At 68.6% G+C, this 55248-nt stretch carries 59 protein-coding genes and 1 riboswitch (3 of these 60 cut by a window edge); of the genes, 27 read left to right on the top strand and 32 right to left on the bottom strand.

Features of this window, described 5'->3' with window-relative positions; genetic code table 11:
- The 3 genes from ACFVTD_RS04210 to ACFVTD_RS04200 form a co-directional block, all read left to right on the top strand.
- Positions 1-460 carry the 3' portion of an FAD-dependent monooxygenase gene (locus ACFVTD_RS04210; protein WP_387558465.1) on the top strand. Its footprint begins 1160 nt before the window's first position, so 460 of the gene's 1620 nt are visible here — the last part of the coding sequence; its start codon lies off the left edge, out of view; its stop codon occupies positions 458-460.
- A 192-nt stretch (positions 461-652) separates the two neighbouring features.
- Positions 653-850 (top strand): hypothetical protein, encoded by a 198-nt coding sequence (locus ACFVTD_RS04205; RefSeq protein ID WP_387558462.1) that lies wholly within the window; start codon positions 653-655, stop codon positions 848-850.
- 211 nt (positions 851-1061) lie between these two features.
- Positions 1062-1484, top strand: coding sequence for an Hsp20/alpha crystallin family protein (locus ACFVTD_RS04200; protein ID WP_387558460.1), 423 nt, complete (start codon positions 1062-1064; stop codon positions 1482-1484).
- A 184-nt stretch (positions 1485-1668) separates the two neighbouring features.
- On the opposite strand, the gene ACFVTD_RS04195 is transcribed toward ACFVTD_RS04200, so the two are convergent.
- From ACFVTD_RS04195 to ACFVTD_RS04155, 9 genes are all read right to left on the bottom strand, one after another.
- Positions 1669-2607, bottom strand: a complete 939-nt coding sequence (locus ACFVTD_RS04195; RefSeq protein WP_387558457.1) for an NAD(P)H-hydrate dehydratase — start codon at positions 2605-2607, stop codon at positions 1669-1671.
- Complete coding sequence (locus tag ACFVTD_RS04190) at positions 2591-3397, bottom strand: histidine phosphatase family protein (protein WP_387558454.1); 807 nt, start codon at positions 3395-3397, stop codon at positions 2591-2593. Before ACFVTD_RS04190 ends, ACFVTD_RS04195 begins: the two co-directional genes overlap by 17 nt.
- A gap of 225 nt (positions 3398-3622) precedes the next feature.
- On the bottom strand, positions 3623-5314 hold the full coding sequence (locus ACFVTD_RS04185; protein ID WP_387558451.1) for an alkaline phosphatase D family protein: 1692 nt from the start codon (positions 5312-5314) through the stop codon (positions 3623-3625).
- Between the two features lie 163 nt (positions 5315-5477).
- Positions 5478-6527 carry an LCP family protein gene (locus ACFVTD_RS04180; RefSeq protein ID WP_387558448.1) on the bottom strand — a complete coding sequence of 350 codons (1050 nt, stop codon included), beginning with the start codon at positions 6525-6527 and terminating at the stop codon, positions 5478-5480.
- A gap of 217 nt (positions 6528-6744) precedes the next feature.
- Positions 6745-7422 carry a low molecular weight phosphatase family protein gene (locus tag ACFVTD_RS04175; protein WP_387558445.1) on the bottom strand — a complete coding sequence of 226 codons (678 nt, stop codon included), beginning with the start codon at positions 7420-7422 and terminating at the stop codon, positions 6745-6747.
- 131 nt (positions 7423-7553) lie between these two features.
- A complete protein-coding gene (locus ACFVTD_RS04170; RefSeq protein WP_387558442.1) occupies positions 7554-8186 on the bottom strand; it encodes a DUF305 domain-containing protein in 633 nt (210 codons plus the stop codon).
- Between the two features lie 53 nt (positions 8187-8239).
- Positions 8240-8725: a hypothetical protein gene (locus ACFVTD_RS04165; RefSeq protein ID WP_387558439.1), complete on the bottom strand. Its 486-nt coding sequence runs from the start codon at positions 8723-8725 to the stop codon at positions 8240-8242.
- Complete coding sequence (locus ACFVTD_RS04160; protein ID WP_387558437.1) at positions 8722-10857, bottom strand: heavy metal translocating P-type ATPase; 2136 nt, start codon at positions 10855-10857, stop codon at positions 8722-8724. The genes ACFVTD_RS04165 and ACFVTD_RS04160 overlap by 4 nt, the downstream gene beginning before the upstream one ends.
- A gap of 82 nt (positions 10858-10939) precedes the next feature.
- Positions 10940-11308, bottom strand: a complete 369-nt coding sequence (locus tag ACFVTD_RS04155) for a heavy-metal-associated domain-containing protein (protein ID WP_387558434.1) — start codon at positions 11306-11308, stop codon at positions 10940-10942.
- Positions 11309-11579: 271 nt separating this feature from the next.
- Here ACFVTD_RS04155 and ACFVTD_RS04150 point away from each other — a divergent pair, with 271 nt between their 5' ends.
- Entirely contained in the window at positions 11580-12260 is a 681-nt protein-coding gene (locus ACFVTD_RS04150) for a PAS and ANTAR domain-containing protein (RefSeq protein ID WP_387558431.1), read from the top strand.
- 85 nt (positions 12261-12345) lie between these two features.
- On the top strand, positions 12346-13698 hold the full coding sequence (nhaA, locus tag ACFVTD_RS04145) for a Na+/H+ antiporter NhaA (RefSeq protein WP_387558428.1): 1353 nt from the start codon (positions 12346-12348) through the stop codon (positions 13696-13698).
- A gap of 13 nt (positions 13699-13711) precedes the next feature.
- Here the strand turns inward: nhaA and ACFVTD_RS04140 are convergent, their stop codons facing one another.
- The 8 genes from ACFVTD_RS04140 to ACFVTD_RS04105 form a co-directional block, all read right to left on the bottom strand.
- Positions 13712-13978 (bottom strand): hypothetical protein, encoded by a 267-nt coding sequence (locus ACFVTD_RS04140; protein ID WP_387558425.1) that lies wholly within the window; start codon positions 13976-13978, stop codon positions 13712-13714.
- Between the two features lie 106 nt (positions 13979-14084).
- Positions 14085-15242, bottom strand: coding sequence for an ABC transporter ATP-binding protein (locus ACFVTD_RS04135; protein WP_387558422.1), 1158 nt, complete (start codon positions 15240-15242; stop codon positions 14085-14087).
- Complete coding sequence (locus ACFVTD_RS04130; RefSeq protein WP_387558419.1) at positions 15239-16828, bottom strand: ABC transporter permease; 1590 nt, start codon at positions 16826-16828, stop codon at positions 15239-15241. Before ACFVTD_RS04130 ends, ACFVTD_RS04135 begins: the two co-directional genes overlap by 4 nt.
- 4 nt (positions 16829-16832) lie before the next feature.
- Positions 16833-17885 carry an iron ABC transporter substrate-binding protein gene (locus ACFVTD_RS04125; RefSeq protein ID WP_387558416.1) on the bottom strand — a complete coding sequence of 351 codons (1053 nt, stop codon included), beginning with the start codon at positions 17883-17885 and terminating at the stop codon, positions 16833-16835.
- A 335-nt stretch (positions 17886-18220) separates the two neighbouring features.
- Positions 18221-19981 carry a cytochrome c oxidase subunit I gene (gene ctaD, locus ACFVTD_RS04120; RefSeq protein ID WP_387558970.1) on the bottom strand — a complete coding sequence of 587 codons (1761 nt, stop codon included), beginning with the start codon at positions 19979-19981 and terminating at the stop codon, positions 18221-18223.
- Between the two features lie 13 nt (positions 19982-19994).
- Positions 19995-20852, bottom strand: coding sequence for a cytochrome c oxidase subunit II (locus tag ACFVTD_RS04115; RefSeq protein ID WP_387558967.1), 858 nt, complete (start codon positions 20850-20852; stop codon positions 19995-19997).
- 206 nt (positions 20853-21058) lie between these two features.
- Positions 21059-21547, bottom strand: a complete 489-nt coding sequence (locus ACFVTD_RS04110) for a hypothetical protein (RefSeq protein ID WP_387558413.1) — start codon at positions 21545-21547, stop codon at positions 21059-21061.
- Positions 21548-21589: 42 nt separating this feature from the next.
- The gene (locus ACFVTD_RS04105; RefSeq protein WP_387558410.1) at positions 21590-22309 is read right to left on the bottom strand and encodes a VIT family protein; all 720 of its coding nucleotides are present in this window, start codon (positions 22307-22309) and stop codon (positions 21590-21592) included.
- Positions 22310-22525: 216 nt separating this feature from the next.
- Here ACFVTD_RS04105 and ACFVTD_RS04100 point away from each other — a divergent pair, with 216 nt between their 5' ends.
- The gene (locus ACFVTD_RS04100) at positions 22526-23671 is read left to right on the top strand and encodes a glutamate--cysteine ligase (RefSeq protein WP_387558407.1); all 1146 of its coding nucleotides are present in this window, start codon (positions 22526-22528) and stop codon (positions 23669-23671) included.
- A 16-nt stretch (positions 23672-23687) separates the two neighbouring features.
- Here ACFVTD_RS04100 and ACFVTD_RS04095 read toward each other — a convergent pair whose 3' ends face one another.
- Positions 23688-25328, bottom strand: a complete 1641-nt coding sequence (locus ACFVTD_RS04095) for an alkaline phosphatase family protein (RefSeq protein ID WP_387558404.1) — start codon at positions 25326-25328, stop codon at positions 23688-23690.
- Positions 25329-26525, bottom strand: coding sequence for an alkaline phosphatase family protein (locus ACFVTD_RS04090; RefSeq protein ID WP_387558401.1), 1197 nt, complete (start codon positions 26523-26525; stop codon positions 25329-25331).
- Positions 26526-26831: 306 nt separating this feature from the next.
- On the opposite strand from ACFVTD_RS04090, the gene ACFVTD_RS04085 reads away from it, so the two are divergent.
- Genes ACFVTD_RS04085 through ACFVTD_RS04045 form a run of 9 tightly spaced genes read left to right on the top strand, consistent with a single transcriptional unit; the run spans position 26832 to position 35529 of the window.
- A complete protein-coding gene (locus ACFVTD_RS04085; RefSeq protein WP_387558398.1) occupies positions 26832-27188 on the top strand; it encodes an SPW repeat protein in 357 nt (118 codons plus the stop codon).
- 15 nt (positions 27189-27203) lie between these two features.
- Positions 27204-27551, top strand: coding sequence for a CU044_2847 family protein (locus ACFVTD_RS04080; RefSeq protein ID WP_387558395.1), 348 nt, complete (start codon positions 27204-27206; stop codon positions 27549-27551).
- Positions 27552-27556: 5 nt separating this feature from the next.
- On the top strand, positions 27557-28897 hold the full coding sequence (locus tag ACFVTD_RS04075; RefSeq protein ID WP_387558392.1) for a phosphoribosyltransferase family protein: 1341 nt from the start codon (positions 27557-27559) through the stop codon (positions 28895-28897).
- Entirely contained in the window at positions 28894-30726 is a 1833-nt protein-coding gene (gene acsA, locus ACFVTD_RS04070) for an acetate--CoA ligase (protein WP_387558389.1), read from the top strand. Before ACFVTD_RS04075 ends, acsA begins: the two co-directional genes overlap by 4 nt.
- Entirely contained in the window at positions 30723-31784 is a 1062-nt protein-coding gene (gene pdhA, locus ACFVTD_RS04065; protein ID WP_387558386.1) for a pyruvate dehydrogenase (acetyl-transferring) E1 component subunit alpha, read from the top strand. Before acsA ends, pdhA begins: the two co-directional genes overlap by 4 nt.
- Positions 31781-32761, top strand: a complete 981-nt coding sequence (locus ACFVTD_RS04060) for an alpha-ketoacid dehydrogenase subunit beta (protein ID WP_387558383.1) — start codon at positions 31781-31783, stop codon at positions 32759-32761. Before pdhA ends, ACFVTD_RS04060 begins: the two co-directional genes overlap by 4 nt.
- Entirely contained in the window at positions 32754-34187 is a 1434-nt protein-coding gene (locus ACFVTD_RS04055) for a dihydrolipoamide acetyltransferase family protein (RefSeq protein ID WP_387558381.1), read from the top strand. Before ACFVTD_RS04060 ends, ACFVTD_RS04055 begins: the two co-directional genes overlap by 8 nt.
- Before the next feature lie 21 nt (positions 34188-34208).
- A complete protein-coding gene (locus ACFVTD_RS04050) occupies positions 34209-34451 on the top strand; it encodes an acyl carrier protein (protein ID WP_387558379.1) in 243 nt (80 codons plus the stop codon).
- Between the two features lies 1 nt (position 34452).
- Positions 34453-35529: an alpha/beta fold hydrolase gene (locus ACFVTD_RS04045; protein ID WP_387558376.1), complete on the top strand. Its 1077-nt coding sequence runs from the start codon at positions 34453-34455 to the stop codon at positions 35527-35529.
- On the opposite strand, the gene ACFVTD_RS04040 is transcribed toward ACFVTD_RS04045, so the two are convergent.
- The 8 genes from ACFVTD_RS04040 to ACFVTD_RS04005 form a co-directional block, all read right to left on the bottom strand.
- Positions 35427-36698: an MFS transporter gene (locus ACFVTD_RS04040; RefSeq protein WP_387558373.1), complete on the bottom strand. Its 1272-nt coding sequence runs from the start codon at positions 36696-36698 to the stop codon at positions 35427-35429. The two genes, ACFVTD_RS04045 and ACFVTD_RS04040, sit on opposite strands and share 103 nt — an antisense overlap.
- A 159-nt stretch (positions 36699-36857) precedes the next feature.
- Complete coding sequence (locus ACFVTD_RS04035; RefSeq protein ID WP_387558370.1) at positions 36858-38258, bottom strand: rhodanese-like domain-containing protein; 1401 nt, start codon at positions 38256-38258, stop codon at positions 36858-36860.
- A gap of 91 nt (positions 38259-38349) precedes the next feature.
- Positions 38350-38760 (bottom strand): rhodanese-like domain-containing protein, encoded by a 411-nt coding sequence (locus ACFVTD_RS04030; protein WP_387558367.1) that lies wholly within the window; start codon positions 38758-38760, stop codon positions 38350-38352.
- 2 nt (positions 38761-38762) lie between these two features.
- On the bottom strand, positions 38763-39125 hold the full coding sequence (trxA, locus tag ACFVTD_RS04025) for a thioredoxin (protein ID WP_387558364.1): 363 nt from the start codon (positions 39123-39125) through the stop codon (positions 38763-38765).
- A gap of 77 nt (positions 39126-39202) precedes the next feature.
- Entirely contained in the window at positions 39203-39499 is a 297-nt protein-coding gene (locus tag ACFVTD_RS04020; RefSeq protein ID WP_387558361.1) for a rhodanese-like domain-containing protein, read from the bottom strand.
- A 52-nt stretch (positions 39500-39551) separates the two neighbouring features.
- Positions 39552-39893: a rhodanese-like domain-containing protein gene (locus ACFVTD_RS04015; protein ID WP_387558358.1), complete on the bottom strand. Its 342-nt coding sequence runs from the start codon at positions 39891-39893 to the stop codon at positions 39552-39554.
- A 22-nt stretch (positions 39894-39915) separates the two neighbouring features.
- The gene (locus ACFVTD_RS04010) at positions 39916-40674 is read right to left on the bottom strand and encodes a sulfite exporter TauE/SafE family protein (RefSeq protein WP_387558355.1); all 759 of its coding nucleotides are present in this window, start codon (positions 40672-40674) and stop codon (positions 39916-39918) included.
- On the bottom strand, positions 40671-41288 hold the full coding sequence (locus tag ACFVTD_RS04005; RefSeq protein ID WP_387558352.1) for a rhodanese-like domain-containing protein: 618 nt from the start codon (positions 41286-41288) through the stop codon (positions 40671-40673). Before ACFVTD_RS04005 ends, ACFVTD_RS04010 begins: the two co-directional genes overlap by 4 nt.
- Positions 41289-41413: 125 nt before the next feature.
- Here ACFVTD_RS04005 and ACFVTD_RS04000 point away from each other — a divergent pair, with 125 nt between their 5' ends.
- The 7 genes from ACFVTD_RS04000 to crcB all read left to right on the top strand — a co-directional run bounded on the left by ACFVTD_RS04000 (position 41414) and on the right by crcB (position 45478).
- Positions 41414-41671, top strand: a complete 258-nt coding sequence (locus tag ACFVTD_RS04000; RefSeq protein ID WP_043452296.1) for a metal-sensitive transcriptional regulator — start codon at positions 41414-41416, stop codon at positions 41669-41671.
- A 46-nt stretch (positions 41672-41717) separates the two neighbouring features.
- The gene (locus ACFVTD_RS03995; protein WP_387558348.1) at positions 41718-42134 is read left to right on the top strand and encodes a DUF302 domain-containing protein; all 417 of its coding nucleotides are present in this window, start codon (positions 41718-41720) and stop codon (positions 42132-42134) included.
- 160 nt (positions 42135-42294) lie between these two features.
- The gene (locus ACFVTD_RS03990) at positions 42295-42966 is read left to right on the top strand and encodes a haloacid dehalogenase type II (RefSeq protein ID WP_387558345.1); all 672 of its coding nucleotides are present in this window, start codon (positions 42295-42297) and stop codon (positions 42964-42966) included.
- Positions 42967-42999: 33 nt separating this feature from the next.
- Positions 43000-43824, top strand: coding sequence for an alpha/beta fold hydrolase (locus ACFVTD_RS03985; RefSeq protein ID WP_387558342.1), 825 nt, complete (start codon positions 43000-43002; stop codon positions 43822-43824).
- 46 nt (positions 43825-43870) lie between these two features.
- A riboswitch (Fluoride riboswitch) is annotated at positions 43871-43957 on the top strand.
- A 71-nt stretch (positions 43958-44028) separates the two neighbouring features.
- Positions 44029-44577: a universal stress protein gene (locus ACFVTD_RS03980; protein WP_387558339.1), complete on the top strand. Its 549-nt coding sequence runs from the start codon at positions 44029-44031 to the stop codon at positions 44575-44577.
- Entirely contained in the window at positions 44577-45101 is a 525-nt protein-coding gene (locus tag ACFVTD_RS03975; RefSeq protein ID WP_387558337.1) for a fluoride efflux transporter FluC, read from the top strand. The genes ACFVTD_RS03980 and ACFVTD_RS03975 overlap by 1 nt, the downstream gene beginning before the upstream one ends.
- Positions 45098-45478 (top strand): fluoride efflux transporter CrcB, encoded by a 381-nt coding sequence (gene crcB / locus ACFVTD_RS03970; protein ID WP_387558334.1) that lies wholly within the window; start codon positions 45098-45100, stop codon positions 45476-45478. Before ACFVTD_RS03975 ends, crcB begins: the two co-directional genes overlap by 4 nt.
- On the opposite strand, the gene ACFVTD_RS03965 is transcribed toward crcB, so the two are convergent.
- Positions 45475-46209, bottom strand: a complete 735-nt coding sequence (locus ACFVTD_RS03965; protein WP_387558331.1) for a CDP-alcohol phosphatidyltransferase family protein — start codon at positions 46207-46209, stop codon at positions 45475-45477. The genes crcB and ACFVTD_RS03965 overlap by 4 nt on opposite strands.
- Before the next feature lie 42 nt (positions 46210-46251).
- Positions 46252-46677, bottom strand: coding sequence for a hypothetical protein (locus ACFVTD_RS03960; RefSeq protein WP_387558328.1), 426 nt, complete (start codon positions 46675-46677; stop codon positions 46252-46254).
- 146 nt (positions 46678-46823) lie between these two features.
- On the opposite strand from ACFVTD_RS03960, the gene ACFVTD_RS03955 reads away from it, so the two are divergent.
- Positions 46824-47369, top strand: coding sequence for a YceI family protein (locus ACFVTD_RS03955; RefSeq protein WP_387558325.1), 546 nt, complete (start codon positions 46824-46826; stop codon positions 47367-47369).
- A gap of 140 nt (positions 47370-47509) precedes the next feature.
- On the opposite strand, the gene ACFVTD_RS03950 is transcribed toward ACFVTD_RS03955, so the two are convergent.
- Positions 47510-48256 (bottom strand): ABC transporter permease, encoded by a 747-nt coding sequence (locus ACFVTD_RS03950; protein ID WP_387558322.1) that lies wholly within the window; start codon positions 48254-48256, stop codon positions 47510-47512.
- A 209-nt stretch (positions 48257-48465) separates the two neighbouring features.
- On the opposite strand from ACFVTD_RS03950, the gene ACFVTD_RS03945 reads away from it, so the two are divergent.
- Both ACFVTD_RS03945 and ACFVTD_RS03940 read left to right on the top strand, forming a co-directional pair.
- The gene (locus ACFVTD_RS03945; RefSeq protein WP_387558319.1) at positions 48466-51057 is read left to right on the top strand and encodes a DUF4118 domain-containing protein; all 2592 of its coding nucleotides are present in this window, start codon (positions 48466-48468) and stop codon (positions 51055-51057) included.
- Entirely contained in the window at positions 51054-51737 is a 684-nt protein-coding gene (locus tag ACFVTD_RS03940) for a response regulator (RefSeq protein WP_387558316.1), read from the top strand. Before ACFVTD_RS03945 ends, ACFVTD_RS03940 begins: the two co-directional genes overlap by 4 nt.
- A gap of 25 nt (positions 51738-51762) precedes the next feature.
- On the opposite strand, the gene ACFVTD_RS03935 is transcribed toward ACFVTD_RS03940, so the two are convergent.
- Positions 51763-52440, bottom strand: a complete 678-nt coding sequence (locus ACFVTD_RS03935) for an NADPH-dependent F420 reductase (protein ID WP_387558313.1) — start codon at positions 52438-52440, stop codon at positions 51763-51765.
- Between the two features lie 136 nt (positions 52441-52576).
- On the opposite strand from ACFVTD_RS03935, the gene ACFVTD_RS03930 reads away from it, so the two are divergent.
- Positions 52577-53155: a TetR/AcrR family transcriptional regulator gene (locus ACFVTD_RS03930; protein ID WP_387558310.1), complete on the top strand. Its 579-nt coding sequence runs from the start codon at positions 52577-52579 to the stop codon at positions 53153-53155.
- A 145-nt stretch (positions 53156-53300) separates the two neighbouring features.
- A protein-coding gene (locus ACFVTD_RS03925; protein ID WP_387558307.1) for an amino acid transporter crosses the window boundary here: on the top strand, positions 53301-55248 show its 5' portion. It continues 29 nt past the right edge of the window; the window shows 1948 of its 1977 coding nt (coding positions 1-1948); the start codon lies at positions 53301-53303; its stop codon lies off the right edge, out of view.
- Positions 55246-55248: the 3' portion of a hypothetical protein gene (locus ACFVTD_RS03920; RefSeq protein WP_387558304.1), read on the bottom strand. Its footprint extends 411 nt past the window's final position; 3 of the gene's 414 nt are visible here — the last part of the coding sequence; the start codon falls outside the window, past its right edge — the gene reads right to left on this strand; its stop codon occupies positions 55246-55248. The two genes, ACFVTD_RS03925 and ACFVTD_RS03920, sit on opposite strands and share 32 nt — an antisense overlap.

The following is a 55248-nucleotide window of genomic DNA, read 5'->3' as shown; positions in this document are numbered from 1 at the left end:
GCCCCTGATTGCTCCGGCCCTGCCGCCGCTGCTGCGGCAGCGGTGGCTCATCTCCAAGGGAATCAGGCTGCTGGCCCAGCCGTTCGTGAACTACCGGAACAGTCCCATTTCCCGTGACGGCACGCCCTGGGCCGGCGGGTGGCCACGGCCCGGCGGGAGGCTGCCCGACGCCCCGGCATCCGTGGACGGGCATCTTGTCAGGCTCCACGAACTGACCGCAGCGCCTGGCATCCACCTCCTGCTGGGGCGCGACGCCGGCCCAGCCGCCGTGGGTGCCGGCCCGGTCGCCGCAGCGCTGGGCAGGCAGCCCCGGCTGCTCCACATCCACCGCCTGTCCAGCCAACCCGGAGCGGGCATGGTTGCGGTCCGCCCCGATGGCTACGTGGGATTCCGCTGCGGCGACGCGGACCCGGCCCAACTGCTCGACTGGCTGCGGCTGGTGGGCGCGGTCCGGCACTGACGGACCCGCACGCCGGCAACCTCCCGCCGTCGTGATGCTCCATCACTTATGGCTCCTAAAACCGGGGCTTTTAGGGACCAAAGCTGATGGAGCAACGGGGAGGGTGGTTGCAGGCGGAGCGCAAGCGTAGGCTGGTCAGTTCAAGGCACATCCGCCTCGTGTGTGATCCGCCCATCGTGAGAAGGGAAGTTCATGACCATCCCGCCAGTGCACGAACCTGAGCCGTTTCCGCCGGAACCGGGCCCGGAGCCCACCTCCCCGGACCCCACCCAGCCGCGTCCGCCCGGTCCGCCGTCCCCGAATCCGTTCCCCGCGCCGGAGCCCCCGGGCCCGCTGCCCGTCCCGGACCCCGGGCCGGCGCCGCTCCGCCCGGACCCCACCAGGGACTGACCGCCAACTCCAAAGGGTCCTTCCAGCTGCGCTGCCCAAGCCCAGCTGGAAGGGCCCTTTTCCAAGCCCGTGGGCGCTGGAAAATCTCCCGGAATCCGGTGCCGGAAGCCCTTGCGGACCTGCTTCTCCAGTGCTAAAAAATCTATATCAGCCACCATAGATCGGCTGATATGGGAATGATGTTGGACCATCTCTTATGAGGAGGGAAGCCATGTTGATGCGTACCGATCCGTTCCGCGAGCTGGACAGGCTGGCCCAGCAGGTCCTCGGCACGGCTGCACGCCCGGCGGCGATGCCGATGGATGCATGGCGTGAGGACCAGGAATTCGTCGTGGCCTTCGATTTGCCCGGCGTTACGGTGGACTCGGTGGACCTGGATGTTGAACGGAATGTCCTGACGGTGCGGGCCGAACGCCCCGACCCCGTGGGCAAGGACACCGAATTGATCGCCTCCGAACGGCCCCGCGGCGTCTTCAGCCGCCAGCTGATCCTCGGCGACACGCTGGACACCGACCACGTCAAGGCCAGCTACGACGCCGGCGTCCTGACGCTCCGGATCCCGGTCGCCGAAAAGGCCAAGCCACGCAAGATCGAGATCGAAACGAAGGGGGCAAAGCAGGAAATCGCCGCTTAGTCTCACCACAGGACCGGGAGGCGGGCACATCTGTTGACTGCCTTTTTGGGGCGAATCGCCATTCTGTGCACGCCACAGCGCCAGACAGCGCATCGGCAGCGTAGGCCTTAACCTCCCGCCACGGTGGCCCCCGGTTTCGGCCGGGGGCCATCCACGTTTCCGGGCTTCCGTCGCGGGAAGGCCGTCAGACGCTGAGTTCCAGCATCAGCGCGGGCAGTTCATCGGCCAGCTCGCGGGCCAGGAATCCCAGCGGCCCCATCCTGCTGGCCAGCCGGTCCGCCGCCGCCGCGTGCAGGTGCGTACCCCAGCAGGCTGGCTGGGCGCCGGTGGTGCCGCGCGCCCGGAGCCCGGCAATTGCTCCCGCCAGCACGTCGCCGCTGCCGGACGTGCCCAGGCCGCCGTACCCGGTGGTGATTTTCCACAGGCCGGGGAGGTCCGGGTCCACCCCCTTTGGCTTGCTGATCAGCCCCTGGCAGCTGACCACGGCACCAAACCGTTCAGAGATTTCGGCGACGTCTTTTTCGAGGTCCGCCACGTCCCGTTCCAGCAGGATCGCCGCCTCGGTGGGGTTCGGCGTCAGGATCAGCCGGCCGCGCCAGGGGTCCAGCTGGTCCTCCAGGTGCGCCACAGCGGCCAGCGCATAGGCATCAAGGACGACGGCGGGACCTCCTTGACTGCCGTCGGAAGCGCCGGAGGTGCCGTCCCCGTCGCCGCTTGCCTCCCGGGTAAGCATGGCCTCCAGCAGGTCGCCGGCCAGGTCAGGGTCGTCCAGCCCCGGTCCAACCAGCACTGTGTCTGCCCGGTCCAGATACGAGGAGATGCCGTCGAGCTCGGCTTTGACGGATCCGCCGGACGTTTCCGGCAAGGCGACGGCGCCGCATTCGGGTACCGCCACCCCCAGTTGCACGGCCACCGACTCCGCTACTGCCAGCGTAAGTTTCCCTGCCCCCGCACGCAGGGCTGAAACGCCGGCCAGCAGTGCCGCGCCGGGAGTGGAGCGGGCACCGCCCACCACCAGCACCGAACCGCGGGAATACTTGTCAGCTCCCGGTGCGGGCAACCGCCAGTCCCGCAGGAGCGAGGGTGTTACGGGGACGGGAGAGGAGTCACTGCGGCCGGACACTGGTGTCTCCTGCGTGCTCGGTGATGGCGACGCCCTGCTCGGCCAGGTGGTCGGCGACATTGAAGCTCTCCAAAGTCCACGGGCCGGCGCCGGACGGGCGGACGAACCGGGTCACGGACGCGTTGAGGATGGCCTCCCTGGCGGCCAGGTCCAGCAGCTCCTTTTCACTGAGCCCCTCCAGCACGTAGCGGAACAGCATGATCACGGCGTCGTGGCACACGAGCATCACCCGGTGTCCGGTGCCCAGGTTGTTCAACTCCGCCAGGACGGAGCGGAGCCGCAGCGCCACGTCGGCCCAGGATTCCCCTCCGGGCGGCCGGTAGTACAGCTTGCCGAGCCAGTCCCGGCGCTCTGATTCCTCCGGGTAGCGGTTCTCCACGCCCAGCCGGGTGAGCCGGTCCAGGATGCCCAGCTCACGGTCCCGGAGCCGCTCGTCCGTGCGCACCTGCACCGGCCAGCCGGCGGTTTCCACCGCGATCTCGGCCGTCTGCCGGGCCCGCGCGTAGGGGGAGGACACCACAGCGTCCGGCCGGAACTCCCCGGCAGTCCGGCCCAGGGCGGTGCCCAGCGCTTTGGCCTGGTCCCTTCCCGTCCCGGACAGGTTTACGTCCGCATCGCGGGCGGGAACCTCGATGACCTCCACCCCGGCTTCCCGCGCCTCGGTGGCCGCAACGTTGCCTTCGCTCTCCCCATGCCGGATCAACAGCAGCTCCACCGCCCCGGCCTCCTGGACCGCCTGGGTCAGGCCGTCGTCGTCCGCTGCGGCACCCTTCGCCCACTCATCCTTCACAACACCACCCCATCCGCTCGCCGTGCCAAGTGCAGGAACATTACCCACGGCGTACCCACGCGGCGGCGGAAAATAACGGACGACGGCGGCAGCCCGCCTTGGTGCCGCGGCCGCAGTTCGACGCGCAGCACCCTTCGCGACCCGCAAAGTCCTTGACGCACCCCATTTATCGGCGCGTCAGGGAATTGGCGCGCCGCAAGTGGTTTTGCGCGTCGAGGGCAACGCCTACCGTTCGGGGGTCAGTACCTTCGAGAACACGGTGGCGCCGTTGGCGTTGCGGAGGCTCACCGTGAAGCTGTTGTCCCCACCCAGCTGGACGTGCCCGAAAAACTGGTTCTCGCCGTCGCGCGGGGACTCACCGGCGAAGCGTCCGGCCTTGGAGAACACCACTTCGGGGCCAAAGGTGCCGTCCATCGCGTTCGGGCCGAAGGATCCCGCCGCGATGGGGCCGGCCACGAACTCCCAGAAAGGGTCGAAATCGGTGAACGCCGCACGCTCCGGGGAATAGTGGTGGGCGGCGCAGTAGTGGACGTCGGCGGTGAGCCAGACGGTGTTCTTGACGCCGTTGCGCTTGAACGCGCTCAATACCCCTGCGATCTCCAGCTCACGGCCCAAGGGGGCGCCGGCGTCGCGGTTGGACACGCTTTCCTCGTTCACCGGGCCGTCCGGCACGATGATGCCCAGCGGGAGGTCGGCGGCGATGACCTTCCACGTGGCCTTGGACTTCGACACCTCGCTGACCAGCCAGTCCGCCTGCTCCTGGCCCAGGATGGCGGTGGCGTAGGGTTCCTTGCCGTCGGTGTTGGGGGACTTGTAGGTGCGCATGTCCAGGCAGAAGATGTCCAGCTGCGGGCCGCGTGAGATCTTCCGGTAGATGCGGGCCGGCTGGTAGGTGCCGGCGTCGTCGAAGGTTCCCGGGCGCCAGATCGCCGAGCTGTCCGCGATGGGCATGTTCTCCTGCCAGGCCTGCCGGCCGCGGGCGGCCAGGGTGTTGACGTCCCGTACGGTGTAGCGGGAGTCATCCAGGATCTGGCCGGGGTACCAGTTATTGTGCGTCTCGTGGTCGTCCCACTGGGCGATCACGGGAACGTCCGCGAAGAGGGCCCGCATGTTGGCGTCCATGGAGTTGTAGCGGTGCCGGCCCCGGAATTCGGTGAGCGTCTCGGCCACCTTGGACACCTCTTCGGTGACCAGGTTCCGCCACACCTGCCCGTCCTTTTCCACCACGGTTTCAGCGATGGGGCCGTCGGCGTAGATGGTGTCGCCGGAGTGGATGAAGAAGTCCGGGCGGGTCTGGAGCATGGCCCGGTAGCCGCGCATGCCGCCGATCTCCTCGTTGATGCCCCACCCCTGGCCGGCCGTGTCGCCGGTCCACACGAAGCTTTGCGCGGACGACGCCGGGACGTCGCCTCCGTTGCCCGTCCCACCGGTGCGGCCCTTGCCGTTGACCGTCCCCGTGTCCGGCGCCGTGCGGAAGCCGCCGCGGACCGTCTCGCCGGCCGCGCCGCCGTCGTCCTCGAAGCTGATCTCCAGCGCGAACCGCGTGTTGGACGGCAGGTTTCCGGCGTGGATCTTGGCGGTGAAGTCCGAGGCCTGGGTGGCGCGGGGCCCGCGGAGGACCCGCTCGAAGGCGCCGCGCCCGGTGAGTACCTGGCCGGCGTCGTCCACGGCGCGCAGCACGGCCGTCATCCGCCCGGCGCCCGAGGCACGCGACCAGAGGACGGCAGAATCCGAGGTGACGTCGCCGGTGGCGATGCCGCTGGGCAGGGTGAGCCTGTTGCGGACCAGTGCAACACCGGCGGGAGACCGGGTGGCTGCCGAGGCGTTGGCGGCGGGCGCGGAGGCCAGCGCGGCGGCGAGGACGGAACTCTTGACGATGGTGCGGCGGGAAACCCCGGCCTGGGAAGTCTCGGTCATGTCTTCAGGGTTTCCCGGGCGGGCACACGGATTCTGGCGGCAGGGTGAACCCGGGGTGTACGACGCGCAAATTCCCCCGCGATGCGCAGGTTCCCTGGCGCCCGGGGATATGGGCCGCGGAAAGGAATGTCCGCCGCGGCAACGTGTATGCGCGTCGCCCGGGCTATGGCTTCGCGAAGTCGCCGATCCGGCCCTCCCGCAATGCCGCACCCACCGCCGCGATGCCGGCGTAATCGGGAAACAGCACGGACTGCCCGGCCACGAAACCGTCGCCCAACGTGGGAAGGGTCATGGTTCCGATGGCGTTCACGTCAAGGTTGCGCAGGCTGTACGCCAGGATCGCAGCCTGGACGGGATCAAAGGCCCTGTCCACCGTGAGGCAGCAGGAGGCGAAGTCGACCAAGGACCGCACCGCTGTCACATCATTCAGGGCACCGCCCCCGGTTAGCCGGGCCAGGATCGCACGGAGCATGATCTGCTGGTCGCGGACCCGCTGGAGATCGCCGTCGGAGAAGGCATGGCGCTCGCGGGAGAACTCCAGGGCGGCCTGGCCGTCGAGGTGGTTGAGGCCGGCGCTGAAGACGTGCTGGGTGTCGATGGTGGACTGGAAGGCAATGGGCACGTTGACGTCGATGCCGCTGAGTCCGTCCACCAGGATCTTGAACCCCCCGAAATCGAGCATCAGGGTGTGGTCGATGGTGATGCCCAGCAGCTGCTGAACGGCGGCGGTTTCCATGTCGATCCCGCCATACTGCAGCCCGGCGTTGATCTTGGCGCTGCCGAACCCGGGGATGTCCACCCAGTTGTCCCGGTTGATCGAGATGAGGTAGAGGCTCCGCCGGTCGGCAGGGACGTGAACCACCATGAGGGTGTCGGCCCGCTGGTCCTGGGGTTCCCCCGTGGCTGCCGTATGGGCTGCGGCCTCACGTGCCGGGACATCGCGGGTGTCGCTGCCTATGACGAGGATGTTCATTGGGGCCGCGGGCAGGTCCGGGATCGGCGCAGGAGGCGGCGGTGGGGCAGGGGCTGGTGGAGGTGTTTCGGACGGTGTGGGTGTGGGCGTGGGTGTCGCGCTGGGCGACTGGGTTTGGGTGGCTGCCGGCTGCGCTTCCTGGCCGGCACGGTTCAGGCTGAAGACCGCGACGCCGGCAGCCGCCACGAGCACCAGCGCCACCAGCGCGGCGATCCAGCGCCGCCGCCCCAGGGCAAGCATCCAGGCAGGCCGGGGGGAACTGGTTGGGCCGGGTTGCCGGGGGCCGGAATCTCCGGCGCCGGATGGATCAGAACCGCCTGGAACGCTCATGGCACCTCCACCTCATTGTGACTGGTGGGATCAGTGTCCGTCCCGCAGGCCCCAATTGGCTACAGGAGTATCCAAACTGTCACCTGGAAGGCCTGCCGGTCCCGCGGACTGCGGCAACGCAGCTCCGCTACCGGGCGGCGCCTCCATGGACCGGGGAGTTGAGCCGGGCGTGGCGCAGGATGGAGACGATCGCGGGGGCCAGCTGGTCCTCCATCTCCCGGTACACCTCCGGAGCGCGGCGGTAGGGGTCCACGATGTCGTTGTCCGAGGAATCGGCCGGGAGGGAGAGGTGCCGTACCCCGGCGGCCCGCGCCGGCAGCCCCCGCCACAAGGCGGCGTTGGCAGCGAGCCCGCCATCGGCGTCGGGACCGGCGTCCTGCGAAGGTACGACGGCGGCTGGCTGCCTGCCTGCCCGCTGGCTGTCCGCCCGGTGGTCGAGGACATCGAGCATCCGCGCGAACTCACGGATGGTGAACGTCCGCTTGAGCAGGGAAGCGTCGAGCTGGAGGACTTCTCCGCGGTGGCCGGAGGTCATGGTGAGTACCAGGTCAACGCCGCGCAGGATCTTGGGCGTCAACTGCCGCGCCGCGAACCCTTCCGGGTCCCCGCCGAAGGTCCGCACGATCTCCGCGGACAGGGGCTGCATCGGCTCGCCCACAAGGGCCCGGGTCCCGGCGCTGGAGACCTGGAAGCCGCCCGGCACCGCCTGGTCCAGTCCTGCCTGCAGCAGCCGCTCGGCCACCGGGGACCGGCAGATGTTCCCGGTGCAGACGGTCAGGATTCGTACTGGTGTGGAAGTGTCCAAGGAGATGTTCTCTTTCCCAGCTGGTGCCGGACCCGCTCAGGCCCGTGCCTTTCAACTTAACACGCAACGGCGCGGCGGCTGCCCCCGAACCCAGGTGCCGCCGCCGCGCCGCGCGTGCGAGGATCTGCCTGCTACAAAGCGGCCAGCAGCTGCTTCATCCGGGTGATCTCCGCCTGCTGGGCATCAATGATGTCATGGCCCAGCTTGACCGCGTCCGGGAATTTGCCGGCGCCGATTTCCTGCTGGGCCATGTCGATGGCGCCCTCGTGATGGCCGATCATCAGCTGGAGGAACAGCCGCGCCGCCTCGGCACCGGAAGCGGACTTGAGCGTGTTGATCCCGTCGTCGTCCACCATGCCTTCCATGCCGTGCCCGGAGTGGTCACTCATCATGGTGGGCGCGTTCCAGCCGGTGAGCCACCCGGTCATCTGCTTGATCTCCGGGGCCTGGGCCGCCTTGATCTTGGTGGCAAGCGCGGTGACGTCGGCGGGAATGTCCGCCTTGGCCAGGATGATGTCGCTCAGTTCCACGGCCTGCGAGTGGTGCGGAATCATCATCTGGGCAAACATGACGTCCGCCTGGTTGTGGTCGGCGCCGGCGCTGGGCGTGCTGCCGGTGCCCGGCATGGTGCTGGACATGGCGCCGGCGCTGCCGTGGTCCATGGGCATGCTGTTGCCGGAACCGGCATTGGCGGCGCACCCGGCGAGTCCGAGCGAGGCGGCCAGGGCAGCAGCAATGGAAAGGGTCTTGAAAGTGGTGTTCATGGGTGTCCTTCAGGAAGTAATGGAACTGGCCGTGCTGGGTGGCGCAGTCCGGTTTACGTCCGGCTGATGGACAACTCGCAGGGCGTGGGGCCCGGCGGCACGTAGCCGTAGCCGGAACCGGCGGTGCCGCCGGGCGGCAGCAGTGGCACGACGACGGCGCCTGCCTGGGGCGGTGACATGGCGGCCGGGCCGCTGGGCGCCGTGGGGATGCACGGTGCTCCCGCTTCCTGCGCGCCGGGGCAGGAACCGCCGCACGCTGCGGTGAGAAGGTCCGGCATGTCCGTGGCGCCGTGGCTGTGCGAACCGGCAGGATGCCCGACGGCGGCCTGACCGGCAGGTGCCCCGTGCGGCATGGCACGCTTGGCCACCCCAAGGGAGGTGGTGCCTTGGGAAGCAACCCCGTGCGAGGCGTGGCCGGAGGTCATGACGTGCATCCCCAGCAGTCCGGCGATGAGGGCCAGCACGCCGGCGAGGAGCCATACCCGGCCCACCGCAGCGCGTAGGGCGGCAGGACGCGCCACCGGGACGGCCCGGATCACTGCACCTCTGACGGGTTCAGTTTCAGGCGCCGGAGGAGCTGGGCGTTCAGCGCCACCACCACGGTGGAGGCGGACATCAGCACCGCACCCGCGGCGGGGGAGAGGACCACCCCGGCGAAGGCCAGGACGCCGGCGGCCAGTGGCACGGACAGGATGTTGTAGCCGGTGGCCCACACCAGGTTCTGCCACATTTTCCGGTAGCTGGCGCGGGAGAGGTCCACCATGGACAGGACTGCCCGGGGATCGTTCCCGGCCAGCACCACGCCGGCGGACTCCACTGCGACGTCGGTTCCGGCGCCGATGGCGATGCCCACCTCGGCCCGTGCCAGGGCAGGGGAGTCGTTGACGCCGTCGCCCACCATGGCCACTTTCATCCCGCGGCCCTGCAGCTCTGCGACTTTCTTGTCCTTGTCGGCCGGCAGGACCTCGGCGAATACCTCGTCGATGCCCAGGTCCGCGGCCACGGCCTGCGCCACCTGGTGGGCGTCACCGGTAACCATGGCCACCTTGACGCCGCGCCGCTGCAGGGCCTGCACGGCCTGCCGCGACTCCGGCCGCACCGCATCTTCCATGCTCACGGCACCCAGGACCCTGCCGTCGTCCACCACGTGCAGCACGGCGGCGCCGCGGTCCATCCACGTGCGCGTACTGGCAGCCAGGGAGTCAGGCTCGACGACGCCGAGCTCCCGCAGCAGCGCCGGTCCGCCCACGTGCACCGTACGTCCGTCCACGCTGGCCCGGACGCCGCGGCCCGTCAGCGAGGTGAAACCGGTCGCGGCAGGGAGCGTCAGGTTCCGTTCCTTCGCGGCGCGCACGATGGCGCGCGCCACCGGATGTTCGCTGTCTGACTCCACCGCGGCGGCGAGTGCCAGTACGGCGTCATTATCCCCGCCGTCCGCCACGGCCACGTCCTTCAGTTCCGGTTCGCCGGTGGTCAGGGTTCCGGTCTTGTCGAACACGACAACGTCGATGGTGCGCATCCGCTCAAGCGCCATCCGGTTCTTGATCAGGACGCCGGCACGGGCGGCCTGTTCAGTGGAGATGGCAATCACCAGTGGGATGGCCAGGCCAAGGGCGTGCGGGCAGGCGATCACCAGGACGGTGACGGTGCGGGTGACGGCGTCCGGTACGCTGCCCAGCAGGGTCCACGCGATGAAGGTCAAGACGCCGGCACCGGCAGCGAAGTAGAAGAGGAACGCCGCAGCACGGTCGGCCAGCGCCTGCGCGCGGGAGGACGAGGCCTGGGCTTCCTCCACCAGTCGCTGGATCCCGGCCAGTGCCGTCTGGTCCCCAACGGCCGTGACCCGGACCCGGACGCTACTGTCCGTGGCCACGGTTCCAGCCACCACCGCGTCCCCGGGGCCGCGGGGCACGGTCCTGGACTCACCGGTGATCATGGACTCGTCGAACTCGGCCTGCCCGTCCACCACGCTGCCGTCGGCCGGCATGCGGGCGCCCGGCCGGACCAGGACCAGGTCGCCGGGGCTGAGCTCCGACACGGGGACGGTTTCGGTGCCGGTGTCCGTGATGCGTTCGGCCTCGTCCGGCAGCAGCGCGGCCAGGGCATCGAGCGCGCCCTGCGCGGACCCGAGGGCGCGCATCTCGATCCAGTGGCCCAGCAGCATGATGGCCACCAGCAGTGCCAGCTCCCACCAGAAGTCCAGGTCGAAGCCGCCGATCCCCAGGCTGGTGACCCAGGACGCGGCAAATGCCACGGTGATGGCCATGCCGATCAGCAGCATCATCCCCGGTGTGCGGCCCTTCAGCTCCTGCACGCCGCCCTTGAGGAACGGCTGGCCGCCGTAGAGGAAGATGACCGTGCCCAGGACCGGTGGGATCCAGTTGGAGCCGGGGAACTCCGGCGGCATGTAGCCCAGGAGGTGGGCCATCATGGGGCTGAAGTAGACCACCGGAACGGCAAGGGCCAGGGTCAGCCAGAACCTGTTCTTGAACATCGCAGTGCTGTGTCCGGCGTGCTGGCCATGGGTGTGTACGGTGTGGTCGTCGTCGGCCTGGGCGCCGTGGTGTGCATGGCTGGCGCCGTGCGCCGGCGGTTGGGTGAGCGTCCCGGTGGGCGGCTGGTGGTGCTCATGTCCGCCGTGGGGCTGCTGCATGTCTTGGTGGTCCTGCATTGTTCCTCCTTGGAGGCAATCGCTGCCCGGATATGGCCTGGGCCTGCGGAATGTTGGGGGGTGTGCCGGGGCGCCGGCTGTCTCAGGACAGGGCGTAGCCGGCCGACGTCACGGCCCGCCGGATGGCGGCGTCGGGGGCCGTGCCGGTGACGGCCAGCCGGGAGCGGCCGTTTGGGACCAGGTCAACCGAGGCTGAGGCCACGCCGGAAACGGCGGAAACGGCGGCCTCGACGGACCGGACGCAGTGCGCGCAGGTCATGCCTTCCACCGCGAAACTGCGCTGGGCGGTGGCATCGGCCCCGGCCTCAGCCTCGGACGGCACGACGGCGGCGGGGGACACCTGCGCGGATGGTGCGGGGAGGGTGGCGGCTGGCCGGGCGGCCTGGGCAGGGCCGCAGCAACTGCAGCCGGAGGACGCGAGTGGGATTTGGGGGCGTGTTCCGCTGTTCATGTCAGTTCCAATCCGTTGAAGACATCAAGGGGCGCTGGGGTTGAACGGCTGTGAAAGGCTGGAGCGTGTGCGCCGGCCGGGACATACCACTTCACTGACAACACTGCCAATATACCCCCCAGGGGTATCTGCGTCAAGAGCTCTAGGGTACTTTGCGGAGGACGTCCATAGGGCCTCCCGCACTACCTTCCCCCGGACGGGGCGGCCATACTGGAAAGAGCGAGGACTGAGCCGGCCCGCTGGGGGCTGGCCTACGCCGGGAGGTGGACCTGTGACGGAGCTCAGCGGCCTGTACACATATTCGAGTGCCCTCGGGGACAGCGAAACCGATGCCGGAACCTTCAGGGTGGACATCGCGCCGGCAGGTCCAACCTTCCACTGGTCCGACGGAATGTACCGGCTGCACGGTTACCGCCGCGGCGAAGTTGTCCCCACCATGGAGCTGATCTTTGCCCATAAGCATCCCGACGACCGCGAGCGGTGCGGGGAGATCGTGGCCCAGGTTTCCGTCACTGGCGGGTTCTTCTGCATGTACCACCGCCTGTTTGATGCCCAGGGGAGGACCCGGCGGGTTCTGACCTCGGGAGAGGCTGTCCTCGGCCCGGACGGGGCGGTCGCGGCGCTCGAAGGCGTGATGGTGGATCTCAGCCGGACGCTGCAGCGCGAAACCGAACAGACCGCCCGCGAGGCCGTGGCCGGCGCCACGGCAACCCGCACGGTGATTGACCAGGCGCGGGGAATCCTCATGGGCCAGCTCAAGATTGGCTCTGATGACGCCTTCCAGCTGTTGGTGGCCACCAGCAGCCACCGGAACGTCAAGCTCGTGGCGGTGGCGGCGGAGCTGGTGCAGCTGGCCAATTCACCGGAGGCGAGGATCTACCTGGACCGGGCCATCCGTGCCATCGAACTGCACAGCCGGCCAGGCTCCGCCGGGGGCCGCCGGGCGGGCTGACGCCTGCTGCCGGTAGGATGGAAACAGGTGCGCCGGGAAGTCTGGTCGGCATGGATTTGTCGAACCCGGATATAAGGACGCACCCATGAACTCCACGCCGCCCACCCCGCGCCGGAACACGTTTCTCGGTTCCACTGTCTTTTCGCGCGGCAGTTACTCAGAGGCCCTGCGCATCGGTGGGATCCTCCGCAAGGAGACCGTGGGCGGTGCCCTCCTGGTTGCCGCCGCCGTGACTGCGCTGATCTGGGCCAACTCACCGGCGTCGGACAGCTACTTCGCCCTCCGCGACTACAAGGTGGGCTACGAACCGTGGCACCTTGACCTCAGCCTGGGGGCCTGGGCCGCGGACGGACTGCTGGCCATCTTCTTCTTCCTGGTGGGCCTGGAACTCAAACGGGAATTCGTCGCCGGCGACCTGCGCCAGATCAGCAAGTCGATCGTCCCTGTGGCGGCCTCTGTGGGAGGCGTGGCGGTCCCGGCGGTGATCTACGCCGTCGTCAACCTCGCCACCCCGGACACGCTCCGCGGCTGGGCCATCCCCACAGCGACGGATATTGCGTTCGCCGTTGCCGTCCTGGCGATCATCGGCTCCCACCTGCCCAGCGCCCTGCGGATCTTCCTGCTCACGCTGGCCGTGGTGGATGACCTGATCGCCATCACTATCATCGCGTTCTTCTACTCCAGCGACATCCAGGTGGCTCCGCTGCTGCTGGCGCTCATCCCGCTTGCCGTCTACGCCGTCCTTGCGCAAAAGTACCGCCGGTTCTTCGGCCGCCATGCCGCCGCTGCCTGGCTCATCCTGCTGCCCCTTGGTGCCGCCACGTGGGGCCTGGTGCACGCGTCCGGCATCCACGCCACCGTGGCCGGAGTCCTCCTGGGCTTCGCGGTCCCCGTGATCCGCTCGCAGGCATCCGGCGGACCCGGGGCCGGTCCGGGGCTCGCGGAAATTTTCGAGCACCGGTTCCGGCCCATCTCCGCCGGCGTCGCCGTCCCCATCTTTGCGTTCTTTTCCGCGGGCGTGGCCGTTGGGGGCTGGGAGGGCCTGGGGTCGGCACTGGCGGACCCGGTGGCCCTGGGCATCATCCTGGGCCTGGTCCTGGGCAAGCCGGTCGGCATCCTGGCCACCACATGGATCCTGACCAAGGCCACCCGGGCAAGCCTGGACAGCTCGTTCAAGTGGATCGACGTGTTCGGTGTGGCGCTGCTGGCAGGCATCGGCTTCACCGTTTCCCTGCTGGTGGCAGAACTCAGCTTTGGCCAGGGCAGCCTGCACGATGACCACGCCAAGGTGGGAATCCTGGCGGCGTCACTGATCGCGGCACTGCTGGCAACCGCCGTGCTGCGCACCCGCAACCGGCAGTACCGGCTTGCCGAAGAGCTCGAACAAGTGGATTCAGACCACGACGGCGTCCCGGACGTCTACCAGGAGCGAACCTGACCCCCGAAGGGCGTCAGGCCGGGGCCAGGGGCGGTGCGGCACTGGCGGCCAGCGTCGCCGGGGTGGCAGTGACCGCCGGCGCCGGTTCCACGTGCCGGATCTCCAGGGCCTCCGGGTCCAGCAGCTTGCGCGCGCCGGTCCGGGCGTCCAGGATCCAGAAGAGTTCCAGGGCCGGTACGACGTCGGTCACCCGGCCTTTGTGGAAGAGCCTGCCCCGGTGCCACGCCTCGATCTGGTCGCCGATGCGGAGCTGGGCGGTGCGTATTCCTTGTGCCTCCATTGGGCTGCCTCCTGCTGTTGTGTCCCCGTAAGCACAGCTTGCCGTGGACAGATTGCCGCAGTGTTTCGGCCCGGTGTTTTTTCTGTGTCTTGTGTGGCTGGAGGGACTATTCGTCCATGGGGAACGCCACGGCTTCGCCCACAACCCGCAGGCAGAGCTCCATGCCGGGGCGGGCGATCGAGGCGTTCCAGTGCCGGATGGTGATCACTTCGCCGCCGCCCGGGTAGCGGTGGTCGGCGTGCTCCGCCACTTCCTTGGGCACATTCAACTTCAGCCGCACGGTGGTTTCGGGGCCAAAGTAGTCGGTGTCCACCACCACGCCGCGGATGGGACCGTCCTCGGCGATGCGGATCTGTTCCGGCCGCAGCATTAGCTGCACGCGGCCCTGCGCCGGAGGCCTGCGCACCGGAATCGCGCCCAGGGAGCACGTGGCCAGGGTCCCTTCCAGCCAGGCGTCCAGGATGACGGCGTCGCCCAGGAACTCGGCGGTGGCCCGGTCCGCGGGGCGGGTGTACACCACGAAGGGGTTGCCGATCTGTGCCAGCTTGCCGCCGCGCATCACGGCAACCTGGTCCGCGAAGGACAATGCCTCGGCCTGGTCATGGGTGACCAGGATGGTGGTGACGCCGGCCTCGGCCAGGACTTTGGCCACGGCGCGGCGGGTGGCCACGCGCAGGCCGGCGTCCAGGGCTGAGAACGGCTCGTCCAGGAGCATCAGTTCCGGTTCGCGGGCAAGCGCCCGGGCCAGGGCAACGCGCTGCTGCTGTCCACCGGAGAGCTGGTGCGGCCGGCGCCTGGCCATGGACGGATCCAGTGACACCATTTCCAGCAGCTCCGCCACGCGGGCGTTCACGGCGCGGCGTCCGCCGTCGAGCCTGGCCGGATTCAGGCCAAAGGCGATGTTCTGGCCAACGTTCAGGTGCGGGAACAGGGCCCCGTCCTGTGCCACGTACCCGATGTGCCGCTTATGCGCCGGAAGCCAGGCGCCGTCGCCGGCCACGGTGGTGCCGTTGAGCGAGATGGTGCCGGTGTCCGGGTGCTCGAATCCTGCGATCAGGCGCAGGAGGGTGGTCTTGCCGGAGCCGGACGGACCCACGATTGCTGTGGTCCCGCCCTTGGCCACGGACAGGTTGACGCCCCTGAGGACCGCCTGGGACCCGAAGTTCTTGGTGACGTCCGTGATCTGCAGGTGGCTGTTGGTGGTGGCTGCCACCGAAGGTGCCACCCGCGGCTCGGGCAGCCTGCGGGTTGATGGTGCTGTCACTGTCCGGCTACTTTCTTGGACTGTTGGAAGAGGAGATAGGTCATGGGCGCGGAAAGCAGGATCATCAGCAGGGCATAGGGCGCGGCGCCGGCGTAATCGATCTCGCTGCTCTTGCTCCAGAACTCGGTGGCCAGTGTCTTGGTCCCATTGGGGGAGAGGAGCAGGGTGGCGGTGAGTTCGTTGGCGATGGCCAGGAACACCAGCGCGGCGCCGCCGGCCGCGGCCGGGGCCGTGAGCCGCAGGGTGACGCGGATGAATGCCAAAAGCGGGGGCTTGCCCAGCGCCTGGGCTGCCTCGTCGAGTTCCTTCGGGGCCTGCGCCAGCCCGGCCCGAAGGTTCACCAGGGCGCGCGGGAGGAACAGGAGCACGTAGGCTGCCACCAGCACGCCGGCCGTCTGGTAGATCCCGGGCACCAGGCGGATGCTGACGGTCACGAAGGCCAGGGCCACCACGATGCCGGGCATGGAACTGGTGACGTAGTTGGACAGTTCCAGGGACTTGCTGAACCAGCCGGGCTTCCGGACCGCCAGGTAGGCCATGGGGAAGGCGACCACGATGGTGGCCGCGGCGCCGGCCAGCCCGTACCCGAAGGTGGCAAAAAGCGCGGGAAGGAACTCGGCGGCGGTCCACACGTCGGCGCCGCCGGCCACGATCCACTTGAGCACGTAGTACAGGGGGAGGCCGAACGCCAGGGCCGTGAGTGCCAGCAGGAAGACCTGGCCCGGGACCTGGTAGGCGTGCAGCGGGAGGCGCAGCGCCTTGGCCTGGACCCCCGAGCCGATCCTCGCGTACCGGGCGGTGCCGCGGCTGCGGACCTCCGCCAACAGCAGGAGCAGGCAGAAGAACACCAGTACGCTGGCCAGCATGTTTCCGGCGGCCCCGTTGAACGTGGACCGGTACTGGGTCATGATCGCGGTGGTGAAGGTATCAAACCGGATCATGGCGAACGCACCGTATTCGGCGAGCAGATGCAGCCCCACCAGCAGCGCCCCGCCCGTCAGGGCGATCCGCAGCTGGGGCAGTACTACCCGGAAGAAGGCCCGCCAGGCGCCCAGGCCCAGCGCCGCTGCGGACTGTTCAATTGCCGGGTCCAGCCGGCTGAGGGTGGCGGCTGCCGGGATGTACACCAGTGGAAAGTAGGACAGGGTGGAGATCAGGATCCCCGAGCCCAGGCCGCCCAGCGACGGGATGGCCGACACCCACGCGTAGCTGTTCACGAACGCCGGGACGGCCAGCGGCGCGGCCAGCAGGACCGCCCAGATCCGGCGGCCGCGGAGGTTGGTCCGTTCCACCAGCCACGCCCCCGCCACGCCAAGCAGCAGGCACAGGGGGATGGTGGCTGCCATGAGGAGCAGCGTGTTCATGAGCAGTTCGCCCACGCGGGGCCGCAGGATGAGGCCGACGGCGGTATCCCACCCGGTTGCCACCGTCATGTAGGCCACGTACCCCAGCGGGACGAGGGAGAAGAGGGCGATCAGCACCGCCAGGACAGATACTGCGGAAACGCCCAAAGGCGGGCGGGGGCTGCTGCCCCTGCCCGCCGTCGTCGCGCCCGCCCTTGGCGGAGCCGATAGATCGGAGGTCACGGAATTAGAGTAGTCCGGCCTGGGTCATCAGATCGCTGACCTTCTGGGAGTTGAGCTTTGCGGCGTCAACCTTGGGGGCCTGCAGGTCCTTGATGGGAACCAGCTTGTCGTTGGCGGGCACGTCGGAGCCGATGGCGTACTCGAAGGACGTACCGTTCTTCAGGACTTCCTGCCCCTTCTTGCCGGTGATGAACTTCAGGAATGCCTGCGCAGCGGCAGCATTCTTGGAGGACTTGAGCACGCCGCCGCCGGAGACGGACAGGAAGGCACCCGGGTCCTGGTTCTTGAAGTAGTACGGCGTGACGTTGTTGGAGTTTTCGCCGGTCTTGGCCTGGTCGCCGTAGTAGTAGTAGTGGTAGATGAGCGCGGCATCCACTTCACCGGCGTTGACAGCCTTCATGGCCGTGCTGTTGCCCTTGTAGGCCTTGGAGTTGTCCTTCATGGCCTTCAGCCAGTCCTCCGTGGCGGACTCGCCCTTGAGTTCCAGCAGGGCCGAGACGATCGCCTGGAAGTCGGCGCCCGTGGGCGAGGCAGCCCAACGGCCCTTCCACTCCGGGCTGGCCAGGTCCAGCATGGACTTGGGCAGCTTGTCCTCGGTGAGCTTGGTCTTGTTGTACACCAGCACGGTGGAGCGGGCCGCGATGCCCGTCCACTTCCCGGTGGACGGAGAGAATTCGGCCGGGACCTGGTCCAGGGTGTCCTTGTTGACGTCCGCGAACAGGCCGGCGTTCTCAACCTGCGTCATGGCGGGGGAATTCTCGGTCAGGAACACATCCGCAGGGGAGGCCTGGCCTTCCTGGATGATCTGGTTGGACATTTCCGTGTCATCGCCCTGGCGGAGGGTCACCTTGATGCCGGTTTCGGCGGTGAAGGCGTCCACCCATTCCTTGGTGAGGCTTTCGTGCTGGGCGTTGTAGACAGTGATCTCGCCGGAGGCTGCGCCGCCGGAGGCGGAGGAGCCGTTGCCTGCGGGGGTGCCGCCGCCGCAGGCGGTCAGGCCAAGAGCTGCGGTGGCGGCGAGTGCGATTCCTGCCAGCGCGCTGTTGCGGATCTTCATTGAGGCTGCTTTCGGTGGGGAAAAAGTCTGCTTGAACCGAGGTCCTATTAGGCAACACGAATGTTTCCTATGTCTGAAAACTGTAGGGTAGGCAAACCTAAGCTCCAAGCCGAAAAGCGTTTTAAGTGACGAGGTTCACATCAATTACGAAACTATGGCGTGACGTAATTGCCGGGTTGCGGTGGGGTGGGGGCCGGCCGTTCCTGCCGGGCGAAGCCGCTGCCGACCCGGAAAATGGATGGCGCTGCGCAACGCCACCGGCGCTGCCCGGTTTTGGGGTGCGCCAGCGAAAGTGCGCCTCGAGAAGTGGGATGCGCCCCCTGAACCAGCCCGGGCTACCTGTCCGGGTTGGGATCGCGGACGTCCTGCTCCCCGATATCCGCGGCCCCCAGGACGCTTTCCGCCGGCGCATCCTCCGAAGGATGGAGCCGGATACTCAGCTCAGGATGGTGCAGGTCCAGGGCGGGACGCTCGGACCGGATCCGGGGCAGGGAAGTGAAGTTGTGCCGGGGCGGCGGGCAGGACGTGGCCCATTCCAGCGAAGCCCCGAAGCCCCAGGGATCGTCAACGGTGACCTTCTTCCCGGACCGCGACGTGATGTACACGTTCCAGAAGAACGGGATCAGCGACGCGCCCAGCAGGTAGGACCCGACCGTGGAGAACTGGTTCATGAAGGTGAAGTTGTCCTCCGGCATGTAGTCCGCATACCGGCGGGGCATGCCCAGGACGCCCAGCCAGTGCTGGATCAGGAACGTGGCATGGAAGCCCAGGAACAGCATCCAGAAGTGGATCTTGCCGAGCCGCTCGTTCAGCATCTTGCCGGTGAATTTGGGCCACCAGAAATAGAAGCCGGCGAACATGGCAAACACCACGGTGCCGAACACCACGTAGTGGAAGTGCGCCACCACGAAGTAGGTGTCCGAGACGTGGAAGTCCATGGGCGGGGAGGCGAGGATGATGCCGGTGAGGCCGCCGAACAGGAATGTGGCCAGGAATCCCATGCTCCACAGCATGGGGGTTTCGAAGGTCAGCGATCCGCCCCACATGGTGCCGATCCAGTTGAAGAACTTCACCCCGGTGGGCACGGCAATGAGCATCGTCATGAAGGCGAAGAACGGCAGGAAAATCGCGCCGGTGACGTACATGTGGTGCGCCCAGACCGTCACCGAGAGGGCTGCAATGGCGATGGTGGCGTACACGATGCCCTTGTAGCCGAACAGGGGCTTGCGGCTGAACACCGGGAAGATCTCCGAGACGATGCCGAAGAACGGCAGCGCGATGATGTACACCTCCGGGTGGCCGAAGAACCAGAACAGGTGCTGCCACAGGATGGCGCCGCCGTTGGCGGGATCGAAGATGTGGGCACCGAACTTCCGGTCCGCGCCGAGGGCGAACAGCGCCGCAGCCAGCGGCGGGAACGCCATGAGCACCAGGATGGCCGTGACCAGGGTGTTCCAGGTGAAGATGGGCATCCGCCACATGGTCAGCCCGGGAGCACGCATGCAGATGATGGTGGTGATGAAGTTGACCGAGCCCAGGATGGTGCCAAAGCCGGACAGCGCCAGGCCGAACACCCACAGGTCACCGCCGATGCCGGGAGTGAAGGTGGTGTTGGACAGGGGCGCGTAGGCAAACCAGCCGAAGGATGCGGCGCCCTGCGGGGTGATGAAGCCGGACACGGCGATGGTGGAGCCGAACAGGAAAAACCAGAAAGCGAGCGCGTTCAGCCGCGGGAACGCCACATCCGGGGCGCCGATCTGCAGCGGCATGATCACGTTCGCGAACCCGGCGAACAGCGGGGTGGCAAACATCAGCAGCATGATGGTGCCGTGCATGGTGAACAGCTGGTTGTACTGTTCCTTGGTCTGCAGGATCTGCATGCCGGGCTCGAACAGTTCGGCGCGGATCAGCAGCGCCATCACCCCGCCTGCGCAGAAGAACACGAAGGACGAGATCAGGTACATGTACCCGATGGTCTTGTGGTCGGTGGAGGTGATCCAGTTGACCACGAGGCGTCCCTTGGATTTGGGGACTACGGGTGCCGGAAGGAATCCGGCGGCCGGAGAGCCGCCCGTTCGTTGGCCGGTGGTGGTCATATCCATGCCCTCGCTACTCTGTCGCTTCCGCGGGCTGCGGCGCAGGGGCCGATTGCGGGACCCTGTCATAGTCGGCGCCCAGGTTGCCGGTGTTGCCCTTCGCCTTCAGGTCGGCGATGTGGCTGTCGTACTCCTGCTGGGTCACCACCCGGACTTTGAAAAGCATCTCGGAGTGGTACTCACCGCAAAGTTCGGCGCACTTGCCCATGTATTCGCCGGTGCGGTTGGGGGTGATGCTGATGTACGGGTTGTACTGTTCGTGGCCCGGGTAAAGGTCGCGCTTCTGCAGGAAATCCACTACCCAGAAGGAATGCTGGACGTCGCGGGACTGGAGGTGCAGTTCCACCGTCTTCCCCACCGGAAGGTAGAGCGTGGGCAGCCGGTCCGGTGCGCCAGGGGACCCGTTCAGGTGGGCCTGCTGTCCGGCGTCCTCGTGGACCTGCTCCTTGACGTAGTTGAAGTCCCAGGACCACTGCTTGCCGAAGACATCGATCACCACGTCCGGGTTGGGGTAGCGCGCATCGGAGGCACGCTGTTCCCGGTCGGTAAAGACGAACAGGACGCCAATGACAATGAGCGGGATGGCGAGGTAAAAGACTTCGAGGGGAAGGTTGTAGCTCAGCTGCGGCGGGAACCCCACGGTGTTCTTCCGGCGCCGGTACGCCACGATGACCCAGATCATCAGCCCCCAGGTGATGACGCCCACCACCAGCGCGGCGATCCAGGAGTTGACCCACAAGTCCGTGATCAGCTGGGTGTTGTTGGTGGTGTTTCGGTCTCCGGGCAGGAAGCCGCGGGAGACTTCCGCAGAGCAGGAGGCCAGCGCGGGCAGGGCCAGGATCCCTGCGGCCAACGCTGCGAAGCGCCGCATGCTGTGGTTTCGGAACGGTTTTTTACCCACCTGTGGTCCCTCCGGCATGCTCCAGAAGCCCGACTGTATGAGCCCACCGCCGGCCCCGGGACCAGCAGTTGTGAGCCCCACCCTACGCGCGGAACATGGCGATGTGAAGGGCTTTCAGGGCGCCCCGGAAGCAGGTGCCGGTCCACGAAGGGGACCGTTTCGCCGCGCCGCGTCGGCTAGCGGGTGGCGGCCCAGACCGACGCCGCTCCCGAGTGGCCGGTGGCGATGCTCTGGTACACCAGGAACAGACCGGCCAGGACGCCCAGGACGGACGTGGCGGGGAGGGCCCAGCGGGATTCGAAGAGGGTGGCCAGGCCGCGGAAGGCGGGCAGGCGGCCAAGGACCGAGGGGAAAGCGGCAGCGATCTGCACCGCCACCACCACCAGGAAAAGCGCCGCCACATAGCGGAGGAAGCTTCCCTGGTGGGCGTGGTCCTGGATGAGTTGTGAAGACGGCCGGGCCTTCTCCAGCTGCTCCCCGGCTTGCGCGGTGACAACCGTCAGTGGAACCATCAGCAGCGCCTGGATCCCGAGTGGCCATGCCAGGTAGCGCCTGCTCCGCCGGAGGAGCGCGAAAACCACCGCCAGGACCCCGGCCAGCGGGGCCAGGACCACCACGCCGTGAATCAGCAGGATGTGGGCGGGAAGGCCGGCGATTTCGAGCACGTGGACGCTCCTGGGCGGTAGGTGGGCGAGGTGTGGGTGCTGCTAGGCGATGCCGGTGGTGCCCAACAGGCTACCCACCGCGAAGGTGAAAGCCATGGCCAATGCGCCGCCCACCACCAGCCGGATGGTTGCCTTGCGCTTGGAGCTTCCGCCGATTTTGGCGCTGATGGTGCCGGTCAGGGCCAGTGCCAGGATGACGGCAACGAAGGTGACCGGGATGCGGGCAGCTTCCGGCGGGAAGATGATGGCCAGCATGGGCAGGACGGCGCCGATGGTGAACGCGATGGCGGAGGCGAACGCGGCATGCCAGGGGCTCACCACTTCTTCTTCGTCGATGTTAAGTTCGGCGGACAGGTGTGCCTTCAGGGCGTCCTTCGCCGTCAGTTCCTCGGCAACGGTCCTGGCCGTGGCTTCGCTAAGCCCCTTGGCCTGATAGATGTGGGCCAGTTCGTCCAGTTCGCCGTCGGGATCGTCCCTGAGCTCCTGGCGTTCCTTTTCGATCAACGCGCGCTGGCTGTCGCTCTGGCTGCTCACGGAGACGTATTCGCCCAGGGCCATGGACACGGCACCGCCCACCACCGCGGCCGTGCCCGCGACCAGGATGGGCGCAAGGTCGTTGGTCACACCCGCGACGCCCACCACGGTGGCAGCGACCGAGACGATGCCGTCGTTGGCACCGAGAACGCCGGCGCGCAGCCAGTTCAGGCGTGCGGCCACGCTGCTGTCATGGGGTTCGCGGTTCAGCTTGAGAGTTTCGGACATGCTGGCAGTAAACCACCGCATGGACCCCCACGCCACGAAGGTTTGCATCCCCTAACCCTGCGGGTCCGAGGGTAGACGCACTTCCCACGTATTGATAAGGGTGCTTATCATAAAGTTTCCTTCCAATGGCGCCTGGAGCAGGGGCCGCGATGGCGCGGCCAGCTACCGGAAGGAGCCTGCAACGGTGCAGGGGACAGGGGACAGGGGACGACGGCGATGGACACCTATGGCAATGACGGCACCGGCGGGGCGGGTGCAGGCAGCCGGACGTTCGGCATCGAGGAGGAGTTGCTCCTGGTGGATCCCGGAACCGGGGAAGCCGTACCCCTGGCAGGTGCCCTCCTGGACCTCTACGTACGCCCGCTGGAAGCCGCATCCGGGCCGGTCCTGACATCCGAGTTCCAGCAGGAAATGATCGAGGTGGTCAGCCCACCGCATGCCAGCCTGGCACGACTCGAGCAGGACGTCGTGGCCGGCCGGGCCATCGCCCGCCAGGCGGCCGAGGACGTGGGCGTCAGGGTGGCTGCCCTGGGAACCTCGCCGCTGCCTGCCGATCCCCATCCCGTCCAGCTCCGGCGGTTCCGGGCGATGATGGAGGAGTACGGGCTGACAGCCAGGGAACAGCTCACCTGCGGCTGCCACATCCACGTCTCGGTCGAGTCGCAGGAGGAGGCCGTGGCGGTGCTGGACCGCATGCGTAATTGGCTGCCGGTGCTTGTCGCGCTGAGCGCCAACTCCCCGTTCTGGCACGGCGAGGACAGCGGCTATGCCAGCTACCGTTCGCAGGTGTGGAACCGCTGGCCGTCCGCCGGGCCGCTGGAACTCCTGGGCTCCCCGGACGCCTACCACCAGCTGGTGCATGACATGGTGAGCACCGGCGTCGCCATGGACGAGGGCATGGTCTACTTCGACGCCCGCCTGTCCCGGCACTACCCCACGGTGGAAATCCGCGTGGCCGACGTCTGCCTGCGCCCGGAGAACACCGTGTTGCTGGCGGGAATTGCCCGCGGCCTGGTGGAAACCGCCGCCAGGGAGTGGCGGGACGGGATCGAACCGGTGTCCGTCCCGTCGGCCCTGCTCAGGCTGGCAGGCTGGAAGGCAAGCCGGTGGGGCCTCCGGGGTGAGCTGCTCGATCCCCAAACGCACCGCCCGGCGCCCGCGCTCGCCGTCGTGAATTCCCTGCTGCACCACGTCCGCGGAGCGCTGGACGACCTGGGCGACCTGCACCGGGTGGAGGACCTGATGGACCAGCTGCTGGCGGACGGCACCGGGGCGGTACGGCAGATGGAGGTGCTGCACCGCACCGGTGACCTGGAGCGGGTGGTGGAGGACGCGGCGGACTGCACGGTCCCGGCCCCCTGAGAGCCCCTGGCAGGGCTCAGTAGGTTGTCGCGTTGGAGATGATCAGGGGCGGCCGTGGTGCCTGGTTGAAGTCGAAGGCGTTGGCCAGGTCACCGAGTTGGGGGTTGTTCTCCCGGACGCCGGGGCGGTTGTCCGGCCGGCCGTCGGTGGCGGGGTCGATCCGCTCGCCGCCCAGGAAATCGTCCTCGATGAACTTGAAGTAGGCGTCCTGGCTGAGGACCTGATGGTCGATGTAACCCTTTTTGGCATACGGGCTGATGACCAGCGCAGGGACGCGTATGCCGTAGCCGTTGGTGTCCACCGACGGCGGCGCCTCGTGGTCGTAGAACCCGCCCCAGTCGTCCCAGTTGAGGAAGATGGCGGTGCTGTCCCAGTCCGGGCCGCTCATGATGGCGTTGACCAGCCCGGCAACATACTGCTGGCCGGTGCTGATTTTCGCCGGGGGGTGTTCGCTGACATCGTCGGTGGGCGCTACCCAGGTGACCGCGGGAAGGTTGCCCTGCCTGGCGTCGTCGTACAAACCGCTGAGGGGCTTGATGTTGCCCTGTTCCCCGTCCTGTTTGACCGTGTCGAAGTACGGCAGCGGGTTCCACCGTCCAGGCGTCTCGGCGTCCTGTTTCACCGGGGCGCAGGTGGCGGCGTCGTTGCGGCAGTCCGGCTCGGTGCCGGCGAAGACGTAGTAGGCCCAGGAGACAGCGTGTTTGTGGAGCAGGTAGGTCAGGTCCGTCCAGGCATAGTCCGGCCGCCCGATGGTCGGGGCTGCTGAATTGAGTTTCGCCTTCAGCGCGTCCGGGATGTCCGCTGCCTGGATGGCGGCCTTGCAGGCGCTGAGGGTATCGGTGCGTTTGCAACTTGCAGCCGAGACCTGCTGGGTCTGGCCAGCCAGGCCGGGACTGAGGCCCGCAGCCTGCAGGGCTGCCTGGCACGGCTGCAGATCCGTGGCGGACTGGCAGGTTCCGATCAGGCTTTTATCGAAGTCCTTCTTTTCAGGTTCGGTATCGAGGCCCTCCATGGCGTTGACGCACGACGACGGGTCCCCGGCCTTGGAGCACTTGGCGGACCATTCCGAAACCATGTAGAGGTGGGCCTGCAGGCTTCCGGCCGCGGCGGAGGAAAACATGTGGTCCTGCAGGACGAAGTTGTCAGCGTAGTCCCAGTAGGTGGGCAGCTGTTTCCGGTCGTGGTAGCCCATGACGTCGGTGGCCTTCGGCTTGTACTTGCAGTCACTGGCCGTGGGCTCGCAATGGGCGAGGTCTTTTTCCGCCTGCGCGACGAAGCCGTCCATGGCCCCGCCGTGGATGTCGGCAGTGGCGTCGTCCGGGCTGTGGGGGCCGCCGGCGTTGGCATCGGCGGTGCTGTAGAACGGCGCCACGCAGCCGCCCTTGGCCGGATCGGGAATGCAGGCTGTGGGTTTGCCGTCCTGCATGGGGATCCCGTCAGCCCCCGGATAGGTGCCGAAGTAGCTGTCGAATGACCTGTTTTCCTGGGTGATGATCACCACGTGCTTGATCTTGGAGATCCCGGCGTCCGAGCCCGTCCCGGACCGGATTGCGGGGGGAACGGCGACGGCGAGGACCACCAGGACGAGCGCGGCTGCACCGGCCAGGACGGCCCGCCGTCGTCCTGCCCGCTGAAGCTTCGCCCGGGTGGACTTCACCTAGGATGCCTGCCGCAGGACGTCGCCGGTGAAGGTCTTCACGCCGGGGTCAGAGGCCATTCCCAGCCGCGGCAGGTGGAACAGGTCCTCGATGGTGGCCAGCAGGCTGTAATGGTTGTATGGCTGGTCCGAGGAAGCGCCCGCCGTGCTGAACGGGGAGAGCACCAGTGCCCCCACCCTTCCGCCGGCGGCCCCACCGGCGGGGCTGCCCGAGACTCCGGACGAGGGACCCACCGAGTTGACCTCAGCCTCGTCGAAGGTGATCACCAGCATCCCGTCCTGTTGGTAGGCCGGGGAGGAGAGAATGGCCGGGACCTGGTCCTTAAGCCAGTGGTCCACCGTCCCCATGCCCCCGCCGGTGCCGTCCGCACAGGATTCGTCATGCCCGTCGTGGCACAGGTTGGGCGTGATGTAGGCGAGGTTCGGCGTGGTGGCCACGGATTTCAAGTCGTCCGCGAGCGCCGAGTAATTGACCACGTTGTTGGCGCAGTCGGGGGACGAAAGGATGGAACGGAAGTAGACGAACGGATCGTGGTGCGTGGAGTACATCTCCTCCCGGGTGGCCCTGATGTGGTTATCCCCCTCCCCGACGTTGGGGTGCTCACACGGTTGTTGCATGTCCTCCATGTAGCCCTTCCACGTTTTGCCTTGCGCGGTCAGCTGCCCAGCCAGAGTCTGCGTGTCTTCAGGATAAACGCATCCGTTGCCCTGCAGCGTGCCGTCCGGCCCAGTGCCCGTGGCCTTGAACTCGGTGTAGGTCCGGCAGTCCTGCTTCGTGGCGTCATTGGCCGGCTGCCCGGAGATTTGGGCCAGGTAGTTGGGAAGCGAGTTATGGGCTATTCCGTAGTAGTTGGTCAGTAGCACACCCTGGTTCCGGAGCGTTCCGGCAAGGTATGGGGCGGGAGAATTGTCACCCCACACGGTGTCGTAGTCCTTGTTTTCGAGGTTGATGACGAAGACATGCCCGGGGGTGCCCGTGGCTGGCGGGCCGCCGGGATTCGCGACAGGAGAGGGGGCCGGGGCGGCCGTTTTGGTGGGGCTCTGGGTGGGCGTCGTCCTGGGGCTGCCCGTGGGGGCAGGCGCGGGGCCGGCGGGCTGGCAGCCCGCCAGGACTAACGCCAGCAGGGCCGGGGCCAGGAGCAGACCGGCGGCCCGCCACCCCCGCGGCCTGTTGTGCGGAGCTGAACCTGGTTCCATGCCTGGCCTCCTTGGGCTGTCTGGGATGACTTGCCGGCCGGGGTGGGGGACAGCCCGGCCGGCAAGCATTTGCTCCCCAGCGATGCGGACACTCTTGCACACCGAAACCGCGTTTCCTCCGGGCACTGCCTGTGAGTTGGCAGGGAATCGCACGGCTCCAGGAGGGCAGCAGCGGTGCAAGGGCCGGGTAGGTCTTTCTGCCCTACAAGCCGGACAGCGGCAGGCGTTGACTTAAACCGCGGGATGCTGGGGACCGCGGGCCGGAAACGCACAACGCGTCCCGCCCTGAACAGAAAGGAAAGTTCAGTGAAAAAGTGGTATCGGTGGCAGGACTATGCAGCGGTCGCCGCCGGACTCTTCACCGCGGTGGCGGTCCTGTTCACGCGGCAGCAAAACATGTCCACCACCCTGATGCTCGCCTTCGGCGGCCTGCTGGTGGTCAGCGGAATCATCAACCTGGCCATGCCGGGAACTCCGGCCATGGAATACGTGCAGGCCATCCTCGCAGCAGGACTGGTCCTCTCGCCATGGCTCGGGACATACACGGGCGCGACGGGCGCAGCCTGGACGTCATGGATCGCAGGGGCAGTGGCGCTGGTGGTAACAGCGGTGGCCATTAAGCCCAGCACCGACCTCCGCCACACCTACCGCGTCTCGCATTAGCAGGAGGAATCCGCCATGACTGAGGTGCTGCGCTACGAAGTGGGATCCGGGACCGTGCTTGTTGAGGCTGCGGACAACAGCTACGGCGTGGACCATCCCGCGCGCAACGAGCAGGGGATCCTGGACACGGGCAGGCGGCTGGAAGATGCCCTTGCCAGCGTCCGTCCCGCCGCCCGCGCAGCACTGGAGGCCATGGCGGAACTCACCCCCGAACAGATCCAGATCGAGTTCGGCGTGAAGCTTGCCGGGGACGCAGGGGCGGTGATCGCCAAGAGCAGTTCGGACGCCCACTTTGTCCTCCGGATGTCCTGGAACCCCGCGGCGGCGACGCTGCCATGGGAAGAAATCACACATGACGGGTGACGGCGATGGTGTCCTTTCATGACAGGTCCGACGCCGGGCGGCGGCTGGGAAAGCGGCTGGCGGGCCTGCGCGGTCCGGATGTCGTGGTGCTGGGCCTGCCCAGGGGCGGCGTCCCCGTCGCGTTTGAGGTAGCCAAGGCCCTGGGGGCGCCGCTGGACGTGATCGTGGTGCGGAAACTGGGGGTTCCGTTCCAGCCGGAGGTGGCCATGGGCGCCATCGGGGAGGGCGGCGTCCGCGTCCTGGACCCGCGCACCATCTCCATGGCCCGCGTCTCCCAGGAAGACCTGCAGCAGGTGGAGCGCCGGGAGCGCGCCCTGCTGGACAGCAGGGTGGCGCGGTTCCGCCAGGGACGCCGGCGCCTGGACCTCGCCGGCCGTACCGCGGTCATAGTCGACGACGGAATCGCCACCGGGTCAACCGCCAGGGCGGCGTGCCAGGTGGCACGGCACCTCGGCGCCGCAAAAGTCATCCTCGCTGTTCCGGTGGCCCCCGCCCGCTCCATCGTGGAGCTCAAGGAACCGGACGACGTCGTCTGCCTGCTCTCCCCCCAGGATTTCCAGGCCGTGGGGTACTACTACCGTGACTTTTCGCCCACCGAGGACGGCGAGGTGGTGCAGCTCCTGGACGCCGCTGCCGCTCCGCAGCATTCCGGCGAGGGGTACGGCGGAGACGGCAGCCTGGAGGACGACGTCGAAATCCCCGACGGAATGGTGGTGCTGCGCGGCAGCCTCTACCTGCCGGCCCGGTGCGACGGCACGGTCCTGTTCGCGCACGGCAGCGGCAGCAGCAGGCACAGCCCCCGCAACCGCTTCGTCGCCTCCGTACTGCACGGCGCCGGCCTGGGGACACTGCTCCTGGACCTGCTGACCCCCGAGGAGGAGGTCAACCGGGCCAACGTGTTCGACATCGGCCTGCTGGCACGCCGCCTCTCCGCCGCCACGCATTGGCTGGAGGCGCGGCATGACGGATCCGCCGGCCGGATCGGCTATTTCGGGGCCAGCACCGGCGCAGGGGCTGCCCTGTGGGCCGCCGCCGAGCCCGGCTCCCAAGTTGCCGCCGTGGTGTCACGCGGCGGCCGGCCGGACCTGGCAGGTCCCCGGCTCGCGGCGGTCAAGGCCCCCACCCTCTTGATCGTCGGCGGCGCCGATACCCAGGTGCTGGCCCTCAACCGGCAGGCCATGGCGGGCATGCAGGCCCCCACCCGGCTGGAGATCGTCCCGGGCGCCACGCACCTCTTCGAGGAACCCGGCACCCTTGCCATGGCAGCCACCCTGGCGGCGGACTGGTTCCGGCATTACCTCTTGCCCTCGCCGGTGGGCCGGGCCGCGCAGGAGGCCAGGGAATGAACGTTTCCGCCGGCAGACCGGTCACCGCCGCCATCGCCAAGGATGTGGCCGCCCTCAGGGTCCAGCCCAACATGCCCGATTACGACGCCGCCCGCCGGGACTTCAGCTGGGAACAGGCGCGGCAGGCGCTGGCCGGGCTGCCCGGTGGCCGGGGCGTCAACATCGCCTACGAGGCCGTGGACCGGCACGTGGCGGAGGGCCGCGGCGCCAAGGAGGCGCTGCGGTTCGTGATGGCCGACGGCGGCACGAAGTCCCTGAGCTACGGGAACCTGGCGGACGGGTCCGCCAGGTTCGCCGCCGTCCTCAGAACGCTGGAAGTGGGGCGCGGCGAGAGGGTCTTTTCGCTGCTGGGACGCAGCCCGGATCTGTACACCGCGGTGCTGGGCACGTTCAAGAACGGCAGCGTGTTCTGCCCGCTCTTTTCCGCCTTCGGTCCCGAACCGGTCCGGCAGCGGCTGCACCTGGGGGCCGGCCGCGTGCTGGTGACCACCAAGGCCCTGTACCGCAGAAAGGTGGCACCCGTGCGGGACACCCTGCCGGAGCTACGGCACGTGCTGCTGGTGGACGCCGGCGGCAGCCCCGAACCCGGGACCCTGGACCTGGCGGCACTCCTGGCCAAGGCCGACCCCATCGGCGGGACCGCAGCCACGCAGCCGGAAGACATGGCCCTGCTGCACTTCACCAGCGGCACCACAGGCACACCAAAGGGTGCCATCCACGTCCACGACGCAGTCGCAGCCCACTACGCCACCGGCCGCTTCGCCCTGGACCTGCACCCGGACGATATCTATTGGTGCACCGCCGATCCGGGCTGGGTGACCGGCATGTCCTACGGCATCATCGCGCCGCTGGTGCACGGGGTCACCGCCATCGTGGACCAGGAGGAACTGGACGCCGACCGCTGGTACCGGATCCTCGCAGAGCAGCACGTGACGGTCTGGTACACGGCCCCCACCGCCCTGCGGATGCTGATGAAGGCCGGTGCGGAGCGCGCGGCCGGCCATGACCTGTCCGCGCTGCGCTTCATCGCCAGCGTGGGGGAGCCGCTGAACCCGGAGGCCGTGGTCTGGGGCCGGGACGTGCTCGGCCTGCCGGTGCACGATAACTGGTGGCAGACCGAAACCGGCGGGATCATGATCGCCAATTACGCCGCCATGGACATCCGGCCCGGGTCCATGGGCCGCCCGCTGCCCGGCATCGAGGCCGCCCTGGTGGCCCGCGACGCCGACGGCCTGGCCATCCTCAAGGATGGCCAGGCGGTCCTGGTCACCGAGCCGGACGCCATGGGTGAGCTGGCACTGCGCCCCGGCTGGCCGTCGATGTTCCGTGGCTACCTCAACGAGGAGGAACGCTACCGGCGCTGCTTCGCCGGCGGCTGGTACCTCACCGGCGACCTGGCCAAGCGCGACGGCGACGGCTACTTCTGGTTCGTGGGCCGCGGCGACGACGTCATCAAGTCCTCCGGCCACCTGATCGGCCCCTTCGAGGTGGAGAGCTGCCTCATGGAGCACCCCGCCGTGGCCGAAGCCGGCGTGATCGGCGTACCGGACCCGGTGGCCGGCGAAGTGGTCAAGGCCTTCGTGGAACTCAAGACCGGCAACCGGCCCACAGAGGAGCTCCAGCTGGAGATCATCGGGTTCGCACGGAAACGCCTGGGCGCCGCCGTGGCGCCCAGGCTGCTGGACTTCACCACCTCGCTGCCCAAGACGCGCAGCGGCAAGATCCTCCGCCGGCTCCTGAAGTCCCGCGAACTCGGACTCCCGGAAGGCGACACGTCCACGCTCGAATCCCCGGCAGGGCCCGCCGTGCTGCAGAAGGACCAGCCATGACCAGCCTCAAGGGACAGGGCGTCGCGGACGCCGAGCATGCACTGCACCTGCTGCGGCAGATGCTGCGGGTGCGGCGGCTCGAGGAGAAATGCATCGAGCTGTACAGTGCCGCCAAGATCCGCGGCTTCCTGCATGTCTATATCGGCGAGGAGGCCGTGGCCGCCGGCGTGATGTCAACCCTGGCGCCTGGGGACGCAGTGGTGGCCACCTACCGCGAACACGGGCACGCCCTCCTCCGCGGCGTCTCGGCCGGTGCCATCCTCGCCGAAATGTACGGCCACGCCGAAGGATGCTGCCGGGGCCGCGGCGGGTCCATGCACCTCTTCGACGCCGCCACCCGCTTCTACGGCGGAAACGCGATCGTGGCCGGCGGGCTGCCCCTCGCCGTCGGCCTGGCGCTCGCGGACCGGATGGCCGGCCGTCAACGGGTGACTGTCTGCTTCTTCGGCGAAGGCGCCGTGGCCGAAGGCGAGTTCCACGAGAGCATGAACCTGGCCGCCCTCTGGCAGCTGCCGGTGCTGTTCTGCTGCGAGAACAACCTTTATGCCATGGGAACCGCGCTGGGCCGCTCGGAATCCCAAACGGACATCGCGCTCAAGGCCGCCGGGTACGAGATTCCGGCCTGGGCGGTGGACGGCATGGATGTGTTCGCCGTGGAGGAAGCCGCCCGGCGTGCCGTGGAGGCGGTCCGGTCAGGCGGCGGCCCGCACTTCCTGGAGCTGCGCACCTACCGGTTCCGCGCCCACTCCATGTTCGATCCGGAGCTGTACCGGGAAAAATCCGAGGTGGCCCAGTGGATGGAGCGGGACCCCATCAGCCTGCTGCAGGGGGCCATGAAGGCGGCGGGACAGCTGGCGGAGAAGGACTGGGCCGCCCTGCAGGCGGACGTGGACGCGGAGATCAGCACCGCCGTCGGATTCGCCGAGAACGGGACTCCGGAGCCGGTGTCCGAGCTCGGCCGGTTTGTCTACAGCGACCGGCCGGATGACGGCAGTGCGGGCGACGGCGGGGGCCCGGGCCAGGGGGAGACGACTGGGAAAGGCGGGGCTGCAGGATGAAAACCACGTACCGGGAAGCCATGCGCGCGGCCCTCCGCGACGCCATGCAGCGCGATGACCGGGTGTTCCTCATGGGCGAGGACGTGGGCCGGTACGGCGGCAGCTTTGCCGTGAGCCTTGGCCTGCTGGAGGAATTCGGGCCGGAACGGATCCGTGACACGCCCCTGTCCGAGTCCGGATTCGTCGGGGCGGGGATCGGCGCCGCGCTGGGCGGGATGCGTCCCGTCGTCGAAATCATGACCGTCAACTTCAGCCTGCTGGCGCTGGACCAGATCATCAACAATGCCGCCACGCTGCTGCACATGTCCGGCGGCCAGTTCAACGTGCCCATCGTGATCCGGATGACCACCGGCGCGGGCCGGCAGCTCGGCGCCCAGCACTCGCACAGCCTGGAGGGCTGGTACGCCCATATTCCCGGGCTGCGGATCCTGGCGCCGGCCACTCTGGCGGACGCCCGCGGCATGCTGTGGACCGCGCTGCTGGACCCGGACCCGGTGCTGATCTTCGAGCACGGCTCGCTGTACAACGTGGCCGGAGAGCTCGACGACGATACCGGCGCCGTGGACATCGACAAGGCAGCGGTCCTCCGGCAGGGGGACAGCCTGACCCTCATCACCTACGGCGGCACGCTGCCCATGGTGCTGGAGGCCGCGGACCAGCTGGCCGGGGAGGACATCGACGCGGACGTCATTGACCTCCGGACCCTCCGCCCGCTCGATGCCCACACCATCATGGACAGCGTGGCCAGGACGCACCGGGCCGTGGTGGTGGACGAAGGCTGGCGCAGCGGCAGCATCTCCGCCGAGATCGCGGCCCGGATCTGTGAGCAGGCCTTCTTTGACCTCGACGCACCGGTGGAACGGGTGTGCAGCCTGGAGGTGCCGGTCCCGTACGCCAAGCACCTGGAGCAGGCTGCGCTGCCGTCCGTGGAGCGGGTCATGGCCGCGGCGCGAAGGGCCGTGGGGGCCAATGGCTGACTTCCGGATGCCGTCCCTGGGCGCGGACATGGAGCACGGCAAGGTGGTGGAGTGGCTGGTCAAACCCGGGGACTACATCCACAAGGGCGATATCGTGGCGGCCGTGGACACGGACAAAACAGTCATGGATATCGAATCGTTCGAGGAAGGCGTGGTGGCCGAGTTCCTGGTGGACCTCGGCGACACCGTGGACGTGGGCACCCCCATCGCCCGGATCACGGCCACCCCCGCCGAACTCCCGGCCGCCCCAACACCGGCCGCCCCGCAATCGGCAGTCCCGTCCCCGAAGGCCGCGCCGCCGGTGCGGCACCTGGCGCACACTCTCGGGGTCGACGTCGGACGCATCAGCGGGAGCGGTGCCGGCGGTGAGGTGACGCGGGACGACGTCGAACGCGCCGCGGCAGCGCCCGGCACCGAAGCCGGGCCTGCCCCTGCCGTGGCTGCGGCAGCGCCGGCGGAGGACGCGGCCCACCGGGTGCGGTCTTCGCCGCTGGCCCGGCGGCTGGCGGTGGAACTCGGCGTCGACCTGGCGGGCATCGCGGGCACCGGCCCGGGTGGTGCCGTTACCGAGGAGGACGTGCTGGCCGCGGTCCCGCCCAGGGAACGGGCACCCCAGGGCACCGGTACGGACCAGCCGGCGGCAGCACCGTCGTCGGCCGTTCCAGCGCCGGCACCGGCCACGCCGGAACGGCGGGCTCCCGCGCCTCCCGCGCCCCAGCCGCAGCATGCAGCCCAGCCCCGCAGGAAGGACACCGGCGGCAAGGCCGAAAGCCTGCGGCAGGCGATCGGCGCCCTGATGTCCCGGTCCAAGAAGGAGATCCCGCACTACTACCTCTCCACCACCCTTGACCTGGCGGCGGCCATGGCGTGGATGCAGGCGGAAAACCAGCAGCGCCCGGTTTCGTCCCGGCTGGTGCCGTCGGCCCTGCTGCTGAAGGCCACCGCGCTGGCAGCCAAGGAGGCGCCGGACATGAACGGGTTCTTCACCAAAGGCGCCTTCCAGCCCAGCAGCAGCGTGCACCTGGGCGTGGCAGTCGCCCTGCGGGACGGCGGGCTGGTGGCCCCGGCCCTGCACGACGCGGACACGCTGACGCTCGATCAGCTCATGGAGCAGCTGCGCGACCTGGTGGGCCGGGCCCGGGCCGGCCGGCTACAGCGCGCCGAAATGGCCGACCCCACCATCACCGTGACCAACCTGGGGGACCTCGGCGTCGAAAGCGTCTACGGCGTGATCTATCCGCCGCAGGTGGCCATGGTGGGGTTCGGCAAGGTGATGGAACAGCCGTGGGCGCACAACGGGATGCTCGGCATCCGGCACGCCGCAATCGCCACGCTGTCAGCGGACCACCGGGTGAGTGACGGCCTGCGCGGCGGGCGGTTCCTGGCCCGCATCGATGAGCTGCTGCAGAAACCCGGGGACTTGTGAATCCGTAAGCGAGGAGGAACCGTGAACGAACCGGACGCACGCCAGGCGGTGGAGGCCGCGATCGGCAAAGTAGCCCCCGACGTCGAGCCTGGAGACCTGGAAAGCGCTGCCCGCCTCCGCCAGGACCTGGAGCTGGACTCGCTGGATTTCCTCCGCCTGGTGGAAGTCATTGCGGAATCCACGGGCGTGGATATCCCGGAGGCGGACTACCCGGCGGTGGCCACGGTGGGCGGCCTGGTCCAGTATCTGGCAGGGCACGGATAGCATGAAGCCCCGGAGGCCGCGGCGTTGGCTCCGCCGCCTGGGGATCACGGCACTGGTTGTCCTTGTGCTGCTCATGGTCTCTGCGGTGGCCAACGTGGTCCTGGAATCGCGGGAGAAGGCCACCGCCCCGTCCTACGGGGAGCGGATCGCGGTGGCCGGGGGTTCGTTGAACGTGGTCCGGAACGGGAGCGCGGCAGGGCGCCAAGGGCCGCCCATCATCCTGCTCAGCGGCCTGGGAACCGCAGCCCCGGGCCTGGACTTCGCCCCGCTGCTGCGCGAACTGCCCGACTACGACGTCCTGGTGGTGGAAGGGTTCGGGTACGGCTACAGCGACCTGGAGGCCGGCGCCCGGACCAATGAAAACATCAGCAACGAACTGCATGAGGTCCTGTCGAAGCTCCAGGTCCGGCAGCCATACGTCCTGGCCGGCCACTCCATCGCCGGGTTCTACCTGCTGGACTACGCCAACCGGTACCGCCCGGAAGTGGCCGCGGTGGTGGGAATTGATGCCACCATCCCCAAGCCCGGAGACCACCCGGTGGCGGAACCGGAGCCCGGCATCAACTGGGCGAAGCTGGTGGCCGACATGGGGCTGGTGCGGGTGGTGGCCGCGGTGGCGCCGGGGGTTTTCGATCCGGACAGCCATGCCTATTCGGATGAAGAGCTGCAGCGGATGCGCACCATGATGCTGTGGAACTTCGGCAATCCGGCGGTGGCAGACGAAACCGCCCGGATCGGCAACAACGCGGCGGCGCTGCGGGGCGTCACCTACCCGGACGACCTGCCCGTGCTGTCGTTCGTCGCCGATGAAGGGGACGGCAGGGCGGCCGCGAAAACGGCGGCAGCGGAGGGGCTTCTCAGGAACGTCACCCGGCACGAGGTGCTGCCGCTGCAGGGCGGACACTACCTGCACTGGACGCAGGCCGGGCGAATGGCGGATGAGATTCGGCGGTTCCTGGCCCCGGCCGACCTGTTCTACCCCATGACATGGTCGTGGCCGCGCATGCGGAGGGCTACGACGGCGCCGGAGGCGGCGGTGAGGACCGCGACGGCGGCGACCGCTGCCGGGATGCCGTAAAGGTCGGCCAGGACGCCGGACAGGAGGGCACCCACGGCGAAGCCGCCGTCGCGCCACAGCCGGTAGACGCCCACGGAGCGGGCCCGCCAGGCCGGGTGCGCCACATCGCCGATGGCGGCCAGCAGGGTGGGGTAGACCAGGGCGGTGCCCAGGCCCAGGACGACGGCGGCGGCGAGCCAGGGCCCGAAGCTGTGGGCGGACGAGGTGATGCCCAGGGCCAAGGCCTGGACCAGCATGCCGGCCGTGATGAACCATTTGCGGCCCCAGCGGTCCGAGGCGGCGCCGGTGACCAGTTGCGCGGCACCCCAGGCGGCGGGGTAGGCGGCAGCGAGGATGCCGATCTGGCCAAGGTCCAGCCCGGCGCCGGCAAACAGGACGGGGAAGAGGCCCCAGGCCAGGCCGTCGTTGAGGTTGTTGACCAGGCCCGCCTGGCTGGCCGCCGAGAGGGAGCGGTCCTTGAAGCTGGTGAGGGTGAACACCTGGCCGGTGGTGAGGCCGGCATGGGCGCTGCCGGAGGCGGCGGCGTGCTGGAGGGCTTCGGTTTTGGCATGGTGGTGGGTTTCCCTGACGGCCAGGACGGTCAGTCCCAGGCCGAGGGCGATGTAGGCTGCTCCGAGCAGGAACGGGGCGGGCCGGAGACCGTAGGCGGTGGCCAGGTAGCCCGTAGCCACGGCGGTGGCAGCCACGCCCAGGTAGCCCGCGGCCTCGTTGAAGCCCATGGCCAGTCCGCGCTGCCGGGGGCCCACCAGGTCCATTTTCATGATGACGGCGGTGGACCAGGTCAGTCCCTGGCTGATGCCCAGCAGGACATTGGCGGCCACGATCCAGGACCAGGACGGGCCGAAGATGAGCATGAGCGGCACCGGAACGGCGGCCAGCCAGCCCGCGATGAGGACCGGCTTGCGGCCGTACCTGTCCGAAAGCGTGCCGGCGAAGTAGTTCATCGCGGCCTTGGACAGGCCAAAGGCCAGGATGTACGTCAGCGCGCCGGTGTAGAGGTCCAGGTGGAACTCCTGGGAAGCGACCAGGGGCAGGACCGTGCGTTCCTGGCCGAGGGTTCCGCCCACCAGGGCATTGACGGCGACCAGGAGCATGAACTGCGCGAGGTTCTGCCGCAGGCCCAGCACGGGTCCGCCTGGACCGGCTGCGGGAAGTGTTTTGCCTTGCATAGCTGCTCCATTACTGGCGGGGGGAATGTGTCAGGCACGAAAGCGGCCCGGGCGTGTGGGGGGCACGCCCGGGCCGGGGTCCGGAGGCGCTGGGGACGCTCCGGACCGAAGCCCGGGCAGGAGGGGGGTCCTGCCCGGGCGGTCTGTGGGAGTTCCTGGCTAGACGGCGGGGACGCTGTTCTGCCAGGCGTTCCAGGCGGCGTAGCTGCCGTCCAGTTCGACGACGTCGTACCCGGCGCGGCGCAGGGCGCTGGCAGCCACGGAGTTCCGCACGCCGGACTGGCAGTAGCTCACGATGGTGCCGCCCGCCGGGAGTTCATCGAGGTGCCACATGACGCGGCCGCCGCTGAGCTGGTAAGAACCCGGGACGTGCCCGGCTTTGTGCTCCGTCTTGTTGCGGACGTCCAGGACCATGGCGGCGTCGAAACCTTCGAGTTCCTCAGGCTGGATCAGCTTGGGGATGAAGGTGGGCAGCCCCTCGAGGCTGGTCAGGTAGCCGGCCACGTTGTCGATGCCCACGCGGACCAGGTGGTCCCACATGTCCTGCGCCTGCCCCTGGTCACTGGTCAGCAGCACCAGCGGGTTCTTGTCCGTTTCCGGGTTGACCACCCAGGCGCCGTAGCTGGCCACGGACTTGCCGGCCGGAACGTTCAGGGACCGGGCCACGGTGCCCTGGTGGACTTCGCCGTTGGAGCGGGTGTCGATGAAGGTCAGGGTGTCCTCCGCCAGGCCTGCCGCAACGATCTCCGTGGACAGTTTCGGCAGGGGAGTGCGCTCGCCCATGACGGCAGGGCCTTCACGGTTTTCGCGCTTCATCCGGGCGAAGTAGGCGTGGGCGTCGGGCTGGCCGTCGAGGAGCTCGTCAATGAAGCCCTGCTCATCGTTGGCGGCCAGGTAGGGGCCCCACCAGGCGTAGAGGCGCTCGTAGCCCACCGTGGAGGACGGGATGGCGCCCAGGGCCTTGCCGCAGGCGCTGCCGGCGCCGTGGGCGGGGTGGACCTGGACGTAGTCCGGGAGGGTGAGGAACTTGTCGCGGAGGCTCGCGAAGAGCTGCTTGGCGCCTTCGAATCGGGTGTCAACGCCGCCGGCTGCCTCGTCCAGCAGGTCCGGCCGGCCCAGGTCGCCGGAGAATACGAAGTCGCCGGAGAGCAGGTAGCCGGGCTTGTCACTGAACGCGCCGTCGGTCACCAGGAAGGACAGGTGCTCCGGGGTGTGCCCGGGGGTGTGGACCGCCTTGATGTTGATGTTGCCCAGGGTGATGGTGTCGCCGTCGTACAGCCGTTCGCCCTCGAACTGGTACTGCCAGTCAGGGCCGCCCTCGCCGGAAACGTAGATCTTGGCACCGGTGGCGGCAGCCAGTTCGCGGGTGCCGGAGAGGTAGTCGGCGTGGATGTGGGTCTCGGTGACGGCCACGATCTTCATGCCGTTCTTGGCGGCCAGCTCCTGGTACACGGCGATGTCGCGGCGGCCGTCCACCACGATCGCTTCACCCTTGGCCTGGCAGCCGATGACGTAGCTGGCCTGGGCGAGGTCTTCGTCGTAAATGCGCTCGATAAGCATCTGGTGCTCTCCTTCAGTTGAAAGGGGATTGGGAGGTTGATCTGCATTCGGTATAGATACCCCCGGGGGTATCCCGCAAGTGCGCTGCTGCCTATGCGGATGTCCTGCGGAAGAGCCTTGGCAGCAGGCGCCGGAGGCCTGGTGCTGCGGGGTTTCCTGCGGGTGGGGGCTGGTCTGCGGGGGCTTGGTTGTAGGTGACGGGGTGGCCTGCCCGGTACCACTCGGTGATGCCGCCGGCCACGTTGACCGCGGTGTGTCCGCGGTCGGTGAGGAGGCGTGCAGCCTGGGTGCTGCGCTTCCCGGATCCGCACATGAGGTACAGGGTGGTGTTGGGCAGGTCCGCGAGCCGGGAGGCCAATTCATCCAGGGGAATGTTCAGGCTCCCCGGGACGCGCGCGGTGGCATGCTCCTCCCGGCTGCGGACGTCCACCAGCGCGGCGCGGGGCCACACCAGGGCAAGTTGGTCCGCCGTGACGGTGCGGAACGCCCGCGGGTCCGTCATGGTTAGGCGTGCTGGTGGCCGGCCTCGGCGCGGAGGTTGTCCATATCCAGGTCCTTCACGGCCTGGATGACTTCCTCGAGTCCGGTGGCGTTGAGGGCCCCGGGCTGGGAGAAGACCAGGGTCTTGTCCTTGAAGGCCATCAGGGTGGGGATGGAGGTGATGTTTGCTGCGGCGGCGAGCGCCTGTTCGGCCTCGGTGTCCACCTTGGCGAAGGTGATGTCCGGGTGCCGCTCTGCGGCGGCGCCGTACGTGGGGGCGAACATGCGGCAGGGGCCGCACCAGGCTGCCCAGAAGTCAACGAAGACGATCTCGCTGCCCTCCAGGGTCTGGGCAAAGGTCTGTTCGGTGATGTCGATGGTGGCCATGGCCTGTGGTGTCCTTTCGGGCGGAGTGTGGTGGTTGCGCTGTGCTTGTTGGGTGCCGCGTGCCGCGGGGGCCGGCCCTAGGTGGTGGGGAGTCCGGCGCGGGTCCAGGCGGTCATGCCGCCGGCCATGGTGTCCGCTTTGTAGCCGGCGCCGTTGAGGGCATCGGCAACGGCGGCGCTGCGGTTGCCGCTGCGGCAGACGGCGATTACGGGCAGGGCCGGATCGAGTTCGCCCAGGCGGGCCTGCAGCTGGCCCATGGGGATGTGCAGGGCGCCGGGGATCATGCCCTCGGCAACCTCGAAGTCCTCGCGGACGTCCAGGATCCGGGCGGTGGAGCGGCGCTGATCGGTATCGGTGATGGTGATTTCAGCCATGGTGGTTCTCCTTCGAAGTGATTTGTGGCTGGAGTTGGTGGTGGTGGTGCTGTTAGCGGACGGGTTCGCCGGCCTGGTGCCAGGCCGCCATGCCGCCGCGCACCGAGTAGGCGTCGTATCCCTTGGCGGCGAGGAGACGGGCTGCGGAGGCGGAGCGGACGCCGGAGGCACAGACGGCAATCACCGGACGGGTCTTCTGGATGCCGGCAGTGCTGGTCTGCAGCCGGTCCAGGGGGACGTGCTTGGCCTGCGGCGCCCGGCCGGTCCGCCATTCCTGGGCGGACCTGACGTCGATGAGCGTGGCACCGGAACCCAGGAGTTCCTTTGCCTGCGCCACCGAAATCGTTTTGTAGGGCTTGCTGAAGGCCTTCTTGAAGGAATCAATCAGTCCCATGGTGTTCTCCTCTGTGGATGGGTCAGGCGGTGACCGTGCCGGCGGTGACCCACGCCGCGACGGCGAAGATGAGTACCGCGAACGAGATGCGGATGTGTTTGTCGTGCAGCCGCCGCGCAAACCGGGCGGCAACCACCGATCCCACGATCGCCGGGATGGCGAAGGCCAGGGTGGTGGCCCAGTCGATGGTGTAGCCGGCGGCGTGGGCGCTGAACCCGGCGGCCGAGTTGACCACGATGATGGCCAGGGACGTTCCCACGGCCTGCTTCATGCGCAGGCCCAGGAAGATGGTCAGGGCGGGGGTGATGAGGAAGCCGCCGCCCACGCCCAGCAGTCCGGTGAGGAAGCCGACCAGCAGGCCCACTCCCACGGCTTTCGGGGCGCAGGACCGGAAGGCCCGGTTGGGCCCGGTGCTGCAGGACCCCTCGCTTTCGCGGGGTTTGCTGAGCATCCGGATGCCCGCGGCCACCATGATCACGGCGAAGGCCAGCATCAGGATGTTTGGGTCCAGCAGCTTGCCGACGGCCGCGCCGGCCCAGGCTGCCGGGATGCCGGCACCCCCCACCAGGGCGATCACGGGCCAGTTCAGGCCTTCCCGCAACCGGGGGAGCAGGGCTGCCAGCGAGGAGACTCCCACCACCAGCAGGGAGGTGGGAATGGCCTGGGCGGGGCTCATGCCCACGCCGTACACCAGGGCAGGAACGGCAATGATGGACCCGCCGCCGCCAACTACGCCCAGTACGACGCCGACGACGAGCCCCAGACCCAGGGCCGGGATCATGCCGCTGCGCCCTCTTCGGCCGGCTGCACGGGGAGCTGCAGGATGGCGGTTTCGCGGGTGGGTTCCTTGGCGGCCTTGTTCCACGGCATGGCCGAGAGGGCCTTGCCCATGGCGCAGGTGTTGGTCGCGGCCGAGAACGTCAACCCGGTGCCGATGGCACCTGCCAGCATGCGGACCTTGGGGGAGACGAACTTGCCCCCGGCCAGGCCCAGCATCACCAGGGAGCCGGCGGCCAGGCGGACCTGGCGCTCCAGGTCCCAGCGGTCCTTGCCCTTGACCACGTCGCCGCCGGCGGCGGCGAATCCGGGAACCCCGCCGGTGAGGACGTAGGCGGTGTCAAGGCCAACAGTGGCCATGCGCTGGCGGGCCTGCTCGGCGCGGACGCCGGACTGGCAGACCAGGACTACCCGCGAACCCAGCCGGGCGGCGAGTTCGTCGGTGTGCTCGGAGAGCAGCGGAAGCGGCACGTTGTACGAGCCGCGGATGTGCATGGATTCGAATTCAGCAGCGGAGCGCACGTCGATCACCACGAGGTCCTGGTGTTCCTTGATCCAGGACTGGAGGGCCTCAGGGGCGAGTGCGGTAACGGCTGTCGCTTTGGAAGGGGACGTCATGGGTGGCCTCTCGGAAGGGGTCGGGTGGATACCCCACCGAGTATTACAGATACCCCCGGGGGTAGTCAAAACACCCATGGGGGTATATAGTTGAGGGCAAGCACCTTACCGATGGAGACCCCGCTATGGAACTGAACCCAACAGAACTCACGCCCGTGATCAACCGCCTCAAGCGGGCACAGGGCCAGCTCGCCGCCGTCACCCGGATGCTTGAGGAAGGCCGCGACTGCAAGGACGTCGTCACCCAGCTGGCCGCCGTATCCAAGGCCCTGGACCGCGCCGGCTTCGCCATCATCGCCACAGGCCTTGAGCAGTGCATCGTCCAGAAGGACGAAACCATGGACCGTAAAGACCTGGAGAAGCTCTTCCTCTCCCTCGCCTGACAAGACCCGCGCCACAACTGACCGCCCGGCCATTTCAAGGAGCACCATGACCTACACCCTGGCCACCACTGTTTCCCTTACCTGGGCGGAGGCGCTGGAGCGCACCCGCGAAGCCCTCGCAGCGCAGGGGTTCGGAATCCTGACCGAAATCAACGTCCGGTCCACCTTTGAAGCCAAGCTTGGCGCCGAGGCCGCGGACGCCGTCGGCGATTACGTCATCCTCGGCGCCTGCAACCCCGCCCTTGCCAGCCGCGCGCTGGCCGCCGAGCCCCAGATGGGCGCCCTGCTGCCCTGCAACGTGGTGGTGCGCCGGACCGGCTCCGCGGCCGCCACCACCGTGGAAGCCATCGACCCGCAGACCATGGTGCAGCTCAGCGAGGCCCCTTCCGTTAGGGAAGTGGCGGACGACGCCGGCACGCGCCTTCGCAAGGCCCTGGCCAGTCTCGGTGGGGAAACCAACTAGTGGCGTTGGGCGGCGGATCCCCGGCGGGCGCCAGAACCCGGCGGTAGTGCCTGGAGCCCCCATGTGATCTACTGCTAAGTAGACTGATTATCTTGATGGATTCGTCCGGGGCCCCTTGGTGTTCGCGTAGGCTCCGTACCCGGAAACCAAAGGGGAGAATGTGCCGGAACCACTGGTCATCGTTTTTGATGTCAACGAAACGCTTTCGGACATGGCCCCACTCGGGGAGGTGTTCGCGCAGGCCGGGGTGCCCCGGGAACTGGCCAAGCTCTGGTTTGCCACCCTCCTGCGCGACGGCTTCGCCCTCACCGCCAGCGGCGGCAAGGAATCCTTCGCCGGCATCGGCGCTGACGCCCTCCGCACCCTGCTGGAAGCCGCAGGAATCTCGGGAAGCCTGGAGACCGCCGTCGAACGCGTCATGGCGGCCATGCAGAACCTCTCCCTCCACCCGGATGTCCCTGCGGGTGTTCGTGCGCTCGCCTCAGCCGGGCACCGGCTGGTCACCCTGACCAACGGCGCAACAGCCAATTCGGAGAAACTGCTGGGTGCAGGCGGCGTCAGGGACAAATTCGAGCAGCTTCTCTCGGTGGATGATGCCCCTGCCTGGAAGCCGGCCAGGGCCGCGTATGAGTATGCGGCGACGGCGACGGGAGCGGCTCCTTCGGGGATGCTGCTGGTCGCCGTGCACCCGTGGGACATCCACGGGGCAGCCAAGGCCGGGCTTCGCACCGCGTGGATCAACCGGAGTGGTTCCCGCTACCCGTCCTATTTCGAAGCCCCGGACATCACCATCGCGGCCCTCACTGAACTTTCCCCGGTGCTCGCCGCGTAGACCGTGTCCCCAACCCCGAAACGGAGACGACCCATGGCCCAGCCCGGAGAGCGGCGCACCGTTGATGTGGATGGCGTTCCGCTGTCCTACCTCGCCGCCGGGGATGCGACCGCCCCGCCGCTGCTCCTGTTGCACGGCACCTTTTGGAGCCGCGTATGGCAACCCATCCTCCCGGCACTCGGTGAACACAGCTGCTGCTACGCGCTGGACTTCCCTGGCTTCGGCCGGAGCGGGGGAGAGTTGGACGTTGGGCAGGCCACGGTCCCCGCCCTGGCGCAGGCCGTACTCAAGGCCGCGGACGCCCTGGGCGTGGAAAAGTTTGACCTCGCGGCCCACGACATTGGGGGTGGCGTGGCGCAGCACTTGGCCGCAACCAGCGGGAGGGTCCGGACGATGGTGCTGATGAACTCCGTCATGTTCGATTCCTGGCCGGTACCCGCCGTCGAGCGCTTCCGGGACCCGGACGTCCGGGAAAGCACTACGGAAGCCGATCTCCTCGCCGCCCGGCGGAAGTCAACCCAGGGCAGCACCAACCGCACGCTCAGCGACGAGGAACTGGCAGGCTACTTGTCGCCGTGGCAGTCTCCGGCCCGGCGGCGATCCTGGATGGCCATGGCAGCCGCCGCTGATCCCCACTTCACCCTGGACCTGGTACCTGCCCTGCAGGAGGCAGCAATTCCCACGCGCCTGGTGTGGGGCCGGGACGACGACTTCCAGAAGATAGGGTTCGCCCGCCGGTACGTGGAAGAGATTCCCAACGCGGACCTGGTGGAAGTGGACGGCAAGCACATCCCCACCGAAGACTCGCCGGACGCCGTAGCCACCGCGATCTCTGGGCACCTCGCCGCTGCCCGGTAGGGCCCGGGCAGCCGCGGTGGCGGACGGCGCGGGAAAAGCTGTAGTCTCTGTTCACGGTGATGGATCCCGCCGGAAGGCCCGCGCAGGTGCGCGGTCTTCGAACCGCCGCCTGGCTGATGGTTCCTGCCTTTGCTGAACCGAAGGTAGGTGGCCCATGCCCGCAGCCGGCCCAGTCTTCCTGCCCCGGCCCCACCAGGAGAGCACATGACTGAGCCCGAGAAACCCAAAGACCCCGCCGGCGCCGTTCCCTACGTCCCCCGGAAAATCAGCGGTCCCGTGCTCATGGGCGTGGTGCCCGGCCAGCCGCTGGCGGTGGCCCACCGCGCCGCCGAACTGGCGTACAGCCTGGGCGTGAAGCTGGTCTGTGCCTACGTGGACGTCACCACGTACCTGGCGGAGGAGCCCGACGGCAGGGTGGAGGCCCGCCCCATCGACCCCGATGGGATTGACGACGACATTGAAGGGATCAGCGCCACCATCGCCGCTGACCTCCGCGAAGCGCTGGGTGCCGCCGGAATCGACTGGTCCTTCGTGACACTGGCAGGGGACCCGGCCAGGGCGCTGGGACGGCTGGCCGAATCCACTGATGCCTCCGTCATCGTGGTGGGTACCCGGGAACGCGGGCTCGGGGCACGGTTCGAGGAACTGCTGGTGGGATCCGTTGCCGTCCACCTGACCCACCGCCAGCACCGGCCCGTCCTGGTAGTCCCGCTGGCCCCGCAGCCCAGGCACCAGCCGAAGGCGGGCCGCTGATGGAGCAGCCTGCCCCCAGGGCAACAGCCTCCGGGCAGACTGACGAAGGGACGCTGGGCGGGGCTCGCGTCCGCCGGCCGGTCCACCTGCACCCCGGGTTCGTCCTGGTGGTCATCGTGGGCGGCATCTTCGGCGCGCTGGCCCGTTACGGGGTAAGCAGCATCCTGCCCGCACCCAGCGGCTGGCCGCTGCCCACCCTGGCCATCAACCTGGCCGGCGCGTTCCTGCTCGGCGCCCTGCTGGAGGCCCTGGTTCGCCGGGGTCCCGACGCCGGCCGGCTGAGGCTGGTCCGGCTGCTGGTGGGCACCGGGTTCCTGGGCGCCTTCACCACCTACAGCACCCTGGCCGTGGAAGCCACCACCTTGTTCGGTGCCGGCCGAAGCGCCGACGCCGTCCTCTACGTCGGTACCTCCGTGGTGGCCGGCGCGGTGGCAACCGTGGTGGGCATCCGCCTCGCAGCAGCCCACCACGCCCGCACCACGCGCAGACCGGCCGCGGCCGGCGGGAAGGAAGGAAGCCGGTGAGCCCCCTGACCATCATCCTGCTGGGACTCGCCGGCGGGCTCGGCGCCGCCACCCGCTTCGTGGTGGACGGCCTGGTGCGCGCCAAAATCAGGACCGCCCTGCCGGTGGGCACCATCGCCATCAACGTCACGGGCTCGTTCCTGCTGGGCCTGCTCGCCGGTGCCGTCATTGTGCACGCGGCCCCGCCCGAGCTTCAGGCCATCGCCGGCACGGGGTTCCTGGGCGGCTACACCACCTTCAGCACGGCCAGCTTCGAAACAGTCCGCCTGGTCCAGTCCCGCCGCACCGGCCTGGCCGTCCTGAATGCCGTGGCCACGGCGGTGGCCGCGGTGGGCGCCGCGGCCGGCGGCTTCGCCCTCGCGGGGCTGCTGTCCTAAACCACCCCGGCGGGAACTTCCTGCACCCCGGCGCGGTGCAGGCGCTCCAGCTGGACCACGTCCCGGGCAAAGGAGAACGCGAGCAGGCAGAGGGCCAGCTCGGGAACCACTCCCGCGGCCAGAGGCGGGACGCCCGGAAGCAGCGCAATGAGCAGCGCGAAAGGCTGGAACGCGCCGATGGCCTTGCGGGACGTGCTGGCCGGCAGCGCCGCGCGCAGGTGCGGCCGGATGAGTCCTGCGGCCACGAAGGCGTAATACATGGTCCCAATGGCCAGCGTCCACGGGCCGGCCACGGGAGCGGCTGCGACGGACAGCACCAGTACCAGGGCGGCGTCGGTGGCGGAATCGAACCGCGCCCCGGCTGCCGAGGAGGTTCCGGTGCGTCGCGCCACCACGCCGTCCAGCCCGTCCAGGAGGAAAGCGGCGCCGCCCAGGATGGGCAGGAGGAGGTCGGTGCGGCGGCCTGTGGACAGCTGCGGAACCGCCAGCACCGCGCACAGGGCCACCATGATGGCGCGCAGCAGGGTCACCCGGTCCGCAGGCGTTGAGAAGCGCGGGATCCGGCGCAGGACGGAGCCGACGGCGCCCACGGTCACCAATGCGCCAGCGCACAGCCCGGCCAGTTGGAGCAGCGGCCCGGAGGGGGACATGGACGTCAGCACGAGTGCCGAGAGCACGTAGGCAAAAACGGCCCCGAACGCATCCGGCACCGCCCGCTCAGCCCCGCTCATGTCCCACCTCCCCTCGCATGCTAACAACGGCCGGGGTGATGGTCACCGCCGGCGGCGTGCCGGCCGAACCCGTGCGCCGGCGTCGGACGTTCCCCTGCGGCTGCGGACCAGGCCGGCAAGCGCCAGCAGGGCGCCGGCTCCCTCGGCAACGGCGCTGAGCGATTTGGAGAAGAACCAGACGGGGTCGTACATGGCCGGGATCGGTCCGATGGCGGGGATGTCGACGTACCGGTACAGCACGACGGCGACGAACGCGCTGAGGGCCACCACCAGGGCCACGGCATAGGCAGCCCTGCTGCCGCGGACCAGGACATAGACGCCGGCCACCAGCGCGGCCGCCGCTTCGAGCAGGAACAAGGTGCCCTGGCTGACGGTGCCCGGCTGCGTGTTCTGGTAACCCGGGGCCAGGAACAGGTGCACGCCGGCATCGATAAACAGCGCCAAAGCGGTCAGTAATCGTAGAGCCACGCTTATGTATACGCCCGAAGTTCCCTTCCGGTTCATTGGGCCCTGTTTTCCTTGTGGGATTTATGGGGAATATTTAGGGGCATCCGCAGTCTTGCGCCCATTAGCGGGCAGCCCAGCCTGCGGCCCTACGAGCAAGGAGAATGACCATGACCCTTCCCAAGGACATCACGCCGGGAACCTGGACCCTGGACATGTCGCACAGCGAGATCGGCTTCAGCGTCCGCCATGCCGGGATCAGCAAGGTCCGCGGCCGCTTCACCGAAGCCCAGGCCGAGGCACGCGTGGGCGAGTCGCTGGCTGACTCCTCGGTGCACGCCACGGTCTCCACCGCCAGCTTTGACTCCGGTGACGCCAACCGCGACGCCCACGTGCGCGGCGAAGACTTCTTCGACGTCGAAAAGTATCCCGAGATGACCTTCCGCGGCACCTCCATTGAAGGGGACGGTGAGGATTACACGCTGACCGGCGACCTAACCATCAAAGGCGTCACCAAGCCCATCGAGCTGGAGGTCGAATTCACCGGCGTCGCCGTTGACCCGTTCGGCGCCACCCGCGCCGGCTTCTCCGCAGAGGCCGAGATCAGCCGCAAGGAATTCGGGCTCACCTGGAACGCGGCGCTGGAGGCCGGCGGCCTGCTGGTCAGCGACAAGGTGAAGATCAACCTCGAAGCGGCGCTGGTCAAGCAGGGCTGAGTCCGCAGATCCCGCTGCGCCCGCTACTTTTCGACGCGCAGAAACGCCGGCGCTACTGGATTATCCGTAGCGCCGGCGTTTTTGCGCCGCGGACATGGATTTGCGCCGCGGGAATGGATTTGCGCAGCGCCAGCGGTTCGTTACAGCGGGTCGGGCCGGACCTTCACGTTGCCCAGCGAACGGATCAGGGCGACGGCGGTGATGGACCCGGCGGCCATGATCGAGGCGAGCACCACCACCTGGAAGCGGCCCGCCTCGAACGGGGAGGCGCCGCCGAAGATCGCCCCGACAAATGCGCCGGGGAGGGTCACCAGGCCCGTGGTCTTGGTCTGGTCCGTGGACGGAATCAGGGCCGAATGCACCGCCTGCCGGGCCTGGATCAACGTGGCCTGCCGGGGGGTCGCACCGAGGGCGAGCCACCCCTCCACCTGGTCCCACTGCTCCAGCACGGCTTCGAAGAACCGGCGCCCGGCCAGGGTGGCGATGGTCATGGAGTTGCCGATCACGATCCCGCCCACCGCCAGCGCATACCGGGGCGAGAAGTCGATGGCACCCGTTCCGAACACGACGGCGACCGTCACCAGGATCCCTGCGGCCATGGTTCCGGCCACCAGGCCAAAGCGCCGCCACGACCAGATGAGCCGCCGGGTTGCAGTCACGGACGCCACGCTGAACATCACCAGCAGGGCCGCGCCCACCCAGAGCGGGTCGCTGATGACGCCGCCCAGCACCAGGCTGATCACCGCCAGCTGCGCCGCGCCGCGAAGGATGGCCAAGGCGGGGGAGAGGTACGACGGCGTCCGCGAGCCCCACAGGATCCCCACCGTGAGTGCCGCCAGGATGGCAACGGCCGCCAGGGTGGGCAGCAGGGCGGCAATCACGGACATCCTGCCAGCTTACTGAGCGCCCCGCCGTCGTCCCTCACAGACGCCCCATCACTTTTGGCGGGTTTTCCTGCGACGCGCCATCACTTTTGGCGGGTTTTCCTGCGACGCGCCATCACTTTTGGCGGGTTTTCCTGCGACGCTCCATCACTACCACCGCTCCCGCAGGCCGGAAGTTGGTTCCGGTGACCGGACGGGATAAGACTGTGGGTATGTCACGGGGAACCCTTCGGATCTTTCTGGGCGCGGCGCCCGGCGCGGGCACCACGTACGCCGCGCTGCGGGAAGCGCACCGGCTGCTGGGAGACGGCAGCGACGTCGTGGTGGGAATTGCCGCGGACCACGGCCGGGAGGAGACGCGGCAGCTCCTTGACGGGCTCGACGCCGTTGCGCCGCGACTTCCGGGCGGCACCGGGGGAGCGGAGGTGCCCGGGCTGGACCTGCCAGGGCTGGACGTGGACGCCGTGCTGGAGCGGCAGCCGGATGTGGCCGTCGTGGACGAATACGCGCAGGTCAACGCCCCGGGGAACAGGAACCAGCGGCGGTGGCAGGATATCGAGGAACTGCTGGCAGCGGGCATCGACGTGCTGTCCACCCTTTGCGTGCAGCAGCTGGCGTCCCTGAAGGACGTGGTCGCCGCGATCACCGACGGTCCGCCGCAGATCACGGTGCCGGATGAGATGGTGCGGGGGGCGGACCACATTGAGCTCGTGGACATCTCCCCGGCCCTCCTGCGCCAGAGGGTGGCGGACGGCAGGATCTTCCCCGCCGACAGGATCGACGCAGCCCTGGCCAACGAGTACCGGCCCGGCACCCTCCTGGCCCTGCGCGGGATCGCCCTGGTCTGGCTCGCGGACCGGGTGGAGGAGGGCCTGGCGGCGTACCGGGAAAGCCAGGGCATCACCGCAGCGTGGCCCACCCGCGAACGGGTGGTGGTGGGGATTGCCGGCTCCCCGGAGGACGAGGTGCTCATCCGGCGGGCGGCCCGGATCCTGTCCCGCGTCAACGGCAGCGAACTCCTGGCTGTCCACGTGCGCGGCACCACCGCCCGGCGCGAGGCGTCCGAACAGGCGGTGGAGGCGCAGCGGCAGCTCATCACGGACCTCGGCGGCACCTGCCACACCGTGTCCGGGGATGACCCGGCGCAGTCCCTGCTGGAGTTTGCCCGCAGTGCCAACGCCACCCAGATTGTCCTCGGGGCATCGCCGGGAGGGCTCTGGAGCCGCATCCTGGTCAGGGGCGTGGCGTCAAGGGTGGTGCGGGAGTCGGGCGACATCGACGTGCATCTGGTCTCCCACCCGCCCGCGGCCCGGGGACTCCCGCGGCAAACCCCCGCCGCGCTCAGCCGGGCCCGCACCACGGTGGGCTACGTCCTGGCGGTGTTCCTTCCCGTCGTTGCGTCCACCGTCCTGTCCTTCAGCCGGGACCTGAACCTCGCCACCCACGCCCTGGTGCACCTGACCGGGGTGATGGCCGTGGCGTTCATCGGCGGCCTCTGGCCCGCCGTGCTCGCAGCCGTCCTGGCCTCGCTGCTGCTGAACTACTTCGAAACCGACCCCGTGGGCACGTTCAACATCAGCGACCCGCAGAACGTCTTTGCCCTGCTGGTCTTCCTCGGGGCCGCGGTGGCCGTCTCCCTGGTGGTGGGCCTGTCCGAACGCCGGGCGCGGGAAGCCGTCCGCGCCCGTGCCGAGGCCACCACCCTCGCCGACCTCGCACGGGACGCGCTTCTCGCGGACGATACCGTCGCCGGATTCCTGGACACGGCGCGCGAAACCTTCCAGGTCCGGGCCGCCGGCCTCTTCACCCGCACCGGAGACAGGCAGGACACGTGGGAACTGCAGGCCTTCTCCGGAGGCGCGCCGCCGCCGTCGCCCAACGCAGCGACAGCCATGACTGACAACGTGGAACTGGCTGACCCGCGGACCGCCCTGGTCCTGTCCGGACGCACCCTGACGGCGGGCGACCGGCTCCTGCTGGCCGCCCACGGGGCCCACCTCCTGCTCCTCCGGCAGCACCACGCCCTGCAGCGGACCCTGAAGAGCACCACCAAACTGGCCGAAGGCAACAGCGTCCGCACCGCAATCCTGAGCGCCGTCAGCCACGACCTGCGGACCCCGCTGGCAGGGATCAAGCTGGCGGTCACCGCGCTGCGCCGGCAGAACAGCAGGCTTCCGGCGGAGGTGCAGGAAGAAATGCTGGCCACCATCGACTCCTATTCCGAGCGGCTGGACGCCCTGATCTCCAACCTCCTGGACATGTCCCGGATCTCCAGCGGATCGGCCGCCCCGCACACCGCCCCCGTCACCTGGCGCGACGCCATCGAGGATGCCCTGCGCGGCATCCCCACGGAGCGGATCCGGATCGACCTCGCACCCAACATGCCGGCCGTGGACGCGGACCTGGGCATGCTGGAGCGGGTCATCGCCAACATCGTGGAGAACGCGCTCAAGTACGCGCCCGGCTCGGACGTGGTGATCGTGGGTGTGTCGGGTGCAGCGAACGCAGCGGACGACGGCGGCACGCCTGTTGGCGAGTTGCGCATCGTCGACCACGGGCAGGGTGTGCCCGCTGCCGCGGTGGTGGAGATGTTCCGGCCGTTCCAGCGGCTTGACGACGCGCCGGAAGGGCTGGGCATCGGGCTGGGCCTGGCCGTGGCGAAGGGCTTTACCGAGGCAATGGGGGGCCAGCTGGTGCCCGAGCCGACGCCGGGCGGAGGGCTGACCATGGTGGTGCGGCTGCCGTTGTCCACCGGGCCGTACAGCCCCCACCTCCGCAGGGAAGCAGGCACCAAAACCGTATGAGAACAGTCCTGATCGTTGACGATGAACCGCAGCTGCTGCGCGCCCTGCAGGTGAACCTGCAGGCAGAGGGGTACCAGGTGCTCACGGCCTTGGACGGGGCGGCCGCGCTCAGGCACGCGGAAGGCGGCCACCCGGATGTCATGGTGCTGGACCTGGGCCTGCCGGACATCAACGGCGTGGACGTGATCACCCGCGTCCGCCGCACCAGCAGCATGCCCATCATCGTGCTGTCCGCCCGGCACGGGTCCGTGGACAAGGTCAGGGCCTTGGACGCCGGCGCGGACGACTACGTGACGAAGCCGTTCGGGCTGGACGAGCTCCTGGCCAGGCTGCGCGTGGCCGGCCGCCGCAGCGGGACGCCCGAGGTTGCCGAGGCCCCGCCCGCCGTCGACGTGGGGGACTTCGAGGTGGACCTGGCCAACCGCAAGGTGACCCGGGAAGGGGAACCGGTCCGGCTCACCCCGCGCGAGTGGGCCATCCTGGAGCTGCTGGTGCGGAACCCCGGCCGGCTGATCACGCAGCAGCAGATGCTGGCCAAGATCTGGGGGCCGGGCTACGACAACGAGACCCATTACCTGCGCGTCTACATGGGCCAGCTGCGCCGCAAGCTGGAAAAGGACCCGGCCCGGCCCCGGCACCTGCTCACCGAAGCCGGGATGGGGTACCGCTTCGAGCCGTGACCCGCGGCAGGGCCCGGTTAAGGCCCTACCGTACGATCTTGAAGTTGAAGGCCGGGGTGCCCAAGGCGCCCCAAAGGCGCAGCCAAACCGGCAGGAGCATCTCGGTGCCGCGAGCGGTGGAGATGTCGCCGAGATCGATGACATCTTCATGGCCGAAGTCCTTCAGGAGCGCAGTGACAGTGTCCTTGGCGGTCGCGTCGTCGCCGGAAACGAAGACGGTGCCGGGGTCGGCCAGGAGCGCGGGGCGTGCCATGAGGTCGGCGTTGAGCGTGTTGAGGGACTTCACCACCCGCGCGGCGGGGAAGGCGCGCTGGATCTGTTCGCCCAGGGAGTCGGTGTCCTTGACGAACAGGGTGGGCGGCATGCCCTTGCTGAAGTCGAGCGGGTTGGCGATGTCCAGGATCACCTTGCCGTCCAGGTTCCCGGCGCCGGCCGCTGCCAGGACGTCCAGGGACGCGCCGCCATTGGTGGCGTTGACGATGAGTTCGGCGCCGGACGCGGCGTCGGCGAAACCGGCGACGGTGACTCCCGGGTTTTCGGCGGCCCAGGCGGCGAACGGGGGAGTCCCCATGGCGTCCGGGGCCGTGCGCGCGAGGGTGGCCTCCGGATCGCGGGTTCCCATGGTGACGGTGTGGCCCAGCTCTGCCAGGCGGGCTGCGATGGTCCGGCCGACGGTGCCGGTGCCTAGGACGGCGATGTTCATGGGTGCTCCTTGGGGTGGTCCGTAAGGACGGGACAGTTTGTGACGGATCGTTCTCGTTTAGTTTGTGACGGAACGTTCCGTCTGTCAAACTTGAAGCTGCGTAACGTGCAGGAACTTGAGAAGGAGCGTGGTCCAGGTGGTGCGAAAGACGGCGGAGGAGAACCGGCGCAATGTCCTGGATGTGGCCACCCGGCTGTTTTACCAGCAGGGGATACGGGCCGTGGGCATGGATGCGGTGGTCAAGGAATGCGGCGTTGGAAACGCCACCGTCTACCGGCAGTTCCCCACCAAGGACGCCCTGGCCACCGCATATGTGCAGGGCCGTGCCGACGCCTGGTTCGAGCGGATGCGCCAGGCAGCTGATGCGCAGCCCGACCCCCGCGACAAGATCCTGGCAGTGTTCGAGGTGCTGGCCGACGACTGCGCCGGCCCCACATACCGGGGCTGCCCGATGCTGAACACGAGCACTGAGTTTCCCCTCGGCCAGCACCCCGCCCACATGGCAGCCGTTGACCACAAGCAGCAGGTGCGCGACTGGTTCAGCTCGCTCGCGGCCGACGCCGGGGCGGACGCGCCGGACCGGCTCGCCGAAGAGCTCCTCATCGTCCTCAACGGCGCCTACGCCACGGCGGCAGTGCTCGACGGCGGGACGTACGGCCGGCGCGCACTGGCCCTTGCGCAGTTGCTCGTTGGGCAGGCCTGCCCGCGCCCCTGAATGGTGGGCACCAAAGCCGCGTGCCGCCGTCGTACTTTCCCGCGTAAAGGATTCGTCAATAAAGGTCCTTTTCGCCGGTCCGCCGTTTTTGCCGGTGCTAGCTTCGCAGTGGTCGCGGTGCAAAGGGCAGCGCGGAAAGGCAGAGATGACCACGTTGAGCAGGCCCCCGGCGGATCCTTCCGCGCCCCATGCGCACGGCAGGAAGGCGCTGAAGGACTGGCTGCTGTTCGGGCTGCAGGACAGCAAAGGTACCCACCAGGGCCCCGGCGGCGTGCCCACACAGCACGAAAAAAAGCACGCCTGGTGGCAGGTCATGTGCCTGACCGGTGTGGACTACTTCTCCACCCTGGGTTACCAGCCGGCCATCGCCGCCCTGGCCGCCGGCGTCATCTCGCCCCTGGCCACCCTGGTCCTCGTGGCCGTAACCCTGCTCGGCGCACTGCCGGTGTACCGGCGGGTGGCCGGTGAAAGCCCCCGCGGCGAAGGCTCCATCGCCATGCTGGAACGGCTGCTGCCGCGGTGGGGCGGCAAGCTCCTGGTCCTGGTGCTGCTGGGCTTCGCGGCCACCGACTTCATGATCACCATGACCCTCTCGGCCGCGGACGCCACCGCGCACCTGATCCACAATCCCGTGGCCCCCGGCTGGCTGCAGGGCCAGAACATCCCCATCACCCTGGTCCTGCTCGCGTTGCTGGCCGCCGTGTTCCTGCGCGGCTTCAAGGAAGCGATCGGCGTCGCCGTGGTCCTGGTGGTCCTGTATCTGGGGCTGAACGCCATCGTGGTGGTGGTGACCCTGGGCCAGGTCATCTCGCATCCGGTGGCCATGGGCGACTGGTGGACCAACCTGTGGGTCTCGCACGGCAACCCGCTGATGGCCGTGGCCATCGCCCTGCTCGTCTTCCCCAAACTGGCGCTGGGCCTGTCCGGCTTCGAAACCGGCGTCGCCGTCATGCCCCAGGTGAAAGGTGCGGAGAACGACACGGAGGAAAACCCTGCCGGCCGCATCCGCGGGGCCCGGCGCATGCTCACCACCGCCGCCGTGATCATGAGCGCCTTCCTGCTGACCTCGAGCTTCATCACAGTGGTGCTCATCCCGGAGCAGGAATTCCAGCCTGACGGCCAGGCGAACGGCCGCGCCCTTGCCTACCTGGCGCACGAATACCTGGGCGTGGGCTTCGGCAGCGTGTACGACATCAGCACCATCGCCATCCTCTGGTTCGCCGGGGCGTCCGCCATGGCCGGCCTGCTGAACCTGGTGCCCCGCTACCTGCCGCGCTACGGCATGGCCCCGGGCTGGGCCAAGGCGGTGCGGCCGCTGGTGCTGGTGTTCACGCTGATCGGCTTCCTGATCACCTTCATTTTCAATGCCGACGTCGATGCCCAGGGCGGTGCGTACGCCACCGGCGTTTTGGTGCTGATGACCTCCGCCGCGGTGGCCGTGACCCTTTCGGCCCGCAGGAAAGGGCAGCGGAACCTCACCGTGGGCTTCGGCGCGATTTCGGTGGTGTTCGCGTACACCACGGTGGCCAACATCTTTGAACGGCCCGAGGGCATCCGGATTGCCGCCATCTTCATCCTCGGCATCATCGTGATCTCGCTGCTGTCCAGGGTCCGCCGGTCCTTCGAGCTGCACGCCACCCGGGTGCACCTGGACCAGCAGGCCCTCGAGTTCATGTCCAGCACCCTGGACGGCCCCATCGCGATCATCGCGCACGAACCGCTGCGGCTGTCCCCGGAGGCCTACCGGGACAAGCTCGAGTCGGCCATCGAGGTCAGCCACCTTCCGCTGGAAGGCGACGCATTGTTCCTGGAGGTGGTGGTGGACGACTCCTCGGACTTCGAAACCGAGCTGCATGTCCGCGGCGTGAACCGGCACGGGTACCACATCCTGGAGGTCCACGGCCCGGTGGTTCCCAACACCATTGCCTCCGTGCTGCTGCACATCCGGGACGTCACGGGCCTGATGCCGCACATCTACTTCCGCTGGACGGAGGGGAACCCCATCACCAACCTGGTCCGGTTCCTGTTCCTGGGCGAGGGCGAGATCGCCCCGGTCACCAGGGAGGTGCTGCGCGAGGCCGTCCCGGACGTCA

It is taken from the genome of Pseudarthrobacter sp. NPDC058119, from assembly GCF_042884655.1.
Classification (GTDB): domain Bacteria; phylum Actinomycetota; class Actinomycetes; order Actinomycetales; family Micrococcaceae; genus Arthrobacter.
The sequence above is the reverse complement of the archived record's forward strand: the minus strand, read 5'-3'. Positions and strand labels throughout refer to the sequence as shown.

Excerpts from the sequence above, each read along its gene's own strand:
- ACFVTD_RS04205 (WP_387558462.1), top strand. The coding sequence starts at position 653 with ATGACCATCCCGCCAGTGCACGAACCTGAGCCGTTTCCGCCGGAACCG.
- ACFVTD_RS04200 (WP_387558460.1), top strand. The coding sequence starts at position 1,062 with ATGTTGATGCGTACCGATCCGTTCCGCGAGCTGGACAGGCTGGCCCAG.
- ACFVTD_RS04185 (WP_387558451.1), bottom strand. The coding sequence starts at position 5,314 with ATGACCGAGACTTCCCAGGCCGGGGTTTCCCGCCGCACCATCGTCAAG.
- ACFVTD_RS04180 (WP_387558448.1), bottom strand. The coding sequence starts at position 6,527 with ATGCTTGCCCTGGGGCGGCGGCGCTGGATCGCCGCGCTGGTGGCGCTG.
- ACFVTD_RS04170 (WP_387558442.1), bottom strand. The coding sequence starts at position 8,186 with ATGAACACCACTTTCAAGACCCTTTCCATTGCTGCTGCCCTGGCCGCC.
- ACFVTD_RS04160 (WP_387558437.1), bottom strand. The coding sequence starts at position 10,857 with ATGCAGGACCACCAAGACATGCAGCAGCCCCACGGCGGACATGAGCAC.
- ACFVTD_RS04155 (WP_387558434.1), bottom strand. The coding sequence starts at position 11,308 with ATGAACAGCGGAACACGCCCCCAAATCCCACTCGCGTCCTCCGGCTGC.
- nhaA (WP_387558428.1), top strand. The coding sequence starts at position 12,346 with ATGAACTCCACGCCGCCCACCCCGCGCCGGAACACGTTTCTCGGTTCC.
- ACFVTD_RS04140 (WP_387558425.1), bottom strand. The coding sequence starts at position 13,978 with ATGGAGGCACAAGGAATACGCACCGCCCAGCTCCGCATCGGCGACCAG.
- ACFVTD_RS04125 (WP_387558416.1), bottom strand. The coding sequence starts at position 17,885 with ATGAAGATCCGCAACAGCGCGCTGGCAGGAATCGCACTCGCCGCCACC.
- ctaD (WP_387558970.1), bottom strand. The coding sequence starts at position 19,981 with ATGACCACCACCGGCCAACGAACGGGCGGCTCTCCGGCCGCCGGATTC.
- ACFVTD_RS04115 (WP_387558967.1), bottom strand. The coding sequence starts at position 20,852 with ATGCGGCGCTTCGCAGCGTTGGCCGCAGGGATCCTGGCCCTGCCCGCG.
- ACFVTD_RS04105 (WP_387558410.1), bottom strand. The coding sequence starts at position 22,309 with ATGTCCGAAACTCTCAAGCTGAACCGCGAACCCCATGACAGCAGCGTG.
- ACFVTD_RS04100 (WP_387558407.1), top strand. The coding sequence starts at position 22,526 with ATGGACACCTATGGCAATGACGGCACCGGCGGGGCGGGTGCAGGCAGC.
- ACFVTD_RS04090 (WP_387558401.1), bottom strand. The coding sequence starts at position 26,525 with ATGGAACCAGGTTCAGCTCCGCACAACAGGCCGCGGGGGTGGCGGGCC.
- ACFVTD_RS04080 (WP_387558395.1), top strand. The coding sequence starts at position 27,204 with ATGACTGAGGTGCTGCGCTACGAAGTGGGATCCGGGACCGTGCTTGTT.
- ACFVTD_RS04075 (WP_387558392.1), top strand. The coding sequence starts at position 27,557 with ATGGTGTCCTTTCATGACAGGTCCGACGCCGGGCGGCGGCTGGGAAAG.
- acsA (WP_387558389.1), top strand. The coding sequence starts at position 28,894 with ATGAACGTTTCCGCCGGCAGACCGGTCACCGCCGCCATCGCCAAGGAT.
- pdhA (WP_387558386.1), top strand. The coding sequence starts at position 30,723 with ATGACCAGCCTCAAGGGACAGGGCGTCGCGGACGCCGAGCATGCACTG.
- ACFVTD_RS04060 (WP_387558383.1), top strand. The coding sequence starts at position 31,781 with ATGAAAACCACGTACCGGGAAGCCATGCGCGCGGCCCTCCGCGACGCC.
- ACFVTD_RS04055 (WP_387558381.1), top strand. The coding sequence starts at position 32,754 with ATGGCTGACTTCCGGATGCCGTCCCTGGGCGCGGACATGGAGCACGGC.
- ACFVTD_RS04045 (WP_387558376.1), top strand. The coding sequence starts at position 34,453 with ATGAAGCCCCGGAGGCCGCGGCGTTGGCTCCGCCGCCTGGGGATCACG.
- ACFVTD_RS04040 (WP_387558373.1), bottom strand. The coding sequence starts at position 36,698 with ATGCAAGGCAAAACACTTCCCGCAGCCGGTCCAGGCGGACCCGTGCTG.
- ACFVTD_RS04035 (WP_387558370.1), bottom strand. The coding sequence starts at position 38,258 with ATGCTTATCGAGCGCATTTACGACGAAGACCTCGCCCAGGCCAGCTAC.
- ACFVTD_RS04030 (WP_387558367.1), bottom strand. The coding sequence starts at position 38,760 with ATGACGGACCCGCGGGCGTTCCGCACCGTCACGGCGGACCAACTTGCC.
- trxA (WP_387558364.1), bottom strand. The coding sequence starts at position 39,125 with ATGGCCACCATCGACATCACCGAACAGACCTTTGCCCAGACCCTGGAG.
- ACFVTD_RS04020 (WP_387558361.1), bottom strand. The coding sequence starts at position 39,499 with ATGGCTGAAATCACCATCACCGATACCGATCAGCGCCGCTCCACCGCC.
- ACFVTD_RS04015 (WP_387558358.1), bottom strand. The coding sequence starts at position 39,893 with ATGGGACTGATTGATTCCTTCAAGAAGGCCTTCAGCAAGCCCTACAAA.
- ACFVTD_RS04010 (WP_387558355.1), bottom strand. The coding sequence starts at position 40,674 with ATGATCCCGGCCCTGGGTCTGGGGCTCGTCGTCGGCGTCGTACTGGGC.
- ACFVTD_RS04005 (WP_387558352.1), bottom strand. The coding sequence starts at position 41,288 with ATGACGTCCCCTTCCAAAGCGACAGCCGTTACCGCACTCGCCCCTGAG.
- ACFVTD_RS04000 (WP_043452296.1), top strand. The coding sequence starts at position 41,414 with ATGGAACTGAACCCAACAGAACTCACGCCCGTGATCAACCGCCTCAAG.
- ACFVTD_RS03995 (WP_387558348.1), top strand. The coding sequence starts at position 41,718 with ATGACCTACACCCTGGCCACCACTGTTTCCCTTACCTGGGCGGAGGCG.
- ACFVTD_RS03985 (WP_387558342.1), top strand. The coding sequence starts at position 43,000 with ATGGCCCAGCCCGGAGAGCGGCGCACCGTTGATGTGGATGGCGTTCCG.
- ACFVTD_RS03980 (WP_387558339.1), top strand. The coding sequence starts at position 44,029 with ATGACTGAGCCCGAGAAACCCAAAGACCCCGCCGGCGCCGTTCCCTAC.
- ACFVTD_RS03975 (WP_387558337.1), top strand. The coding sequence starts at position 44,577 with ATGGAGCAGCCTGCCCCCAGGGCAACAGCCTCCGGGCAGACTGACGAA.
- ACFVTD_RS03965 (WP_387558331.1), bottom strand. The coding sequence starts at position 46,209 with ATGAGCGGGGCTGAGCGGGCGGTGCCGGATGCGTTCGGGGCCGTTTTT.
- ACFVTD_RS03955 (WP_387558325.1), top strand. The coding sequence starts at position 46,824 with ATGACCCTTCCCAAGGACATCACGCCGGGAACCTGGACCCTGGACATG.
- ACFVTD_RS03950 (WP_387558322.1), bottom strand. The coding sequence starts at position 48,256 with ATGTCCGTGATTGCCGCCCTGCTGCCCACCCTGGCGGCCGTTGCCATC.
- ACFVTD_RS03945 (WP_387558319.1), top strand. The coding sequence starts at position 48,466 with ATGTCACGGGGAACCCTTCGGATCTTTCTGGGCGCGGCGCCCGGCGCG.
- ACFVTD_RS03940 (WP_387558316.1), top strand. The coding sequence starts at position 51,054 with ATGAGAACAGTCCTGATCGTTGACGATGAACCGCAGCTGCTGCGCGCC.
- ACFVTD_RS03935 (WP_387558313.1), bottom strand. The coding sequence starts at position 52,440 with ATGAACATCGCCGTCCTAGGCACCGGCACCGTCGGCCGGACCATCGCA.